The organism is Hymenobacter qilianensis (genome assembly GCF_014638675.1).
Classification (GTDB): domain Bacteria; phylum Bacteroidota; class Bacteroidia; order Cytophagales; family Hymenobacteraceae; genus Hymenobacter; species Hymenobacter qilianensis.
On record NZ_BMFN01000005.1, the window covers coordinates 113,982 to 171,652 of the forward strand.

The window sequence follows — 57,671 nt, forward strand, 5'->3', positions numbered from 1 at the left end:
AGCCGCGCATGATGTTCCTGCACTACTACGGCCGAGGGCCCGCTGCGCAGTTGGCCACTGGCTTCCGCGCCGCGCTCGACCAATTGGGCAAGGGCAAAAGGGGCATGCAGATGAAGCACTAAGGCGCTGTGGAATCGACCCTGATTTTTAGGGGCCTTGACCGGAAAAATGCTACTGCTACGCAAGGGGGCGGGGGGATGCACGCCGTGGAAGTTGATCCAGCGGCCATCGGGCAGGCGCAGGCGCGTGTGCAGCGAGGGTACGGCGGGGTGCTCCAGGTACGCCACGCGGTTCGCCGGGCTCGCCGCCGCGGCCGGCCGGGCGTCGGGTACTGTCTTTGGGCCGAGCGCCGTGTAGGGCAGCAGAAAGGAAGCCTGCAGGGCGAACCCGACGCCGGTACCCAGCAGTGCCCAGGCACCTTGTGAACCAACTCGGAAACGAAGGCCCATGGTGTGGCATCCGCCTGCGCCCGCTTGAATACGGGCAGCGCAAGGGCAATGGAATCACCTTAATCTATCCTGACATAAGGCCGCTGAACCCCTACTAGTGGTATACAATCGTATTGAGAACTCCGTACTTTGAAAGCCCTTCTCGCTGTATTACTTCTCGTTCGCTGCCGCTGTGATTCAGCCACCAGATAAACCCGCTCCCCCTTACTTTCCGGCGTTAACTGGCTTGCGCGCCGTGGCCGCATGGCTGGTGTTTTTTCACCACTTCAACCCCTTTCCGGAGTCGAGTATTGCCTGGCGGCTGGCGCGCGAGTGGCACACGGGGGTAGCCTTATTCTTTGTACTCAGCGGCCTATTGATTTGCCTGCGCTATATCGACCAGGTTGAGCTAAGCACATCATGGGGAAACAGTACCTGCGCAACCGCGTGGCCCGCATCTACCCGATGTACTTCCTGCTTACTTGTTTCACGTTGGCCATCCTGGAACTGAGGCCGGCTTACGACTTAATGGGCGTATGGGAAACCTATATGTTAACGGACAAATGGCTGGTTTTTCTATTGAATGTCACGTTTTTACGGGGCTTTTTTGACTTTTTCAAGTTTACGGGCATTGTGCAAGGGTGGACGCTGACGGTGGAAGAATGCTTCTATTTTGCGGCGCCCTTTATGCTATTAGGACTGCGCGGAAAATCAGTTAAGCTATTGCTTTACGCGGTGCTCATACTGTCCCTAGGTACCGTCCTTGTATGCTATGCGCCCCACCCTTACGGCTTTTTTGATTCCTTCACGTTCCTCTTCACCATTACCTTTTTCGGCCGCTGCTGTGAATTTCTGGCAGGTATGGGATTGGCGCTCCTCATTCTGAACCGTTTCAAGGCAATGCGGGCAGGTGCCTTTTACACCTGGACAGGGCTGGCCTGGATTATTGCCGTCATGGGAGCTATGGCCTGGATAAACGACCCCTTGGTGCCGGAAGAGGAGATGAATGTGCCACTCCTCATATTTTTAAATATCATCGTGATCCTACCGGGCATCTGTGCCCTGTACTTTGGATTGATCCGGGAGCAAAGTGGCTTACGCTGGTTGCTGGAAACCAAGCTGTTTAACCTACTTGGCAGAGCCTCCTATACCTTCTATCTCGTGCATATGGGCGTGCTAAGTCGGTTTCTTGATTTGCATGTTACGAAACATAGCCTACTCAAATTTGGGATAACGAATCTGATTGCTATTCTGCTGTTCAAGGCCGTAGAAGAGCCTGCCCATCGGTTTTTGAGTAGGCGTCACGCATAACAACGCCGGTCTACGGTGCCGTACTTAAGTGTTTACAGGACCTTAGTTCCATGATCCTATGAGCACGGAAATTAGCCGGGTGCGAACCTGGCGAATCCCCCGAAAGAATTGCGTACATGAGGCCGCTCCTAGCGAGCAAAAGCTGCTTATCATCGCAGGACAACGAGTCGCTCTCAGGGCATTGAAACGGAAGGGACCCTAAACTTGATGCTGTCCGAGAAGGTCTGTGGCTGTGGCAAAAGGCTGGCAGCAGGATGAAACCAGGATGAATGAGCCTCCACCCGCGGCCCACGAGGGTCGCTGCTGGGGGCCTTTTAGCCGGTTATCGTCACCGACGCGACCCCGTAGAATTATGACGGAGAGTTTTGCCACAGCCACGTCGGTTATGTCAAGCAGTAGTTTATCGAGTGCCAACGACTAGTCAGTCAAATACTGCTAAATCTCGCTGCCGAGTGAGGTTGGGGCGGCCCGCGTAGTGATCCCGAATCCGTTCTTCGACCTGCGCAGGAGCCCATACGGCACTCCGCTCCTAGCCTTGGCACTCGTGTTTGAGAGCGGGGGTGATGGTACCCGTCAGCGGCTCGTAGAGGCTAAACCGATCTGGCTGCAGGCCGTCTTGCATAAACTTTAAGGGATGGGGCAGCAGGGCGGGCACCAACGGAGCCTTCCCGATCTTAACCCAGCGCCGGGAGCTGATGGCCTCGTTAGAGACCGCGACGATAAACAGGAAAGGGCGATTAATCACCGCTTCGACGCTCTCGATACGTTGGCTGGCCTGAAAGTCGTAGATCCCATAATCGGCTCCTGCTAAGATGCGGCCGTAGGCATACTGTCCATCTTTCAAATCAATCTCGATAACCGCATCTACGGTTCGTTGAGGACTTCTTATACTATGTTAGTGGTCGTATAAGGGCCATTATGACAAGCAACTAATATCCAGAACCAAAGAGAAACAATGGCGTTCCCTGACTGCCCCTAAAAGCCTGTTTGCCCAGGCCCGGGAAAGCACCTGGTTTCGCGTTTGCGAAACGCATCCCTGTGGGGCATTTTGCAAACGCGGAATCGTAGACGAGCTTCCTACACTCGCCCGGTCCGGCCGCGGCCCGCGGGCACCTAGTACTGGATAGCTGCCAGGAGTCACCGGAAGGAGGGGTTGCCGGCTTTCCCCCGGCGGGCCGCTCGCTACCAGCAAGGGCGGCGTAACCGCTTTGACTTAGCCCCTCCTGGCCAGAGTTCGGATGCAAGTCGCCGTCGCGGGCGCTGTAGGGCCCCCCACAGGATGGTATAGCCGGGGGCAAGCTTTTTCCCTGAGCTCAGGAAAGCTGACAAACGTCATCCGATGAGGTGAGAGTTGTCAGCTTCAGGGCAGCAGCCAGGCCCCATGTTTGTACCAGCCTCTTCCCCTGCCCTGTTGCAGTGCGAACTCCCGAGGAGAACTACGGCTACTCCTCTGGCTTCTTTCCCCTGCTTGCCCATGAATCTAGAGTTACAACGCCGCCTGGCGGAAACTGCCCAGCAGTGGCAAGCGCTGTCGCGGTCCATTTCCTCGGCGGAGAAAACAATCTTTGACGCGCTGCACGACGGTTTTTTCACCTCTTACGGCCCTAACTTCATGGCCCACGTCTACCGCTCGGCCATCGAGCAGGTACTACAAAACATTCCCGATACGGAGCGGGACAAGCTCCTGGCCGCTTTTCAACACGCCCTGGACACGGCTATTACCAAGCACGCCTACGCGCTGCCCACGGCCGCTAATTGCTTCGCCTGCCGCTCCCCAAAGCCGTAGCCCCTACTTGCCGGTCGATGCTGGTTGTACCTCTTTACTAGGTGGCGACGCACCGGCTTAACAGGCCCTGCTGGCGTCGCCCTGCCAGGAGCCTCACCTACGCACAAGAACCAGGCATCGCCTCCTGCCCGAGGGGCCCATCGACAACTCTGGGTGCGCGGGCCCCGCAACTAGCGGCCGTCCTAGCTCCCTTCGCCACGAGCCAGCACCCCGCCCAGCAGCCGGAGCGACTCGCTAGTGCCCGCTGCGCTACCTTCTAGCTCGCGGAAGGAAGCTACTACCAGTCCTGCCGGAACCGCCCCCCGGGCTCCCCTACGGACGGGTAAGGATGACCTTCAACGCTTTTTCGCGGGCCGCGTGCTCAAACGTATCGTAGGCCTGCTCTATGTCATCCAAGGCGAAATGGTGGGTAATGAGCTGGGCGGCGTTGACCTGGCCGGAAGCGACGGTTTTCAGGAGCAGCGGCGTCGTGGTCGTATCGACCAGGCGGGTGGTGATAGTGATGTTGCGCGACCAGAGCGTTTCCAGGTGCAACGCCACGCTTTTGCCGTGTACGCCCACGTTGGCAATCCGGCCACCGGGCGCAATCACGGCCGCGCATAGCTCAAAGGTGGCGGGAATGCCGACCGCTTCCACCGCCACGTCGGCGCCCCGGTTTTCCGTCAGCGCGAACACCTGCTGGACCGCGTCCTGCTGCTGACTGTTAATGGTATGGGTCGCGCCCAGAGCCCGGGCTACGTGCAGGCGGTTGTCGTCCACGTCCACCATGATCAGGACAGCCGGCGTATAAAACTGGGCCGTGAGTAGGACGGCCAACCCAATGGGCCCGGCCCCTACGATAACGACCGCATCCCCGGGCTGCACCTGCCCGTTGAGCACGCCGCACTCCAAGCCCGTGGGCAGAATGTCGCTCAGCATGACCACGGCATCCTCATCCACCTGGTCCGGGATGGCATACAGGCTGGTGTCCGCAAAGGGAATGCGCACATACTCCGCTTGGGTGCCGTCAATCAGGTGGCCCAGGAGCCAGCCGCCCAGCTCACAGTGGGAGTACATGCCCTTGCGGCAGGACACGCACTTACCGCAGGAGGAGATGCAGGAAATCAGGACTCGATCGCCCACCTGGAACGTGGTCACCGCGGCGCCTATTTCCTCGATGATGCCGATGCCCTCGTGGCCCAGGATGCGACCGGGGGTTACCTCGGGCACATCCCCTTTAAGAATATGCAAATCGGTGCCGCAAATGGTGGTTTTGTGCATGCGCACAATCGCATCGGTGGGCTGCTGCATCGTGGGCCGGGGCTTTTCTTCCCAGGCTTTCTTGCCCGCACCGTGATATACTAAGGCTTTCATACGCAATTACGAAGAGATGAACCACCCCGGCTGGAGGCGCGGCGGTGGGAGCCCCAAAGCTAGGGCAGTCTACCCCCCGGCAGCATGACAGATGTCATGCTGCCGGGGGATTTTCATCAGGGTTTCGCGAGCCGGCCCGGCGGAACTTGCCTTTCCCTTCTTCGCCCCGCCCCCGCCCGCATCCCCGCAAGCTACCCCCTTGGTACCTGCGTAGCAGGGCGCGAAAGGGGCGCCGACATTTTTTTTTCCTGTCCTTCCCCTGATTTTCCCCTGTATGGAACCTGCCTCCCCTGCGGACCGCGACACCGCCCCGCGTGATACGCGCATCATTTCCGTGTTTATGACCGCCCTGGTGGTGCTGGCCGCCTTGGTCTTGTGGCTGCGGTAAACCTGCCTTTTCCTCCCTGGTTACGTATTCGCCTTGGCTAAGTCCTGACCCCGGTCGCCACCGAGCGGTCGCCTTCGTATGAGCCCTCACGGCGGGCACCGCTTTGTCCCCGGGCCTCGAAGAGCGGACGTTGTTGGCTCGCTTCATCCCAGGAACGGTGGACCTGGACGAGGTGCGGCGCCGGTTGGATGCCCCCCGCGAAATCGGGCAAGCGCCGGCGTCCTGGGTAGAAGAGGTGTCGGACGTCCCGCCAGAGCCAGTGGCCTCGTCGGAGTCGTCGGAGTCTAAGAGGCTACTAGGCGGGTCCTCATCCGCTCGATGACTCGTCCCCCTGGGCAGGGACTCCTGGGGCGGGGGAATCGGGCAGCGTGAGGGTGAAGGTGGAGCCCACCCCCAGCTGGCTGTGCACCTCGATGCGGCCACCGGCATTCTCCACCATGCGCTTGACCATGTAGAGGCCGATCCCCGTGCCCTCGACGTGGTCGTGGAAACGCTGGAACAGGCCAAAGAGCTTGGGCAGGTGCTGCTGGGCCATCCCCAGGCCGTTGTCCTGCACTTCCAGCACCGTGTAGCCCGGCTGGGGGTAGGTCCGCACCCCGATCTGGGGCAAACGATCCGCAGCGCGGTACTGGAGCGCGTTACTCAGCAGGTGCTGCAGGATCTGGCGCAGCTGCTGGGGCGCAAACCAGAGTTGGGGGCAGGCACTGACCTCCACCGTGAGCTGGGTCCCGGCGGCGTTCAACGCCGCTCCCCATTCCCCGCGCATCTCCTCGAGCAGGGCCGTCAGGTCCACCACTTCGGCGGGCTGCGCGTGGGCCCGCTGGAGTTTGGAGACGTCGGTGAGCTGCGTGAGCGTCAACCGGAAGCGGTCCAGGGACTGCTCCATCAAGGCTAGCAGGGGCGGCACGAGCTCACCCTCCTGGCCGCGGGCGGGGGGCAGCTCCTCCTGAAGGGCGTGGAGTAAGCCCTCCATGTTGGTAAGGGGGGTTTTGAGCTCGTGGGAGGCCGTATAAATAAAGGTGTCGAGGTCCGCGTTGACGCGCGCAAGTTGCCGCTGCAGCTCGACCTGGTCGTGGATTTCGACGTTGACGCCGCTGTAGCCCGTGAGCTGGCCATCGGCCTGGAACAGGGGCTGGATTCGGGTCAGCGACCAGCGGTACTCCCCGTCGCGGCGGCGGATGCGATACACGGGGCTTTCCCAGGGCTGACGGGCCAGCACGGCGGCCGCAAAGGCGGCCGTGAGGGCCAACGCGTCCTCCGGATGCACGGTGTTCCAGACCTCGTCGAGGTTGGGTAGCAAAGGGGACAGACCCGACCAGGCAAAGAGGGCGCCGTTGACATAGGTCAGGTGCCCGGCCGCATCCGTGCGAAACAGGAACACAGGCACATTGGCCGTCAGTAGCTGCAGCTCCGCCGCCACTTGGGCCGCTTGCTGGCCCGCCCGCACCTGCTCCGTGACGTCGTAGGCGAAGATAGACACGCCCGCGATTTGTCCCCCTTCCAGATAGGCATCGTAGGAAAAAGTGAAATAGTGGGTGCGGGGCGGCTGGCCATCCGGCTGGGCAATGGTCAGGGGCTGCTCCACGCCCCCATAGGACTTGCCCGTGTGGTAGACATGGTCAAGTCGGGCCAGCAGCCCCGGGGCATTGACGTCGGGGTGGATCTCGGGCAGGGGCCGCCCCAGGGGCAACAGCCGTTGGGGAAACAGGCGCCGGTAGGCTGGATTACAGTAGTCGAGCCGGTGGGTAGGACCGCGCAGGATGCAGACGGTAGCCTGCGTCTGGCTTAGGAAGCGCTCCAGGCTGGCCCGCTGGTGCTGGGCCTCGGACTGCGCGAGCTGCTCGCGGGCCTGGCTGGCGCGTAGGGCAACCTCGACGGGAGCTTGGGCGTGCGCGGCCGTGTCAATCAGGCTAACGGCCAGCCCTGGGCCGTGGCAGCGGGCGGCGACATAAAAGGGGGTATCGACCCCCTCGTGCAGGTAGGTGACCTCGAACCGGCCAGCCTGCCCGGTTTCCAGCACGCCCCGGTAAAAGGCGAACACGCCCGTGTCGTGGGCACGGGGGAAGCTGGCCAGCAAGGTCGTGGTTGGCTGCTGCGTGAGGCCCAACAGGCGCTGGCCGGCGGGGTTGAGGTAGTCGAAGGCAAAATCCGTCAGCTCCTGACTCTGCGGACAGTAGAGGGGACGCAGCAGGGTGAGGGCCGTGAGCGAAACGTCCAGCAGGGCTTGCAGCTCGTCGATAGCTAGCTGGGGGGGGACGGAAGGGGTGCGGAACATAGCGACGCAGCAGGGACCAAGGAGTAACATTGGCCAGGAAAACAGCGGCGCCATCTGCCGACAGGTACGGGCGGTTGTTCCCGCGAACCCGGCAGTGGGTATACGGGGGTAGCTCGACAATGACTGGAACCGGGTCGGTTAAGCAGAGTTTGCGGGCTACGTCACACCGAACTGGCGCTGATAATGCAGCTGCAGGATGGTATCCAGCTTGGCTTTGGTCAGGGGCTTGCTGACCAGGCCGGCGATGGGCAACTCCTCTAATCGGCCCAGGTCGAGGGAGCTCATCGAGGCCGTATGCAGCACGATGACCACGGCCTGCTGCTGGGCGGCGGGTAGCTGCTGGTAGGCCTCGAGAAAGGCCATGCCATCCATGCCCGGCATCGTCACATCCAGCAGCACGAGCACCGGGGTGCTGGGCTTCGCGTAGGTGCTCAGCTGAGCCAAGATGGCCAGGGCTTCCCGGCCGTCGGTGGCCGCCAGGTACTGGTCGGCCACGCCTAGTTGGCGGAGCAAGCGTTCATTCAGGTCATTGGTGAGCGGGTCGTCGTCGACCAGCAGCACACTGGCAAGTTTTTGCATACGGGAAGCGGGCGGTCAAAGACCACCTTGGTTGGGGTCACCAGGCGCGAAGGTAGCACAGCGGTACGACTCGGAGCGCGCTACCGCTCTCGGCCAGGAAGACACTCTTTTTCTCGCCCGGCCGGGGACCCCAGCCGGTAACGAGGGGGGAGGACCGCGTATTGCCGCAACAACGCGTACCTTCCGGCAACCGCTCTCCTTCCGTATGGCCGACATTTCCCTTCCCACCTCCGCCTCCCCCGAGGGCGACAACCAGGCGCTGCGCGCCGACAATGACCAACTCCGCGCGGACCAAGCAGCGGCTAGTACGCAGGAGGCCGCGCAGGCGCGCTACCAGCAGAGCCAGGCGCGCTTCCGCACCGTGTTCGAGAACTCCCCCCTGGGCCAGAAAATCATCACCCCGGATCTGACCATCCGCCAGGCCAACCCGGCCGTGGTCCGGATGCTGGGCCTGCGCAGCCCGGATGAGCTGGTGGGCCGCAAAATCCGCGAGTTTGCCCACCCCGATCACCGCGCCGACTGGCAGCAGCTGCAAACGAAGCTCTGGGAGCACAAGCTGCCCCACTTCGCGCTGGAAACCTGCCTGGTGCGGGCCGACGGGTCCTCCTTCTGGTGTCAGGTCACCTCCGTGCTGTTTCCCGACGAGGGGGGGGAGCTGGGCTACACCATCCTGGAAGATATTTCCGCCCGCAAAGGATTAGAAGCCCAGCTCCAGCGCCTCTACGACGCGCAGGAAACCATCCTGCAGCTGGCCACCCACGATATCAAAGCCCCCATTGCCCAGATCGAGCTGCTCACCGATTTGCTGCAGCGCGAAGTGGCCAGCCGGGCCGGGGAGGGGCCGCCCCCGCCCGAAATGGTGCACTACCTGGGCCTGATTCAGCGCGCCTGCACCCACGCCACGGGCTTGCTCGAGGATGTGCTCTACGTGGGGGATCTGGACGAGCACGACTTGGAGAAGCAAGCGACCGATCTGAACGCCTACCTGACCGCCCGGCTGGAGGGGCACCGCCCGGCCGCCGACGAGCAAGGCGTCATGCTGGCCCTGGACCTACCGGCTGAGCCCGTGTACGGGCGCCTGCACCCCGACAAGTTCGGCCGGGTGCTGGACAATCTGCTAGGCAACGCCCTCAAGTTTACCCCCACCGGGGGGACCATCACGCTGGGGGTACAGGTGCACGAGGGCCACGTGCGCCTCACGGTGCAGGACACGGGCATTGGCATTCCCGGCAAGCTGCACACCCACCTGTTCGACAAGTTCAACCCGACGCGGCGCAAGGGCCTGCACGGGGAGCCCACCACCGGCTTAGGCCTCTTCATTGCCAAGCAGATCGTGCAGCTGCACGGGGGCGACATCTGGCTGGAAAGCCGCGAGCAGCAGGGCACCACCTTCTTTATCGAGCTGCCCTAAGGAGGGCTCCCTTCTCCCTGGTTTCCTCCCCCTTGCGGTACTAAGCAGGCGTATGTCGCCTAGGCGGGAGGCAGGGCAGCGTGGGGTAAGTGGACGAAAAAAGTGGTGCCGGCGCCGGCGTAGCTGTGCACCTCCACGCGCCCGCCCGCATTCTCTACCATCTTCTTGACCATGTACAAGCCTACGCCGGAGCCTTCCACGTGGTCGTGGAAGCGCTGAAACATCGTAAAGAGTTTGGGCACATGCGCCGCCTCCAGACCTAATCCATTGTCGTGGACTTCCAGCACCGTGTACGTGGTTCGCACGTGCGCCTGCACATCAATGTGGGGCGTGCGATTGGGTGAGTGATACTTCAAGGCGTTGCTCAGGAGGTTGTAGACGACGGAGCGTAGGTTTTTCTCGGGGAAGAGCACCGGCGGGAAACCCGTTACCTCGACCCGTACGCGGGCCCCAGTAGCCTGGATAAGCGGAGCCAAGTCCTGCCGCACCTCCTCCACGACCGTCGCTAAGTCCACCGCCGTCGTCGCGGGGGCATGCTCCTTCTGCAGTTTGCTGACGTCGGTCAGATGGTCGATGGTACGCTTGAAGCGTTCTACCGACTCGCGCATCAGCCCTAACGTGGCCCCGACGTACTCCCGCTGCGAGATGTCCAGCGGCAGTTCTTCCTGCAGCAGGTACAACAATCCCTCAATATTGCTGATGGGGGCTTTCAAATCGTGGGAAGCGGAGTAGATGAAGTTGTCCAGGTCCACGTTGGTGCGCAGCAGCTGCTCATTAACCGTCTGCAGGTCGACGTTCAGACCTTGAGCCTCGTCGCGGGCCGTGCGCAGTTTATAGGTCAGGCGCCGCATAGCCTGCACAGCCAATTGCTGCTCGTGCACCTCGATCACCGTGCCCACGATGCCCACATACTCCCCCGCCCCCGTCAGGCGGGGCTGCCCGGCGTCGATGGCCCAGCGGTACTGCCCATCGTGGCGGCGCAGGCGGTAGAGCACGCGAAACGGGCCTTGCCGGGCGTGCGCGTCCTGGAAGGCTTGCCCGGCCTGCAGGGCATCGTCGGGGTGCACCGCGTGAAGCCAGCCCTCGCCCAGCGCCTGGGCGGGGGTCTGCCCGGTAAAGGCATACCACTGCGCGTTAAGGTAGGTGCACTGGCCCTGGGCATCGGTAACCCAGATCATGGCCGGCACATGATCAGCCATGGCGCGGAAGTACTGCTCGCTTTCCAGCAAGGACTGCTGCAGGCGCTTAAGTTCGTGCACATCAATGGCCGCGCCGACCCACTGCTGGACCTGCCCCGTCGCGTCGCGCAGCGGGACGGCCCGGTCCAGGTGCCAGCGGTACTCGCCCGTGGCCGCGACCCGCAGCCGCATTTCGGCCTGGAACACCTGGCCCGTGCGCACCGCGCTCAGCCACGCCTCGAGGAAGGGAGCTTGGTCCTCGGGGTGCATATACTCCTGCCAGCCCAAGCCCTGGCCGTTGGTGGCGCTGGTAAACTGCTCCCAGTTCGGACTCAGATAGGTGGTGTGGCCCGCCGCGTCCGCTTCCCACACGATCAGGGGCGTGGTTTCGGCCAGCCGCCGGAAGCGGGCTTCGCTGCGTTCGGCCTGTTGCTGGGCCTGCCCTCGCTGGGCTACTTCCTGCTGCAGGGCGAGCGTGCGCTCGGCTACCCGGGCTTCCAAGTCCTGGTTCAGGAGGTGCAGCGCGAGCTGGCTGCGCGTCAAGGCCTCGTTGTTAGCCTGGATCTCCTCGTTGGCAGCGGCCAGCTCTTCGTTGAGCTCGGCCGTGCGGCGCTCCTGGGCTTCCACCTGGTGGCGGGCTGTCACCACTTCGGTGACGTCGCTGGCCACGACCAGCACGCCCGTGGTTTGCCCCTGGGCGTCGCGCTGGGGCTGGTAGACGAAGTTGAAGTAGATGATCTCGCGCCGGCCGTGGCGCACCAGCGCGACGGGCAGCTCCGTGCCCACGTAGGGCTGGCCGGAGTGCAGCACGCCATCGAGTAAGGCGTCGACGCCCTGACCCCGCAGTTCGGGTAAGGCCTCCAGCAGGGGCCGGCCCAGCAGCAACGGCTGCGGACGGGCCCAGATCTCACACACAGCCGGGTTGGCCAAGGTGATGCGATACGTTGTTCCTTCGAGCAGGGCAATGGCAACCGGGGCCTGGTCAAATACCCGGCGTAGCTGCGCGCGTTGTTCCTCCGCCTCCGCGCGCACAGCCCGTTCAGCCGCCTGACTTTCGCGCAAGGCTTCTTCTACGGGCGTGCGGGGCTGCTCGGCCGTGTCGGTGAAGCTCACCAGCAGGCCAGGCCCCACGCGCCGGGCGGCGAGATGAAAGTAATTGTCCAGCCCATCCCCTTGATAATTGACGGCCATGCGGGCAGGCTCCCCGGACTCAAAGGCGTCGCGGTGAAAGGCAAAGACGCCCGTCTCGCGGGTATGCGGGTAATGGTGCAAGTAGGTCACCGCCGGCCGGGCCGGCTGCCCCAGGATGCGCTGGGCGGCCGGGTTAAGCCAGTCGATGCGAAAGTCAACGAGGTTTCCGTCGGCGTCGCGCAGGGGTGAGTAGAGGGCCACGCCCGTCAGGGAGGTATCCAGCACGGCCTCTAGTAAGGCGGCGGGGGGATACGTGGCCTGCAAGTCGGCGGGAAAGGTAGGAAGCGGGGTAGCTGCGGTAGGCATGGCCAAAACTACGAATAAAGGGGCATGCTGCACCGCCGCAAAATCACCGCTGGGCGGTGGTCAGGGATAGTGACGCTAAAGGTGTCCCCGCTAGCTGTTCACCCAGATACGGCCGGCCGTGTTCTCCCCGATCTTTTTGACCAAATCCAGCCCCATCCCCGAGCCTTGCCCTCGCTTGTTGACCTGCCTTCCGGAAGGCTTCAGGTCCTGCTTCCCCTTGGCGCACAACTGCTTGACAAGGTATGCTACGTCTTCGCTAGCGGATCTTATTTGTGGTCTTGTTCGTCCGCTTTAGGCGCTTTGTTCGACCCTGTGCCTGGAGGGTCAGCTCCTTGGGGCCGCTGGGGGCAGGGTTCACCTAAATCAACGCCGCCCGTCATACGCTAGGCTAGCGCGCTGCAGCCGCTTACCCTGATTCTCGCGAAGATGATCCGCTATTGTCCTCTCGGACAACCTGCGCGCGTTGGAGACCCAAGAAAGATAGAGCCTTCTGTTCCGTCCTGATCGCTCTTGGCAGGACCTGTGTCAACGCGGCAAGGGAATCAACTGCGATTCCTTCCGCTAGCGTAAACGAATGAAATAGTTTTACTTCCTGTGCCTGCTGCTCAGCACCGGGCTTCTGCTCCACTGCTCCTCCAAACCGGAGGCGGACCCGCAGCCGACGAGTTCTGCCCTGCAGACGGCGTCCGTGAAGGCGAATGGCCAAGCGGTACCGGTCCAGGGGGCGGCTTCCACCGCCTATATTAATCGAGACACGAACGAGCTTTACCTGACCCTGAATACCACGAACGGCACGCCGGTGATCTTCGATTTGTGGGAGTTCAAGCAAGCGCCAGGACGCTTCGCCTTCCATGATGCGCGCTCGCCCAGTGGGCTCCTCTATAAGCACGTCGTCCATGGCCAGCTGACGCCCTTCACCACGCGGGCCTGTGGCTCGACCCCGACCTGGGCCCTGGAGATTACGGCCTACGATCCGGCCCAGCAGACCATAGCGGGCACCTTCAGGGGGACCGTGTGTAGTGATCCGGGCCAACGGGTGGCGCTCACGGAGGGCCGGTTCCACCGGCCTTTTACCCTCTCCCCCTGAGACAGGCATTGCTTCGGCTGGGGTCCCACGGCCTCAGCTCCAGCTCCTGACCCAGCCTACCCGCAGGGCCACCGCGACGGCCGGCTAAGTCCGTTGCGGTGGTGGTAGATGTCACCACCGGCTGAACCGCCGGCCCCACCCTTCCCGATTGCCTCGCATCGACGACGGATGGGGGTTCACTCCGGCGCCGACCCCCGGTACCCGCTCGGGCCGGCCCCCTGGCGCAGGCGCAGCCAACAACCGGGACCCGGGTGGAGGGGGCCCGGAGTACCCCGCTTCGGCCAGGCCATTTAGCATAACTCCCGTGGCTGTGGCAAAAGTCCCCGCCGGGAATCTGCTGGGTCGCCTTGGCGCCTCGTCCGCACTAAAAAGACGGGAGCAGCGTCCCTCGTGGGCGGCAGGTGGGGCTGAAGTACCCGGTTTTCATCCTCCTGCCTGACTTTAGCCACAGCCACGGCACTTAGGCTAAGTGGCTTTTTCGTGCCCTATACCCTTGGCTTCGTTTAGACTTGGCCCAGCAAAAAGCCCCAGCGCCGGCGCCAGGGCTTGGAGGAGCTGTCGGTGGACGAGCGGAGCGGTTAGACCGCCGTTTAGAAGCCTAAGCCCAGCGTGAAGCCGCGCACGAACCCTTCCAGGGTAATGGTTCCGGTGGGCGTGGCCTTGCCCGTGGCTAAATCAATGGTATGTAAGACCGCGTTGCTGTTCACCTCCGCAAAGAGATAGCCCACGTTGCTGGCCCCGCCGATATCAAAGGCTTGGCAGTCCCGAATCGTGGGCCCTAAACTGCCAATCTCGGTGAACGAGCTTGCATCGGCCGTATTCTGGCGGTAGAGCTTGCAGGGCAAGTTGTTAAAGCCCAAGGGATCCTCAATCAGATAAAGGTTGGTGGTGGTGGCGCCGGCCACGTTGTTGTCGTGAGCGAGCTTAAAAGAACCGGGCGGGGAGGGCAGGGTTAAGGGCACATCGGGCGAAAAGACCGCCGTGGTGGGGTTGAGCAGCAACGTGCGGGCCGTGCCCGCGGCCCCATTCGTGCTGACCACGCGAATCTGATCGGTGAGCGGGTCAAAGTCAAACTGCGCGCTCTCGCTGGTCAGGCTCAGGCGCGGGGTGATAGGGCCAATGAGCGTGGCCTCGGCCGTGGCCGGATTGATGGTATAGAGGTAGCGGTCCAGCGTGTCGTCAAAGGATTGCGTCAAGGCGTAGAGTTGCCCATTGCTGGGCCGAAAATCCAGGCCGATGATGCGGCGAAAGTCCGCGAAGCCCGTGATGGTCTTGGTCACCGTGACTGAGGCATCCGTCGGATCGAAGATATGCAAGCGGCTGCCCGTAAAATCGGCCGCATACCCGACCGGTCGGGTGGGAATGGCCAGGCCCGTGTAGGCCAGGGTGGGGGCGTACTGGGCTAAGCGGCGGGCCGCCCCCGTAGCCAGATCGACCGCAAACAGGGTGGGGTTACCATTGACCAGATACAGGCCCAGGGCCGTGCCCGTCCTCCCATCAATATCGAAGCCGCCATTCCCGCTCACCGCCAGGTTCAGGTTGCCCACGGGCACCACCGTGCCGGCATTGGGGGAGTTAACCAGGGTGAGCTGCTGGGTCTGCGGGTTAATGGCGTAGAGGGCCGTGGTACTGGCGCCCGCGACATTGTTCGTGTAGGCCGCGCCCGTGAGGGTCGCGGCGGGGCCATTGATGGCCCCGTCGGTGGCGGCCACGGTGCCGGTTTCGGGATTCAGGCGTAAGTTTTGTCCGGTGGACGTCACCAGGCGGATGCGATCCACGGTGGGGTTGAAGTCAAAGCCCACCAGGGTGCCCGCTACGGCAGGCGTGAAGGCCCCGGCACCAATAGCGCGGGCCGCACCCGTGTTTTGGTTGATCACGTAGAGGCGACTCGCGCTGCTCACCCCGTAGAGCTGGCCCGTGGCGGGGCGAAAGTCAATGGCTAATAGGCTCTCGCCACTTTGAAGGCCCGTCAGGGCCACCGAGCTGGTGCGCGTGGCGGCATCCTTCGTGGAGTAGCCATCGAGCCGCGTGCCCCCCGACAAGGCATAGAACGCAATATCCTGGCCTAGGGGCGGAAAGGTGGGATTAACGGGCGGCGGGGTAGGTTTGGGGAAGTACTGCTCGAGAATGTCTTCGCAGCTACTGAGCGAGGACAACAAGAGAAGCGCCGCGCCCCAGGTGGCGAGGGAAGAGCGTTGTAGCATAGAACGTAGAGGATAGGATGGAAGAAAGAAATAGTAGGACCGATCAGGTTTTCCCCCTACGGCTACCGCCTCGGTTTAGATATATATCAGGTCGATAATTATAAAATTATTTAGCCTGAGGCTAGCAACGCTCCTATCGATGGGAAGCGCTCCCCACACCGCGTCCTCTTACAAGTCGTATAAACACATTACGTAACGTAGCTTCGGCGATAGCCTGGAGCTGGAGACAAATGGGACAAGGCGGGTAGCGCGGGCAGAATGGGCCCTTATCTCCCCGCGACCCTATGGGAAAAATACCGGTACCGCCTACCTTGTCGCCGACCTCGTCCGGGGTAGGGGTGGTCGTCTCGGCCGTTCAGGCAACCTACCGCTTGGCTCCCCGCTCTTGCTTCTAGCCACCCAGTAACGTGGCCTACCCTTCTGCTTTTTCCCTGCCTTCATGACTGACCGACTGCCCCTACCTAGCTCCTCCCTGCTCCTTGTCTGCCTGCTCAGCCTGCTCGGGGGGAGCAGTTGTCAAGAAAAGGGGGACGCCCCGCCGCAGCCCCACGCCCCGGTCGCTGCCGTGCAGCTCGCCACCGACTCGGTGCGCTTAGGCACGGGCCAAACGGTGCAGCTTCAAGCGCTGGCCCGCGATGCGCGCGGCAACGCCTTGTCCGACCGGCTTATCACGTGGCAGTCGGCCCAGGAGTCCACCGCCACCGTCTCGAGCACGGGGCTGGTGAGCCTCGTAAGGGAAGGCACCACCTCCATTACGGCTACCTGCGAGGGCCGCACCGCGACGGCCCACGTGCGGGCCTATGCCCTGTTGCCCCGCTATGCCTACGTCAGCTTTCAGCAGGTATCCTCCCAGCTGCAGCCCTGGGCCGGGGAGCATCTCGTGCTGTTAACCCCCGAGTCCGATCGGGACCCGCGCCTGATGCAGCGCCTGGTGGCCAGCCTGGACGGGGGCTATGCCTACTACCGGCTGGTGACGGGCCGCGAGCCGAGTCGCCACCCGACCTACACCTACCAGGGCAAGGGCACGGTCGCCTCCGTCGCCCAGACCTGCGGGGTAGCCTGCGGCAAGATCGGCGCCACCGGCATCGAGATGATGCACCCATGGGTCACGGATTTATACGCGGGCGTGCGCGATAAAGGGGAGCACCGCACGACCCTGTTCTACGAGCTGGGCCGCAACTTCTGGTTTTACTGGGACCCGCTCTACGTTACCGGCATGAAGCTGGACGTGGCCACGGGCTACGCGCACCTGATGAAGTACATGGCCACGGACTATCTGCGCCTGCCCCTGAGTCCGATTGAAGCCCAGCAGCGGCGCGGCCTGGAGGAAATAGCCACCGTCTACCTGCGCTCGCCGGAATGGGACTGGCAGCGGGTGGTGCGGAGCGGGCAGGCCCTGGACGGGGAGGGTAAGCCCGTGGGCGGGCAGTTTCTGTTGGCCGGGCTGCTGCTGCGGCTGCAGGCCCAGCACGGGGGGCAGGGGTTTATCCAACGCCTCTGGCGCGAAGTCGGGCAGCGCCCGCATGCCCGCAGCGAGCAGGAAGCCATCGATAACCTAGCCCTGGCGATCTACGCCGGGGCGAACCAAAACCTGGGGCAAGTGCTGACCCAGCAGTGGCGCTTTGCCCTGTCGGGCGCGGCCCAGCAGGAGGCCCAGACCCGCTTCGGCAATCCGCGGTGAGCCCCGAGCCCCAGAAAAAGCCGGGTTCCGGCGCGTAGTGCTGCCCGCACCCGGGGCAGTTGTCGTGCATGTCCTGAAAGCGCGCCGGGTTCAGGGCGGAGGTTTTAAATACGGGGCCCTGGTGACAGCGCGGGCAGCGGCCCGCGGCGCAGGCCAGCAGGGATGAAGAGGGAGAAGCCATAGCGAAATCGGGTAAAAAGGATGAAACCAGTCGGGCGGGCGCAGCTACCCGCCGGTGCCGTCGTGGGCGCTGCTTCCGGCAGGCAGTACATGCGGGCGCGGATGATTAGCGCCGAGAGTCCCGTCAGGCCCCCAATGGCCACGAGCGGGGCGGCCAGGCCCAGCGTATCCGCCAGTACGCCGGTGAGCAGGGCGCCCACGGCGTAGCCCGCGTCGCGCCAGAGGCGGAAAATGCCCACGCTGGGGGCCCGCTGGGCGGGGGGGGCATACTCAGCAATAGCCGCCAGGAAAGTGGGGTAGACCAGCGCCGTGCCCGCGCCAAGCAGGGCCGCCAGCAGCACAAATGCCGGGTAGGACGAAGGGAAGAGCATGGCCAGCAGCACCGCGCCCTGCAGCAGCATGCCCCAGAAGAGCAGGTCTTTCTTGCAGTAGCGGTCCGCCAGCGGCCCGGTTACCAGCTGACCCAGGCCCCACACGGCGGGGTACACCGCCGCCACGGTGCCAATCTGGGTCAGGGTAAAGCCTTTGGAAGCCAGCAGCAGCGGGAGCAGGCCCCAGACCATGCCGTCGTTGAGGTTGTTGACCAGCCCGGCCTGCGTGACCGAGCCCAGGTTGGGGTGGCGCCAGGTAACGTCCCAGAACGAAAGCGGCGGACCCGTGGGGCCGGCCGGGGCCTGGGACGCTTCCAGCGCCACGTGGTGGCGGGTATCGCGCACCCCCAGGGAGCTCAACAGCCCCAGCACGGCCAGCGCAATGCCCAGGTAGAACGGGTAGGGCCGCAGGCCGTACTCGGTGGCCAGCCAGCCCGAGGCGAAGGCCGTGGCGGCCACGGCCAGGTAGCCGGCCGACTCGTTCAGGCCCATGGCCAGCCCGCGCTGTTTGGGGCCGACCAGGTCTATCTTCATGACCACGGTGCTCGACCACGCCAGTCCCTGGTTCAGGCCCAGCAGCACGTTGGCCGCAATCACCCAGCCCCAGGACGGGGCCCAGAGCAACAGCAGCGGCACGGGCACGCCAAACAGCCAGCCGATGAGCAGCAGGTTTTTGCGCCCTACGCGCGTGGCCCAGGCCCCGGCGTAGTAGTTGGCCGCGGCTTTGGTGAGCCCAAACACCACGATGAAGGACAGGATGGCCGAGCGGGCCACCAGGTGAAACTCCTGCTCGGCCAACCGGGGCAAAATGGTGCGCTCCAGGCCCACCATGCCGCCCACGAACGCATTGATGAGCACCAGCAAGGCGAACTGGTGCCAGTTTTCACGCAAACCGAGTCGTGGCGTCATGGGGGAGAATTGCGAAGGGGGAAAGCCCAAGGTAGGTGAAGGGAGCCACTAAAAGCCGTAATCAAGGGCCAGGGTCAGATGCTGCAGGTCCACTTTGTTCATGGCCTGCGCCGGCAAATAGGCGGCCCGGTCAGCGCCCCACTTGGCCGCGAGCAGCGTGCGCAGGCGCAGCCCCCGGGCCGCGCCGGTGAAGGAGTGGGTTAAACTCAGGTTGAGCTGGTGGAAATCGGGCAGGCTGTATTTGTTGAGCCGGGCCTGCCGCGAGAGGTTGTAGTACCCGTAGCCTGCCTCCAGGCGGGGCCCATGCGGCGGCTGCCAGGCCACGGTGGTACCGAATGCGTGCACGTCGCCGGCGCCCTCGATGCGTTCCCGGGGCAAGGTGGTGTAGAAGGGCTCCCGCCCCCACTCGCGGGGAAAGAGGTAGCGCCCGTGGGCCGTCAGGCGGGTGTAGTGCGCGGCAACCTGCCAGGCCTGCCGCTGGTACGCCACGCGCCCACTCAGGGCCCGGGCTTGTTCCCCCGGGTTGAGGTAGCGCTGGCTCACCGGCTGGTCCCGGTCCTTGGCCAGGCCGTGCTGCCAAAGCAGCAGGCTGCTGGCCGTCCAGGTGCCGGCCGGGCGGGGGAAGGCCACCGTGCTTTCCAGCAGGCTGGTGGCCAGCAGGTGGTCGGCGAAGTACTGCCAGGCCTGCACCGAGCTGCCGCGGCCCAGGGTGCGGCGCAGGCCCAGCACGGCCAGTCCGTGGGTGGGTACGTGCCCAAGGTAATCGGCCCGGCTGCTGTCGGGGGCCACGCCCATAGAATAGTGCCCCACGGCTTCGCCGAGCCGGTACCAGCGGTCCGTGGAGCGCGGGGCCACGTGGGTAAGCCAGCCGCCCTGTAGCGTGGTGGCCTTGCCTGCCTTGCCCACCGCCCACAGGCCCTGCACAAAGTTGGGGCTTAGGCGCGAGTCCTGAGAGTTGAGCAGGGGCGTGTCCAGCTGCTGCCGGCCGTAGGTGAGCTGGAGGCCCGGCCGGGGCTGCCAGCGCACCCACAACTCTTCCACCTGATGCATTATCTCGCGGTGGTGCGGGTGTTCCAGGTCGAAGAGGCTGAGCTCGTAGCGGCTTTCCGGGCGGCCCGGCTCGGCGGCCAGCGCACTGGAGTACAGGTTTTTCAGAAAGAACCCTTCCACACCCAGCTGCAGGCCGTGCCAGGCCTTGGTTTCGTAGCCTAGCCCCGCCCCGACGCCGTGGGCGTAATAGTCCGGAGCGGAGCTGCGGTTGCGTGTGGCCATAAACACGGTGCGCACGTGAGCCCGGAACTCCCCCTGGCGCAAGGCCTGGGCCAGGGACCGGGCCGCCGTCGAATCTGCTGCTACTTCCCCGGCCGGAGCGTGAGCCGCCGGGTGCAGCAGCGGTTCGGACCGTACGGATTGGGCAGGACCGGGCCGGGCGCCGGCCAGCAGCGCGGTTCCGAGCAGAAACCAGCGAATCATTGGAAACGGGAACAGGAGCCGGAAGCCGGGTGGAGAAAGGTTAGTGCGGCAGCTTTTCGCGCAGGGCGCTGTAGGTCCAGGTGCCGGCCAGCGCGGCCAGAATCAGCACCGCCGCCGACGCTACGCCGCTGCCCAGCTGGGCAAACAGCGGGCCGGGGCAGGCGCCGGTCAGGGCCCAGCCCAGCCCGAAGATGATGCCTCCGATCCAGGTGCCGTGGTTGTACTTCTTGTCGGCGAGGGTGATGGTTTCGCCGTTGAGGCTTTTCACGTGGTTGCGCTTGATGAGCTGAAGCGATAGCATACCCACCAGAATGGCTGAGCCGATGATGCCGTACAGGTGGAACGACTGGAAGCGGAACATCTCCTGGATGCGCCACCAGCTGATGACTTCGCTTTTGGTCAGGATGAGGCCGAACAAGACGCCCAGCACCAGGTATTTCAGATTTTTCATGCAGCAGGAAGGTTAAAACAGCAATGGATAGAACACCCAGGTCATGAGCAGGCCCCCGATAAAGAAGCCGATGACGGCGACCAGCGACACCCACTGCAGGTTAGAAAGGCCCGAAATGGCGTGGCCCGAGGTGCAGCCCCCGGCGTAGCGCGTGCCGAAGCCGACCAAAAATCCCCCCAGCACCAGAAACACCCAGCCTTTCCAGTTGGCCAGGTTTTCCAGGGCAAACAGCTCTTTCGGGAGCAGGCCGGTGAAGTCGGTCAGGCCCATCTGCGCCTGCAGGTCGCGCACGGTTTCCGGCGAAATGGCAATGGTGTCGGGGTGGCCCAGCACCTGGTAGCCGAAAAAGCCCCCCACGGCAATGCCGAGCACGAAAAACAGGTTCCAGAGCTCGGCCCGCCAGTTATAGGTCAGGAAGGGAATGCCGGCGGGCACGCAGGCGGCGCACACGTGGCGTAGCGAGGAGCTGATACCCAGGGCTTTGTTGCCGATGAGCAGCAACGCGGGGACGGTCAGCCCGATCAGGGGGCCGGCCACGTACCAGGGCCAGGGTTGGCGAAGGAAGTCAAGCATGAATTTAGGAAGTCAAAGCGAAAAGGGAAGAAATAAGGGTGCCGACCGACCGGCACAAGGGCCGGCCGGAATCATCACCTAGAAGCGGTAAAAGAGCCGGACGCTTAGCGCACCAGCTTTTCGGGCCAGTCGAGCACCCCGCCCAGCAGATTGGTCACGGTCGTGAAACCGGCCTGGGTGAGCTGGTCGGCCGCTTTGGCCGAGCGGGCGCCGCTGCGGCAGTACACGTAGGTGGCCTTGGTTTTGTCCAGGGCGGCCACGCGCCGGGCAAAGTCGGGGCTGGTCACGTCGATGTTCACGGCACCCGGGAGGTGGCCGGCGGCAAACTCGTCGGGCCGGCGCACGTCGAGCAGCACCGCGCCAGGCTCGCGCACGGCGGCGGAAAATTGGGCGGGGGTAAGGTTTTTATAGGCGGGCGCGGTGCCCTGAAACAGACCAAACATGGCAAAGAGGGAAAGCAGGAATGCGAAGTGAGACATGGCAAAAGCGTAGGCAAAACCGGAGAGCTCCTTTTCAGGACCCTCTCCGGTTTTGCCGTTAAGGGTTAATGGCCGGCCGCAGCCGACTGGAAGGATTTCACGGCCTCGCTCAGGTCGAGCACCGGGGTGCCGGGCAGGGCGTCGGCCACGATGCTGGAGCCGGCGGCCGAGCGGTAGCCGCCGGCGCAGTGCACCACCACAGGCTTGCCCTGGGGGATTTCCTGAGCCCGCTCGCGCAGCTCGGGCAGCGGTATGCTCAGCGAGCCGGCGAAAATGGGCTCGTCGCGGTGTTCCGCCGCGTTGCGGATGTCCACAATGGTGTACTGCTCCGGATGCTGACGGAAGGCGGCCACATCCAGCGTGGGCATGGTCGCTTCGGCAGCGGGCGTGCCGACCAGCGCGCCCTTAATCAGCGCTTCGTAGCCGATTTTGGCCGTTTTCTGAATCAGGTCCTCCAGCGTTGCCTCGGCGGCGGCGATGAGGTAGAAGGATTCCTCCGGGCCCACGATGGAGCCCAGCCAGGTTTCGAACTTGCCGCCCTGCTGGATATTGATGGCGCCCTCCGCGTGGCCTTTTTTAAACTCAGCTTCGGGGCGGGTGTCGATGATGACGGCCCCTGCTTCCAAGGTGGTGCCGGGCGCCAGGCGCTTCACTTGCTGCACGCTGGGCGCATAAGCCGGCGCGCCGGCCTTGTTCAGGTCTACGTCGTAGCCGAAGTACTTGGGGATAAAGGGCTGGTCGGCGAGCAGCTCTTGGACAAACTCCTCCTCGCTCAGGTCGCGCAGCATGGGGTTGCCAAACTTCTCGTCGCCGATGGTGCTGCTGCTGCCCCCGCTCAAAGCTTTGCCGCAGAGCGAGCCCGCCCCGTGGGCTGGGTACACCACCACGGTGTTATCCAGCTTCATCAGCTTATCGCGCAGCGAGTGGTACATCTGCTTGGCTAGCTCTTCGCGCTTGGCGGTCATATTGCCGGCACTCTCGCGCAGGTCGGGGCGGCCTACATCGCCGATGAAGAGCGTGTCGCCGGTGAACACGGCCTCGTCCTTGCCTTCGCGGCTGAGCACGATGCTCAGCGAGTCGGGCGAGTGGCCGGGCGTGTTCAGGGCGCGGAAGGTGAGCTTACCCACCGTGAATTCCTGGCCCTCGTCGAAGGCTTCGTGGGCATAATCCGCCCCGAGCAGCTTGCTGACCCGAATAACAGCGCCGGTGGCCTGGGCAATTTCCAGGTGACTGCTCACGAAATCGGCGTGGGGATGGGTTTCGATGACGCTCACAATCTGGGCGTCATTCGCCTTCGCGAAGTCGTAGTAGGGCTGCGGGTCGCGGGCGGGGTCGATGAGCACGATTTCACGGGCCGACTCGCTGAGGATAGCGTAGGAGAAATGGGCCAGGCCCTTGTCTTCAAACTGTTCGATTTTCATGGGAAAAGCGTTTAGGAGGTGGGGAAAGTCGAGGGAAATGAGCGGTTATAAGAAGGCAGTGGGAAAGAGAATCAGGGGGTAAAGACCAGCTCGCGCAGCAGAATGAACGTTCCCATGGCCAGGGTAAACCAGCCGAAGGCGGGCTTGAGCTTGGCACCCGGGATGTAGCGGGCGAGGTAGGTTCCCAGGACGATGCCGCCGAGGGCAAAGGCCAGGAAGCCGGCCAGGAAGGTCCAGGCGATGGGGGTACCGGCGCTCAAATCGCCGGTGAAGCCGATGAGCGAGTTCAAGGCGATGATGGCCAGCGAGGTGCCCACCGCCAGCTTCATGGGCAGGCGGGCACCCAGTACCAGGGCCGGGATGATGAGAAAACCGCCCCCGGCGCCCACGAAGCCCGTGAGCGTGCCTACGACCAGCCCAATGCCCAGAATGAGCGGATAATTGAAGGCGTGCTTCTGGTGCAGCTCCTCATCCAGCACCTGTTCGGCCTGCTGGCTGCGAATCATGGACACGGCGGCGCCGACCATCAGCACCGCAAACGCTACCAGCACCAGCAGATCTTTGGTGAAGACGAGGCTGCCTACCGTGAACAGCTCGTGGGGAATGGCGGGCATGAGCAGCTTGCGCACGGCAAACACGGCCGCCAGCGAGGGCAGCAGAAACACCAGCGCCGTTTTCAGCGACACCAACCCCTTGCGGAAGTAGCCCCAGGCCCCCACCACTGAGGTCGAGCCCACCACGAACAGGGAATAAGCGGTGCTCAGCACCGGGCTCACGCCCATCAGGTAGACCAGCACGGGCACGGTAAGGATGGAGCCACCCCCGCCCATGATGCCCAGGGAGAGGCCAATGAAGATTGCCGCGAAGTAGCCGAAGGTGGGAAGCATGGGGTACGGGTGAACGTATGAATTTATGATATGTTGTTCATGTGTTTGACCAAAAAAAAGGCCGCGACTCCTACAGGAACGTGCAGGCGGCCAGGCACTGAATCACGTCCACCACTTCGCGCATTTTGAGCGAGTAAAAGATGTTTTTGCCGTCGCGGGTGCTGCTCAGAATGCCCTTGAGCTTCATGCCCGTCAGGTGGTGCGAGAGCAGGCTCTGTTCCACGTTCAGCTTCTCGCTGATGTCGGTCACGGAGAGGCTCTCGTGACCCGAAAGCAGCTGCACGATGGCGATGCGGGTGGGGTGGGCCGTGGTCTTGAGGATGAACGCCACCTTCTCCATCTTCTCGGTGGTCAGGTTCAGTTCAGCGTCGGGGGCAGCGGGGAGTATCATAACTGGGGGCAAACTTATGAACAGTTGTTCATTTATACAAGTGTGGCACCCCGGTTAGTTCCACTACTTTCTTTTTCCTTTCCCCAGGCCTGGTAAAAACCCGAATTCCAGCCCCTGATGGCGGTTGTCGGCTTGTTTAGTCCCGGGCGATAGTGAACTTAAGGCGGCAAAGTTTTGGTTGGGAGTGGCATAATTGGACCCCTGCGGGCTGCAACCCCGCCGCTGATTCGCGGCCTTTGGGCTACTAAATCCGGTCCGGTATCATAATTGTGCGCACCTTTGCGCCACCTACCTCGCTCCCATGTCCCGTCTGTTGTCCCATTTGCTGTTGCTGATTTATGCGGGTGTCTACCTGCATTGCCAGCCGCTGTCCATGCGGACCCAGGGGGCCGAGCCGGGGGCTGGTACGCGCCAGGAGCAGCCCCGCGCCGGGCTGTGCAAAAAGAAGCTGCAGACGGTACAAGCCGACCCGCAGGCCGACCACGCGCCGGTGGTGAAAGCCAAGCTTCTGCCCCTGGACCTGGCGCTGGGCAATGACTTCCCCACGCTGTATTTCGGCCTGCTGTTCCCGGCCGACGAGCCTACGCTCAACCCCGTCCGCGGCCCGAATGCCGGCCCCGAGCAGTCGTTTGCCAACCACCCCAACAAGGCTCCGCCCGTCCGCTTTTCTTAGGAAAATGCGCAGTGGAGCCGGGTTTTTACCCGGTTAATTGCCCCACGATGTGGGGGCGATAACCGGTTTTTTTATGCCCGGTCCGGCCCGCCGCTTGGTTTAACACCCTCTATTACCCGGCCATCGGGTACTCCCGCCTTTTCCTGAGAACCCCAGCAAATCTGCCTGTAAAGTGGCTGGCTGCGCCCCTGTGCGCCCGGCCCGGATTTCTGTCCTGACTTCTCGGAACCCATGTTTTTCCCTCTTGTACCCCCTGCCCGGCTCCTGCCGCCGGGTAGCCGGCGGCTGGTTGTGGCCCTGCTGTTAGCGGGCTCCCTCAGCCAGGCGCAACCGACCCCGGTTATCCCGGCCGCCGGCCGCCCCCTCACCTTACCCCAGGCCCTGGAATTGGCCCGCACCCAGGCCCCGCACCTGCAGGCCAAAGCCTACCAGGTGCAGGCCGCGGAAGCCGACCTCACCCACACCAAAACCCAACGCCTGCCCTCCCTGCGACTCAGCGGGCAGGTGAGCTACGGCTCCACCAACGCCGGGGCCGGCACCATGCTGCCCGTGGGCACCATCATTCCCAGCAGCGGCTCGCTGAGTGGGGTTAATTCCTACAATGCCGTATTCGGCAGCCTGGGCACGGCCCTTATGGAGTGGAGCCCGGTCACCTTCGGCCAGTACCCGGCCCAATGGGCCCGGGCCGAAGCGGCCCGCAGCTACGCCCAGGCCGATGCCGACAACGAGCTGTTCACCCAGCAGCTGCGCGTGGCCCAGACCTACCTCGATTTGCTGGCCACCCAGAGTTTGCGCCGGGTGCGGGAGCAGGACGTGCGGCGGGTCGCCGTGCTGAAAAAGACCATCACCCGGCTGACCCTGCACGGCCTGCGCCCCGGCGTGGACAGCACCCTGGCCCGCGCTACCGAGGCCCAGTCCCAGCTGGCGCTCCTAACCGCCCGCGAGCAGGAAGCCGACCGCCAGGCCCGCCTCTTCACCCTGCTGGGCCAGCCCGGGGCCACCTGGCAGCCCGACACGCTCTACAACCAGACGCCGCCCCCGGCGCTGGTGCCGCCGGCCGCCACCCACCCCACGCTGGGCCTGCAGCAGCGGGCCATTGACCTGGGCCAGGCCCGCGAAACAGCGCTGCGCCGTCAGTACCGGCCCCGGCTCTCGCTGCTGGGCGCCACCTGGGGCCGGGGCTCCGGCCTGGGCGCTGACGGCCAGACCGACTACGGGCTGGGTGGGGCCGCGCCCACCCGCTTCAACTACGCCGTGGGCGTGGGGGTGGTGTTCGACCTGCTCGACTGGCCCCGCGTGCAGGCCCAGGCCCAGGCGGAAAACCTGCGCACCCAGGGTTTGCAGGCCGAGTACCGCCAGCAGCAGCTGGAGCTGAGCAACCAGGCCACCCTGGCCCAGCAGCGCCGGCAGCTGGCCGCCGAGCGGGCCCGCCAGGCTCCGCTGCAGCTCACGGCCGCCCGCCAGGCCTACCGCCAGAAGCTGGCCCTCTACAACGCCGGGCTGGCTACCGTGGTCGACCTGACCCAGGCCCTGTACGGGCTGCAGCAGGCCGAGCAGGACCAGGTGCTCACGGCCAACGCCGCCTGGCAGGCCCTGCTGGCGCAAACCGCCGCCGCCGGCGACTTCTCCTTCTTTTTCACCCCCGTAACGCCCTAGCCCCATGTACGAACTTATCCGGTCGGCCCTGCAGCGGCCCCTCACCGTGGTGGTGGCCATGCTGGCCATCCTCTTCTTCGCCTTCGCCGCCGTGCGCGACATTGCCGTGGACATCTTCCCCAGCATGGACGTGCCGGCCATCTACGTGGCCGAGCCCTACGGGGGCCTCTCGCCCGAGCAGCTCGACGGCTTCATGGCCAACCAGTTTCAAAACAACTTCCTCTTCGTGTCCGGAGTCAAGAAGATTGAAACCAAAAGCATTCAGGGCCTGACCCTGATCAAGCTCTCCTTCTACCCCGGCACCGATATGGCCCAGGCCGCGGCCGAGGTGGCCACCCAGGTGTCGCGGGCGACGGCCTTTATGCCCACCGGCACGCTGCCCCCGCAGGTGGTGCGCTTCGACGCCAGCTCTCTGCCCGTGGGCCAGCTGGTGCTGGAAAGCGAGAAAAGCACGCTCACCCAGCTCCAGGATTTGGCCGCCAGCCGCATCCGGCCCATGTTCACCACCATTCCGGGCGTCACGTCCACGGCCCCGTTCGGCGGCAACATCCGCACCATCGTGGTGAAGGCCGACCCGGCCAAGCTGCGCGGCTACCAGCTCACGCCCGACGACGTGGTCCAGGCTATCGTGGCCAGCAACCAGCCCTCGGCCGCCGGCAACGTGAAGATGGGCGACGTGGCCTACATGGCCCCGGTGAACTCGCTGATTGAAAACCCCGCCGACTTCCTGGACGTGCCCCTGCGCCCCGGCGCCGGGCCGGGGGTGTATTTGCGCGACGTGGCCACGGTGGAGGATGCCGCCGACGTGACGACGGGCTACGCCGTCATCAACGGCCAGCGGGCCATCTACCTGCCGGTCATCAAAAAGGCCGATGCTTCCACCCTCAAAGTGGTGCAGCAGGTCAAGGACCAGCTGCCCACCCTGCGGGCCCTGCTGCCCGCGGACGTGAAGCTCAGCTACGCCTTCGACCAGTCGACCTACGTGGCCAACTCGCTCAAAAGCCTGGTCACGGAGGGCATCCTGGGCGCGGTGCTCACGGGCCTGATGGTGCTCTTGTTTCTGCGCGACTGGCGCAGCGTGCTCATCGTCGTGACCACCATTCCGCTCTCGGTGTTGTCGGCCGTGATTCTGCTCCAGCTCTTCGGGCAGACGCTCAACATCATGACCCTCTCGGGCCTGGCCCTGGCCATCGGCGTGCTCGTGGACGAGGCCACGGTGACCATCGAAAACATTCACCAGCACCTGGAGCGGGGCCAGCCCAAGGCCCAGGCCATCTGGGACGCGGCCCGCGAAATTGCCCTGCCCAAACTGCTGATTCTGCTCTGCATCCTGGCCGTCTTCGCGCCCGCCCTGATTATGGAAGGCGTGCCCCGGGCCATGTTCCTGCCTTTGTCGCTGGCCGTGGGCTTTGCCATGGTGGCCTCATTCCTGCTCTCGCAAACGCTGGTGCCGGTCATGGCTAACTGGCTGCTGAAAGACCACGCGCCAACGGCCGGCCACGATGAGGCGGAAGGGAAACCCGGCTTTTTTGCCCGCTTCCAGGCCGGCTACCAGCGCCTGCTCATCCGGGCTCAGGGCCGGCAGCGGGGTCTGGTGCTGGGCTACCTAGTCTTATCAGTACTGGTAGTAGGAGCGGGGTTTGCGTTCATCGGCACCGACATCTTCCCGCAGGCCAACAGCGGGCAGTTTCAGCTGCGGCTGCGCGAGCAGGTGGGTACCCGCCTGGAAAAAACCGAGCAGACCGTAGCGGCCGTGCAGGCCATTATCAATCAGGAAGTGGGCCCCGACAACGTGGAAATCAGCTCCACCTTCGTGGGCACCCAGCCGGCCAGCTTTGCGGTTAACTCGGTGTTCGTCTTTACCGCCGGCCCCCACGAGGCCCTGTTGCAGGTAGCCCTGAAAGAGGGCGTGCACGTGAACCTGAGCCAGCTCAGGGAGCGCCTGCGCGGGCGCATCCAGCAGGCCCACCCCGGCCTGCAGCTGAGCTTCGAGCCCATCGAGCTGGTGGAAAAGGTGATGAGCGACGGGGCGCCCACGCCCATCCAGGTGAACGTGGGGGGCAAAAACCTGAAGGAAACGGCTGGCCACGCCCGCAAGGTGCTGGCCGAATTGAAGCGGATTCCCTACCTGCGCGACGTGCAGATTGCCCAGCCCCTGCAGTACCCGGCCCTGCGCATCGACGTGGACCGGGAGCGGGCCGCCCAGTTCGGGCTCACCAGCCAGGAAATCACCCGGTCGGTGGTGGCGGCCACGTCCTCCTCGCGCTTCACGAGCAAAAACCTCTGGCTCGACCCCAAGTCCGGCCTGGGCTACCAGGTGCAGGTGCAGCTGCCCGAAGACCAGCTCACCCAGCTCCAGGACTTGGAGGCGCTGCCCGTCAAGCCCGGGCAGGCCCGCCCCACCATCGGGGAGGTGGCCACGGTGTCGGCGCGGCTGATGCCCGGCCAGATTGACCGCCAGGGCCCCTACCGGCTGGTGAGCATCACGGCCAACGTGCAGGACCGGGACCTGGGCACCGCCGCCCAGGCCGTGCGCCAGGCCCTGCAACAAGTCGGGGAGCCCCCGCGGGGCGTGGTGGCGAATCTGGTGGGCCAGCCCCAGCTGCTGGCAGAAACCATGAGCAGCCTGCAGACCGGGCTGGGCATGGCCATCGTGGTGATTTTCCTGCTGCTGGCGGCCAACTTCCAGTCGTTCCGGCTCTCGCTGGTGGTGCTCTCGGTGGTGCCGGCCGTGGTGGCGGGCTCGCTGCTGCTGCTGCTGGCCACGGGGGCCACGCTCAACCTGCAGTCCTACATGGGCATGATTATGAGCGTGGGCGTGTCGGTGGCCAACGCCATTCTGCTCATCACCAGCGCCGAGAACTTGCGCCACGAGCACCGCGACGTGGCGCTAGCGGCCCGCCTGGCCGCCGACACCCGCATCCGGCCCATCCTGATGACCAGCATTGCCATGATTGCCGGCATGCTGCCCATGGCCTCGGGCCTGGGGGAGGGCGGCGACCAGATTGCCCCGCTGGGCCAGGCCGTCATCGGCGGCCTCCTCGCCTCCACGCTGGCCTCGCTGCTGGTCTTGCCCCACGTGTTCGGCTGGGCCATGCGCCATGTAAGCTACGAGTCCCTCTCTATGCTGCCCGCCCGGACCCGGCAGGCCGCTTAATCTTCTCCTTTTTCCAACTGGCTGTATATGAATGCCTTCCTGAAACTGATTGCCCGTTCGCCCCAACCTACTGCCCTGCTGGCGGCGGGCCTGCTGCTGAGCGGCGCGCTGAGCAGCTGCTCGTCCGGCGGCGCCTCGAACCCCGTGGCCGAGCAGCCCACGCCCGCGGCGCCGGCGGCCGTCACCACCTTCCGGCTGAGCGCCGCCCCGGCCGTGCGCCGGCTGCGGTTGCCCGCCGAGCTCAAGCCCTTGGAGCAGGTCGACATTTTCCCCCGCGTGGGCGCTTTTGTGCAGCGGGTACTGGTGGACCGCGGCTCGCGCGTGAGCAAGGGCCAGACCCTGGCCGTGCTCGAAGCCCCGGAGCTACAGGCTCAGCTGGCCCGCGCCCGCTCGCGCTGGCAGGCCGCGCAGGCCAAACTATCCGGCACCAAGGCCAGTTACGAGCGGTTGCTGCGCACCAGCCAGGAGCCGGGCACCATCTCGCCCAATGACCTGGAGCGGGCCCGCGCCGAGCTGCAGGCCGACCAGGCGAACGGGCAGGCCGCGTATGCCGAGCTGCAGGCCCGCCGGGAGCTGAGCAACTACCTGGTGGTGCGCGCCCCGTTCAGCGGCACCATCACGGCCCGCAACGTGTCGGCCGGGGCCCTGGTGGGACCGGGCGGGGGCCAGCCGGCCGCGCCGATGTTCTCCCTGGAAAACAGCCGGACCCTGCGCCTGGAGGTGGCCGTGCCCGAAGCGGCCGCCGGCCAGTGGCTCCAGCCGGGCGCTGCGGTGCCCTTCACGGTGCCGGCCTTTCCCGGCCAGACCTTCACGGGCGTGTACCGCCGCAACGCGAGTCGGCTGAGTCCAGCCGTGCGCTCGGAGCTGGTGGAAATGGACGTGGCCAACGCCGATGGCCGCCTGAAAGCGGGCATGTACGCCCAGGTGCTGGTGGCCCTGCCCACCGAAGCGAAAGCCGTGGCCGTGCCGACCTCGGCCGTGTTTGCCTCCCCCGATGCGCCCCAGCAGGCGCAGGTGGTGCGCGTGCAGCAGGGCCGCGCCCAGTGGGTGCCCGTGCGCCAGGGCCCGCTGCTGAGCCGCGACACGGTAGTGGTATTCGGCCCTTTGCAGCCAGGGGATGAGTTGGTGCGGGAAGGCGCCGAGCAGGTGGGCGATGGGCAGCTGCTCAACGTGGCGAGGGCCAAGCCCGCCGGGGCTTGATATATGAACGTTTCTTCATTTGTTTGTTGTTGCCGGTTTAAATCCCTTGACTATGACTCGTAAAACTCTTCTGCAGTGGCTGCCGCTAGCCCTGTTTGCTCTCGTACTGTTCACCCCCCTGCGCACCCCCGTACTGAGCGGTCTGCAGCGCGGCCTGCTGGCCACGGGCCTGTGGAAGGCCCAGCTGCCGGCAATCCCGGCGGCCCCCGTTTCCCCCGCTGTTTCCTCCCCGAGCGCCAGCGCCTATCCCCACCACCTGCCGCTGGTCACGCTCGACGGTAAACCCGTTAATCTGAGCGAGCTGAAGGGCAAGGTGGTGTTCGTCAACCTATGGGCCAGCTGGTGCCCGCCCTGCGTAGCCGAGATGCCCGGTATTCACTCTTTGTACCAGAAAATGGACCCCAAGAAGGTGGCCTTTGTGCTGCTGTCGCTGGATGAGAACCCGGCGAAGGCCCAGGCCATGATCCAGCGCCGGGGCTATACCTTCCCGGTATACTTCCCGACAGGTCCGCTGCCGGCCCCGTTTGACTCCAACGCCCTGCCCTCCACGGTCATTCTGGACCCGCAGGGGCAGGTAGCCGCCCGCCACGAGGGCATGGCCGAGTACGACACGCCCGAGTTTAAGGCGGCGTTGGAAAAGTTAGCTCGGTAAGCGCGTCGACGCATTGCACTCCGGTAAAGCCCTGGCTCAACAGCCAGGGCTTTTCTGTGGCGCTTCATCCAATAAAACGTTACTGCCCTACCGGCAACCTGAAGCACCAAGGTCCGGTCGCCGAATTGGTCATTTACGTAATGGCCGTGGCTGTTGCAAAAGTCAACCCCAAGGCGGCAACTTGTTCTTCGAACCACTAAGCACCCCCACGAGGAGCCCTGCCTATGGCCTGCTAGCCTCTACTAGTCGACGGCGTTACCCTCCAGCTCCACGATAAAAGCGTTTTGCAACAGCCACGGCCCTTCTAAGACAGCGATACGCCGGTTAGTAACACCGGTCCCGCCCCCGATTGCCCCAGGGCCTACCGCACCATAACGGGTCAAGATCTGGTGCTAGCCCAAAGGAGGGGACTGCTGAAACCCCAGTTTGCCTCTACATACTGTGAAGCTCCTATATTGAGCGCCTCTTCCTTCTATTTCTTCCGTTCCTACTCCATGAAAGTACCCCTACCCTACGGCCGATTGCTCCATTTCTGCGGGTTGCTGGCCTTGCTGAGCGGCTGCGGCCAAAAAGACCCGGACCCCGTGCCCCCCACGGGCATCGCCGGGACGGTGACGGTACGCAACCAGCTGGGCACCGGCTTGCCCAAGGGGGGCGTCACCGTGACGGTATTCCCTACGAGCCCCTTGCTTACGGCCAAGACCAACGAGGCCGGGGCCTTTGCCCTCGGTTCCGTGCCGGCCGGTACCTATACCCTCGTCTTCAGCCGGCCCGGCCTGAGCACGTTCGTTCTGCGCGGCGTGGCCCACCCGCAAAGCAACGGGCTGACCCGCCTGCCCGAAACCTATGCGCTGCTGCAGGAGCCCGAGCTGCGCGCTACCAGCCTGCGGGCCACCAACTCCCCGGCCGGGGCGGGGGGACTGCCCTTCGTCACCTTTGCAACGGGTAGAACCAGCCCGCAGCCCACTTCGAACGGCAGCTACGTGCTCTATTTCAGTACTACGCCCGACGTGAGCTTCCTCACTGCTACCAGCGCTATTATCCTCGTTAGCAGTGCTTCCTCGGCCACGACCACCCACAGCTCCACATGGTCCCTGGACCGGGCCGAGTTGGCGCGCTATGGGTTTACTCCCGCCAGCGGCACCACCGGGTATGCCGTGGCCTACGGCATGCAGGGCATGACCCCGTACACGGACCTGGCCACCGGGCAAAAAGTCCACTGGCCCCATCCCAACCTCACGCCCTCGCCGGTCGTCAGCTTTACCATGCCCTAGGCGGGAAAGGCCCCGACAGCGGTTGCTGCCCCCTGGCCGGTACCCCATCGGGAAATAAAAGCAACAGAAGTCCTCCTGGCGGTGCACAGCCGGAAGTCGCGCGACTCTTGGTGGCCCGCTGACCTTTCTAGCGCGGGGTGAGTGCCTGAAACGCGGCTAGGCTTCCTCGCTTCCGAAAGGGCGCGCAGAGCGGTGTCTGGGTAAGGCTTCACCCGCGGCCTGTAGGGTAGGAGCAAACAGGAGTTTACTCGTGACGGACGCGACTAGAATGGTCCACTTTCCTCTTAGATTTCTTCCTTTACATGGGGAGAAGCGAATGCGAATCCATGGCGCAAACTGAAAAGTGAACAGTAGGGAGAAAAGGACTTCCAGGGAATCTTTCGCTATCCTGATACAGGCTCACCGGCCTCCTGGAACGGTCCGAAGGGCCCCCGGAAAAGGGAGGGGATTGTCCTGTCAAACGAGCTCGTAATGGCCCCATAATGGCGGAATCTTACGCCTCCCTTTTCCTTTTCAGCAACCTCAAGTTAGGGTGAGTAGGCGAACATAGGATAATGCGTTTTATCCGACTCCTTGTTATTGGGGGCACTGTTCTTCCACAAGTACGGGTATGGGCCGCCGTGGCCCGGAGGTGAGGGGCGGGACTTATTCCCTTTACTCGCCTCCCTACTGCCCCGCCTCTCAACGGTTGAAATAGACCCGGAACGTACTGCCCACCCCGGGCTGGCTTTCCACGTCGATGCGGCCCCCGCTGTTCTCCACCATTTTCTTCACCAGGTACAGGCCCACGCCCGAGCCCTCCACGTGCGTGTGCACACGCTGAAACAGCCCAAATAACTGGGCTTGCTGCCCCTCGGTGAGCCCCAGCCCATTGTCGGTTACTTCCAGCACGCCGCCGTTTTCCAGGCGGCTGCGGACCTCCACGCGCGGGGGCAGGCCGGGGCGTTGGTATTTAAGCGCGTTGCTGACCAAGTTGTAGATGACGCTGCGCAGGTTGCTTGCCGGGAAGGCCACCGCCGGGCACGCGGCCACGTCCACCTCCACCTGCGCCCCCGCCGCGGCCAGGGGCAGCGCCAGGTCCAGCAGCACGTCCTGCACCACCGCCGCCAAACTCACCGGGACGGGGGGCGCGCCTAGGGCGGGGGGCTGGCGGGCCAGGGCGGCCAGATGGCTCAGCGTGCGCTGGAACCGCTCCACCGACTCCTGCATCAGGGCCAAAATAGGCGCCGCCGGGCCCGCCTGGCAGTCGCCCGGCAGCTCTTCGCGCAAGGCTGCCAGCAGCCCTTCGAGGTTGGTAATGGGGTTTTGCAGGTCATGCGAGGCCGTGTAGACGAACGTGTCCAGCTCGCTGTTGGTAAAGGTTAGCTGCTGGTTGTTCGCGCCTAACTGGTCGTTAACGGCGGAGAGCTGGTCGTTTACCACGGCCAATTGCTGGTTCAACCCCTCAGCCGCGCGCTGGGCAGCCTCGGCTTCCCCCACGGCGTTGGATACGGTGTCGACCAGTCCCTCGTTGGTGAGCACCAGTTCGTCATTGAGCTGGCGCACGGCCGCCTCCGCCCGGCGCAGTTCCCCCGCTTGCCGCCGCATGGCTTCGTTGGCGGCCCGCAGCTGCTTGTTGGCCACCGCCAGCCGCTGGTTGGCCAGGGACAGTTCCACGTTGGTGACGCTGAGCTCGTGGTTGCTCACCGTGAGCTCTTCATTAATCACGTCCAGCTCCTCGTTCGTGCTGGAGAGTTGCTCGTTGGCGACCGCCAGCTGCTGGCGGGTACGGGCGGCTTGCTCTTCGTGGGTCTCCACCCACTGGCGCGCCAGCACGTGGGCGCTCACGTCGTAGGCAAACAGCAGCAGCCCCGTCACCGTGCCGGCGGCATCGCGCACGGCTTGGCCAATGAAGGTGAAATGGACGGGCCCATGCCCGCCGCGGCCGGGGTAGGCGATTGCCTGCACCCCGTACCCCGTGCGCCCGCTGGCGTAGACCTCGTCCAGCAGGCCGAAAAAGGGCTGGCTGGTGAGCTCCGGCAAGGCGGCCCGCAGGGGCAGGCCCGCCAAGGGCCGGTTGCCGAACAGCCCCCGAAACAGTTCATTGGTCACCGTAACCATGTGGTCGGGGCCGGCCAGGCTGGCCAGGCACGCGGGGGAGTCCCGCACCAGGGCCAGCAATTGGCGGGCGCCGGCGCTGCCCGCCGCTTCCGGTTCAGGGCGGACGAAGGACACTGCCGGGGGCGTGGGGCGGGCGCTAGAGTGGGCAAATGGCTCGGAATCAGGCATTTTCGTATGGGGCTGACAGGAAGGTACGGTTTTATTCGGCGGGCTAGCGGGCTGGGGGGTACGGGCTACGCCGGGTGCTGGGGCTGGAACTGCAAATCGCCACTCAGCGCCTCGTGCTGCAGAATGGAGGCGTGCACGACGCGCGCCTGCTGGCCGGCCTTTTCCGCTTGTTGAAAAAACAGGGCCGCCACGGCCGGTTCCTTCTTGTCGAGAAAGTGGGCGCCCAGGTTGTGGAGCAATAGGCTCGTTTCCTCCAGGCCCCGCAGGGACTGGTAGAGCAGGCTTTCCACGGACTGGGTGACTTCGCTCAGCAAGGCGCTGACGGTGTAGGCGTGGCCGGTATGGCAGCGGTAGCGAATGAGCTGGCCCTCGATGAGCTGGGTGAGCGCGCCGTGGCAATCGGGGCAGGTAAACGGGGTGAGCTTGCCCTTGTCGATGATGCCCAACTCAAAGCCCCCGCCCTGCTTGGCAATCGAGAGCTCAATGCGCAGCAAGTCGAGCTGGGCGGCGGGCAGGGGGGGCTTCCCCGGGGCCAGCTCCGTGGTGAGGCGCCCCAGCAGCGCCCCCAGCTGGGAGAGCGGCACCAGATGGTCGGGCTTGACGTATTCGAGCGCGTTGGTGGGCATCGACGGCTGCTCGGCGTCGTGGGGGTCCTGCACGATGGTGAGCCCGCCCATGCGCTGCACGCTCCACAACCCAGAGGTGCCGTCGTCGAGGTAGCCGGTGAGCACCACGCCAATCACGCGGGGCCCGAAGGTGTAGGCCGCCGAGCGGAACAAGGCATCAATGGAGGGTCGGAAGCGGTTTTCCTTGGGCCCACGCGTGACCAAGACCGTCGTGCCTTCCAGCAAGAGGTGATGGTCGGGCGGGGCCACGTAGATGACACCGGGTTTCACCGTTTCGCCGTTTTGCGGGTGCCGCGCCGGCAGCGCCGAGACCGAGCTCAGCAGCTGGGGCAGGATGCTGGGCGAATCCGCCCCCACGTGCTGCACCACGAAGAGGGGCGCGGGAAAGTCCGCGGGCAGGGACTTGACGAGCTCGAGCAGGGCCGTCACGCCCCCGGCCGAGGCGCCGATGACGACGATGTCGCGGTGGTGACGCTTGGTCGAGCGACGAATAGAGGCGGCCATGGCGTTGGGGGCGAGGGGAGGTGAACCAAGTAGAAGCAGATACGCACAATGAGCCCCGGAGGCTGAGCCAAGGGTCGTCATCGACACCCGATTGCCCCCGTACGGGCCCGGCTGATAGAATTCCCATCACCGGCAACCCTGCCGGCTGCCCCCCGCGGGGCAGGCTACCCCGCCGGCTGGCGGGGGAAATGGCCTCCCTACCGCGACGCCGGCCGGCCACCGGGGTAGTCTGATTGGCCTCGAAATTGCGTAGCGCTGCCGAGCGTAGTACTTCGTACGAGGTCGTCCTTTACTTACTATCCCCACTACCCATGGACTTACTATTACAGGAATGGTATGATGACACGCAGGCCTGGCCCTGCGCGGCCTGTGGCCCTGGGGGGACACCCCATCGCGTGCAGCAGGTATTACACCACTATGGCCATGGCTTAGAAGAGCTGCTGCTGGCCCAGGGGCGAATTCTCGAAGACGGTGCGAAAGCGCGCCTGACTCTGCTGGTAGCGCGCCTGCGCGGCCTCGTGGGCCGTAGCCGCGACCGGCCCGGCCCGCATTGGGTTGTCTTCTGCCCGCAGGGGTGGCCGCTGGGGCTCGTCAGCGGCGGGGGGGAAGGCGGCAAGGGCGAGTCAGCCATAGGGAGGGGAAAGAGAGGATCCGTAAGGTACGGGTTTCACCCGTAGGGCCGCCCAGGAGAGCCTAGGCGCGCTTGAGCGCGAGGCGGCGGACGAGACGATTGCAGGCCGCTTCGGGCGCGAGGGGATCATAGCTCTGGCGGGAAGTGAGAAGCGGAGGCGTTTTAGCGGGTAAACTCCTCCCGCTGCAGCGTGGCTTCTAGGACCCGGGCCGAGGGCCGAGGCAGCTCGTCCTGACCCGCCAGCTGCTGCAGACTGACCTGCCCGTCGATGTAGCGCTGCAACTCCTGCAGAATGGCTGTGCCGGGTTCCGTGCCGCCCAACCGGGCCACGGCAATGCCCCACTCGGCATGCTGCTGCCGCTTCAACCGGGCCGCGCGCTCGGCGGCGGGCAGCTCCTCCGGGATCGGGGTAAAGTAGGAACAGGCCATCTCCTCCGTGCTTTTCAGGTCCACGGGCCTCTCTATACGAAGGCCGGGGGTGGGGGTTTCTTCGCGCGTCAGTTCCGGCTCGTACTCCCAGGGGGAGTCGCATGAGGCCCGCTGGAAGAGCAGCCAGCGCACGGGCTGGGGCCCGGCGAACAGGCCGGGCTGCGCAGTCCCCTGATGACTCGTTCTGCGCGGTGGTGTACGGCGAGCAGGCAGCGTTGTGGACTGGGCATCGGGGCCTGGAAAAGATACTAGGGCCTGCGTGGTAGGGGGAGGTCGTCCTTTTGTCTCTACCTTTCGGGTGGTATCCTCTTTTCCTTTTCCGCTAGCCTCCCTCCCGGTACTGTTTCGCCGCGGGCAGCAGGCTAGCCTTCCTCGCACCCGCTCGGCCATGCAACTGCTGCTGTATTCTACCTGTATGACGCTTTACCTGCACCAGCAGGGGGCCGCGCGCGCCATCGAAGCGCAGTGGTCGGGCGCAGCGAGTGGGGCCATGCTGCGCCAGGCCGTGCTGGAGGCCCTGACCCTGGCCCGCCAGTACCGCATCACGGGCTGGATTGCCGATGACCGGCTGCTGCTGGGCCCGCTGCCGGCCGAGCACCTGGCCTGGGTGGCCCAGCACGTGCTGCCCCAGCTGGTGAGTGGGGGCGTGCAGCGGTTTGCCGCCCTGGCGGCCCTGGATCCGGGCAACACGCAGCTGCTGGGGCAGGCCCAGGCCAGAGCCCAACAGCAGCTGCCCTTTGAACTGCGCACGTTTCGGGACGTGGCAGCAGCGCGGGCTTGGGCCTGCGGGCTGGGATAGCGGATAAATGAACTAGGGTAGCACCATGCTGCTACGGACTCGTACCTTCCGGGCGATTTCCCTTATAGCGCCTTTTATGCCTTCACGCGTCCTCGTTTCTTTCCTCCTGCTTTTGCTGGCCTGGGCTTCGTTTAGCTGCACTACCCAGGGCGAAGACGACCCTACGCCTCAACAAGGCCTAGTTGGTCGCTGGAATGAAGAATCCTGGAAATCAACGGTGTACGATGAGAAAGGGGCCGTGTTGGCTACAAACAACACGTCCAGTACGCCTAATTATTACGTGTTCAAATCAAACAAAACCTTCGACTACTACTCGGTAAATTTAGGCGGCGTTATTGCGGGCACCTATACCTATGCCCCTCCCTCCCTGACCCTGGCCTATCAGGCGGGCACCTTCAACGGTAGGTATGAAATCATCGAGTTTACGCCCGCCAAACTGGTGTTAACCAGTGGCAAACCCCAGCCTGGCACGAGCTATACGGTGGAAGTGCTTACCCTCGTAAAGAATTAGACCGCCCACTTTTCTATTCCCACCCTAGATTGGTAGACGCCCGGGTTTGACCCCTCTGGCTCTTTCACCCCTTGGCCAACGGCGCTGGTACTGGCTTCCGGGAAGAATAGAACGTCTTCCGCGCCCCCCGTTTTTGACATAATGGCCGTGGCTGTTGCAAAACGCTTTTATCGTGGAGCTGGAGGGTAACGCCGTCGACTAGTAGAGGCTAGCAGGCCATAGGCAGGGCTCCTCGTGGGGGTGCTTAGTGGTTCGAAGAACAAGTTGCCGCCTTGGGGTTGACTTTTGCAACAGCCACGGCCCTTATGCTAAATGATATTTTCGATCAACATAGCTCTAGTCATGTAGGAGTTGCGGCAAGCGTTCGAAGGAAAGTCCTTTTCTGCGCGGTAATAAGCCCCTAGGATAAAAGCATAGGGGCCGTTCCTAGGCTAGGTCGATGAATTCGTCTGAGTCAACTCTATCGAACGCGAAAAGCCCCGCGTTCCTCCGTAGAGGGCGCAGGGCTTTGTTCAGCAGATGATCTACAGGGGAGTTTAGCTCTGGCAACGAAACTGCCGTCAGAGCCTCTCAAGGGCTACCGACTACCGGCTTTCGGGCTTTTCTTGCCCCCAGGGGCGGCTTTGGCCGTGATCGGCGCCACGAGTTGGCCGTTGCGCACAATTACTTGACCATCGACTTCCACGGTCGCGTTGGCGATGGGGAAGCTGTTGCTGGTGGCAGCCTTGTTTTGGCCACCCTGCAGTTCATTGCCCCCAATCCCCACTAATACCATGCCCGCGGCCGTATTCGGGTTATAGCCTTTCTGCTCCTGCGCCTTCATGGCCGGGTTCAGGCCGATAGAAAAGGAACTGAGTTGCATCACACTCGGATCATACGTTGCGAGGTACTTCTGCAAATCTTCGTTTCCTACGTCCGCCTTCGCGTTCGCCATCTGCCCACTTTTGAAGTCGGCTTTGAAGCCTTGAAACGGTTTGCCATTCCACGTGCCGGGGGAGGCCGCCAACCGGCCCGTGGCAGAGGTCTCCAAGCTGGTGCCATAAATCCGTCCTCCGGGTAGGGCGGCCGTGCGGTTATAGATTAGTTTCTCTTGCTGATCGGCCGCGGTCAGCACCCCATCGTCGACAAAGACGGGGCGAGCGGCGAGCTGAAAGGTCAGGTCCGTGCCCGCGGGAGAAGTGATATGCACTTTTTTGCCCGTCGCGAGTAGTTGTTTCAGTTGCTGCGCCTGGGTGGAGATGGCCGTATAATCGGTGCCGATGCCCGCCCACACCATTTGCTCGTAGCTCGCGTAATCCAGTTGCTGATTCGCCGCGTAGCTTTTGCTAGGGTAGCTCACGAAAACGCCCCGCACTTTGGCGGCATCCAGCTTTTTGTTGAGCCCCGCCTCGGCCGCCACTTTCGCAAATTTGGCCTGACGTTCCGGCGTGGTACCCGCGAGCACGGTCTTGGCGTCTTCTACACTGGGCAGTTGAATCAGGACATCCGCCCCTAAGAGCCAATTGCTGGACTTTGAGGCTTGAATCGCCGATTCCGGCATTTCCACGCTGGTGGCACGGGCGACCTTATCGGTAGTCAGTAGCATATTGGGTTGCCCCCCCGCGCGGGCCACTTCCACGGCCACGGCTTCCATTAGGGGCAGCGTATGCTGGCCGCCCGTAATCATCACCAGCTCCCCGGGCTTGACGCCGGCGGAGGTATTGACGATTTGCTTGGCGATCTGCTCATAATTCTGGCCCAGGACGGGACTGGCCAGCAACAGCAGGCCGAGCAGCCCACTGGTTTGTGCGTAGCGGTTTTTCATGCGAATGGGGAATGGGGGGTGAGGGATAGAAAAGAAAAAGGATCTGGGGCCGCCGTCTTGTCAAAGGCTATGGCAGTGGTGCCGGTAGGAGGGAGGGTGATAGCCACCACCCCGTTGGCGGGCATAAAGCGGCTGGGGGTGGGAGTCGGCCCCGTTACCGTTAAGGGCAACCCGTTGCTGGTGCCGCCGGCCGTCGTCACGGTGACGGCGTAGGCGCCGGGGGCCAGGCCCGCCGGCACCACGACGCCCGTGATGCGGGTAGCACTGGCCACGAAGCCCGCCGGCGCGTTAATGGCCGTGCGGGCGCTGGTAAAGGTCACGGCCGTGACCCCGCGTAAGCCGGTGCCTGTCAGACGGAGTAGGCGGCTGGCCACGCCCCTGCTGGCCGAGAGGGCCGTGAGGGTAGGCAAGGGCATGTTATCCTGGTAGATGCCGAAGTAGGCCGTCATCTCTACGCCGTCACCCCCTGCGGTGAAGCTGCCCCCGGCGTACCCGTTGACGCTGGCATTTACGGCCAGCGCATTCGCTAGGGTGTTCTCGCCCGTGCTCAGCGTACTCCACGCCGTGCCACTCCGCTTGGCAGGCCAGCGCTGGTGGCGGGCCGAGCGGGGAAGGCGGGCGGGGGAGGCGCCGGGCCCACGAGTGGCGGCCAAAGGGTAAGATGTGCTCATACGCTTGGGGGAAAAAGAAAAAGTGAACATTCCGCGGCTTTCTTCGAGGCAGCGGCCGGTGAATACAATTTCATCCACTAATCCTACAAATCTACCATCCACGGCACAGTCGCGGTATGACACGTTCGTGTCATGCGAAATCCTGGGAGGCGTGGTACTTTGCCGGGAAGGACGTCCTCCGGCCCAGCATTTCTGAGCCGGGTGGTAGCTCGTTGTCGCCGCTCATGTTGGCCCCTGTGCGAGACACGCGGCCGACGGGCCGGAGCTGCCACGGGCGTCGCCCGCGTGTAACACCCCGGCGTACCGCGCCACGGGCGCAGGTCGGGGGGCGGAGAGTGGGAACTGCGGCATGGGGCAGGTGTATGGCCTTGAGGCCGCGCGGGCTGGGCTGCTACCCGGCTAGCGGCAAGGCCACCACTACCGCGAAGCCCTTCATCAACGGCTCGTAGCGCACGGTGCCGCCCACGGCCTGCGCGCGACCCTGCATGCTGGCCAGGCCGCGCCCACCGGGGCGGGGGCGGCCGTTGTGGCCGCGGCCGTCGTCGGCCACCGTGAGGGTGAGGCCAGCCGGGGCCGCCGCCAGCTGCACGGTGACCGTGGTGGCCTGGGCGTGCTTGACCACGTTGTGCAAGGCTTCCTTGTAGATGAGGTAGAAGTGGTGGAGCAGGGCCGGGGCCAGCACCGGGTCGGGCAGGTCGGGGGCGACGCGGAACTGCACGTCGAGGCCGGCGGGGGGCAAAACCTCCTGGGCGTGGTCGCGCATCCGCTCCAGCAGCTGGCTGAGGCGCAGCGGGCCGGCGTGGAGGCTCCACACCACGTCGCTCATCTGCTGGCCGGCCTGGCGCGCGGCGAGGGCCAGCGCGTCGAGCCGGGCCCGGGTCTGGGCCGGGGTGTGGGGCGTTTCGCGCAGCAGGTCGCTGTGCATGCTGATTTGGGTGAGCAGGTTGCCCACGTCGTCGTGCAGGTCGGCGGCGATGCGCTGGCGCAGGGCGTGCTCGGCCTGCCAGTGCTGCTCGCGCCGCCGACCGCGGCGCTGCTGCCACCCATACACCCCGCCCACCGCCCCCGCCACCAGCAGGGCCGTCAGGGCAGCCCACACGCCGGGCCGCCGCCACCAGTAGGTGCGCGCCCGCACCGGCACGCGCAGCAGGTTGCGGGTGGGCGTGCCCAGCTCCGTTTCGCCCCGGATCTCGAGCGTGTAGTCGCCCGGTTCCAGCCCCTGCAGGCGCAGGTGGTGGCTGGTACCCAGCTCCTGCCAGGGCGCGGGGCCGGTGCCCCGCAAGCGGTACGTGAAGCGTCCCAGCGCGGACCCGCCGTCGTCGCTTAAACTCAGCGCCAGGTCGGCAAAGGCATCGCCGGGGGCCAGCTCCAGCCCTTTCGGCAGGGTGCCGGCCAGGTAATCGGTGCGGATGGTATCGGGCTGAGCGTGGTGCTGGGTGAGGCTGGTAAGCAGCAGCCGGGGCTGGTACTCGGGGGTGGTCAGGTCCTGGGGCGCGAGGAAGCTGAGCCCGCCCACCCCGCCCACGTACAGGCGCTGCTGCACCGAGTCGTACCAGCTCGATTGGCGGTTCAGCTCGTTGGTCGCCAGCCCGTCGGCGGTGGTCAGATCGCTGCGCCGGCCGGTGCGAGGCTCGTAGCGTACCAGCCCGTGGTGGGTGCCTACCCACAGCACCCGTCCCGGCCGGGGGGCCAGCACAAAAGCCACCGCTTCGCTGGGCAGTCCCCGGCCCAGCGTGAGCTGCCGCTGCACGCCCCGCCGGGGGTGCAGCAGCAGCAGCCCGGCGTCCAGGGTACCCACCCACACGCTGTCGGGGTGCGCGGCCAGCACGCAGCGCAGCAGGCCGGTAGGCAGCCGGTAGGGCGGCGGCTCGTCGGGGCCGTAGTGGCGCAGCTCGCCGGTGGCGGGCTGCAGACAGTACAGCCCCCGGTTGGTGGCCAGCCACAGCTCCCCGTTCGCCCCTTCGCTCAGGGCCTCAATCTCGCAGCCGTGCAAGGGCCAGGCGGGGTCGGCTTCGCGGTAGCGCTTACGCGTGCGGCGGGCCAGGTCGAGCGCAAACAGGCCCTGCTGCCCCCCCGCCCACAGCCGCCCGGCCCGGTCGCGCAGCAGGCAGAAGATGGTTTTGCCCGTGGGCTCGGGGTGGGGCCCGGCCCACCTGATTTCCTCAAACCGCCCCCCGGCCAGCAGCCCGACGCTCCTCCCGTTTTCAAAACCAACGACCAGGCTCGCATCGGGCAGGCGCAAACTGCAGTACCAGACGCGGCCGGGCGCCTGGCCCGGCCAGGGGCGCAGGGGGGCCAGCGGGCTGTCGGCCGCCTGGGTAAAGGTGCCCGAGTAGCTGCCCACCAGCAGCCGGCCATCGGCCAGCCGGCTGATGGCGCGGGTGCTCAGGCGCTGCTTCCCGGCCACGGGCAGGGCCTGAATGGAGGCGCGGCGGGGGCGCAGTTCGATCACCCCTGGCATGCCCTCGGCAAACGCATACAGCCCCGTCCGGGCCCGGTTGAAGCACAGCCACCCGTTCCACTCGCGGGCCAGGGGCAGCGGGTAGTGCTGCAGCTCCGGCGCCTGCCGCTGCCGCCGGATGGACAAGGCCAGCAGCTCCTCGTCGCCCAGCCAGTACCAGGTACTGTCCAGCTCCAGCACATTGAGGCGCGGCACGGCGGCCGAGGAGCGGTTGCGGCGCCAGCGCGCCAGTACCCGCCGGGGCTGCGACGGCCGATGTTCGTACAGCACGCTATCGGTCAAGAAGTAGGGGCTGTTGGGGAGGCGCAGCGGGTGGTCGGCTAGCTGCGTCCGGCGGGAGCCATCGGCTTGCTGCACCCGGTAGCGCCGGCTGTGAGGGGCAAGGGTGTGCACCTGCCCGCCTGGGGAAAGTCGCCAGCTGCGCTCGAAGCTATGGAGTAGCAGCCCCGCCGAGTCGGGCTCGATGGCCGCGATCAGGCCCTGCGGGTACTGCCACACCAGCCGGGCGGACTGCTGAGGCCGCCGGAGCGAGAGCCGGAACACCTGGCACGGGTCCATTCCCCGGCCAAACCACAGCGTACCCCGGTGCAGCAGCAACGCGTTGATGCGGCCGTGCCGGCCCGTGAGCCGGGGCAGGGGCACGGGGCGCAGCTCGCCGGTGGCCGGCACGAAGGCGTACAGCCCGTCGTGCATGCCCACCCACACCGTGCCGGCCGAATCGGCCACCACCCGCAAGGCTTCGCCGCGCAGGCGCGGGCCTTGCCGCACCAGCTGGTTGAGGGGCACTAGCTGCCGGCCGTCGTAGCGAAACATGCCCTGCCGGGCGGCCACCCAGGCAAAGCCCGCCGGGTCGCTGCTCAGGTCGCGGACCCCCACTGTGCTCAGGACGCGGTCGGGCTGCTGCGCCAGCGCCTGGGCCCGCGCCCCCGGCCCAGTAACGAGCAGCCAGCCGCCCACCAGCCAGCCCAGGATGTTCGTTCGCTTACGCAGCACGCCGGCCGGCCGGGGAAAGGTGGGTATACAGATCACGCGGCATGGGCGCTAAGTAGGCAGTGGCGGTAGTCCATCCACCCAACGCGGGTAGATCGGTATGGGTAACTTGCTCCCGAAAGCAGGTGGGGGGAGTCTGGGGAGTGAGCGCCGGGGGGCAGCGCTCGTGGTGGTCGTAAGCGAAATACGTCGCTAGCGCGGCTGTCCGTTGCCGGCTGGGCCGCCGCGGAGGCCTGCAGCCCGCCGAGGAGGAACAACAGGCAGACGGGCTGGTTTTCATGACGTTAAGAATAACTTAGAATAGTATCCTACAACGGTACAACATAAAGCCCTCATGTGAAAGGGTTGACTGCTGCGGGGCCCTGTCTAACACGGCCGGTGCATGAAAAAGAGGTAGAGTTCCCCTGACTTACGGAAAGGCAACCACGTAGGCCATCAGGCAGCGCGCCGCGAAGGAGCTCGCGGGCTACTCCTACCGCGTTCAGTTGAAGTACACCCCCTGCCACTTGCGGCGCAGCGCGCTGTCTGCCATTTGACTAGCTCGCGCTGGTTTTCACCCAGCCCAAAGTCACGAAAGGATAGGCGTATTGAACACCCTTCAGCCTTGCCGCTTCAGGGCCAGGGCCAGCAGCTCGCCTTTCGAGTTGATGTGCAGCTTGCGGTATACGGCCCGCAGGTGGTTCTTCACCGTATCGAGGCTGATGCCAAAGGCGTCGGCAATGAGCTTGTAGCTGAGGCCTTCTTCCACGGCTGTCACAATTTCCTGCTCGCGGAGCGTCAGGCGGGCCGCGGCGGTGGCCGCCACGGCCACCGGCGGCTGCCGCCGAAACGCTTGCAGCACGTGCCGCGCCACGGCCGGCGACATGGGCGAGCCGCCGGCGGCTACCTCCAGCAAGTTGGCTTTGATGACGGGCAGCGGGGTGTTTTTCACTAAGTAGCCCACCGCCCCCGCGCAAATGGCCTCGAACACGCGGGCCGCATCGGTGTACACGCTCAGCATGAGCACCTGCGCCCCCGGCAGCCGGGCCAGAATGAGAGGCAAGCCCTCGATGCCCGAGCGGCCCGGCAGGCCAATGTCGGAGAGCACCAGCGCCGGGGGGGTGCCGAGCGCGGGCAGCTGCCGAAAGAAATCTTCCATCGACGCCGCCGTCAGCACGCACTCAAACTCGGGCTGCGCGCCCAGGTAGTGGTGCAGCATGTCGCGAATGGGCGTCTGGTCTTCGATGATGGCTAAGGGCAGGCGAGTTTGCATGCGCCAAAGATAAGCCCCTTCCCCACCCGGCGCTATGACACAAAAGGGGGAGAAAACACCGCCTCACCCCCCGCGATAAAGAGCCTGCATCAGCCACGTCGAACAGGGAAATGATGCTCGGTTACCCACTAGCGAAGAGGCGCTGCCGTTCTACAAATTCCAATAATGGCCATTATGGTAAGCAAGCAAGTCTGTTATCACCAATAAGTCGCTGCGGTACAAGGGGCCCAGCCATAAAGTTGCTACTGCCCCGGGTTGCCCTAGCGAGCTAGCGCCTCCTGGTGGGCAATCCTGCACCGGGAGAAGGAGACTGAGTCAAGGGGTACGACCCATCCACTGTCGCGGTGGATGCCGCTCGGTGGGGAGATCGACTCCCTTTAGTACATGCCCTACGCGGTGACGGAAAAAACGCCCCTGCCAGCTGGTGCCTACGGGCTGCGGGGCTCAGGGAGCGTCCGCGGCCGGCAGAAGGAGCTCGGCGTAGATGGGAAAGTGGTCGGAGTGAATGTCTCTTAGCCGCCTCAGCGTCACTAAGCGGAACTGCTGGGTCACAAAGATGTGATCCAGGGGCCAGCGCAGAATCCAGGAAGTCGCCCGAAACGAGCTGTACAGGCCGCGCCCCAGGCGTACGTTGCGCAGCCGGCCATCAGCCTCGAACAGGCGAGTGGTATGCGACCAGGAAACATCGTTGAAGTCGCCCGCCACAATGGCGGGGCCCGGCCGCTGCTGCACCAGCTGGCCGACCTGCAGCAGGGTCGCATCCTGGTAGTCGTCGCGGGTCGCCAGGTGCTCGAGCGGCACCGGGGGCGGGGGATGCACGCCGTGGAAGTTGATCCAGCGGCCATCGGGCAGGCGCAGGCGCGTGTGCAGCGAGGGTACGGCGGGGTGCTCCAGGTACGCCACGCGGGTGTGCTGCAGGGGCAGACGCGAGTACAGGACCAGGCCGTAGGTATTGGCGCGCGGCAGCTCGACGCGGTACGGGTACTGCCCGTGCAGGGGCCGCAGCGCCTGCACCCACCACGCGTCGGTTTCCAGGGCGAGCAGCACGTCGGGCTGCAGCTGGTGCACCAGGTGCCGCAGCGGCGCGGCGTGGCGGTTGTCCATGAGCACATTGACAATAAGTAACCGCACGCGGTTCGCCGGGCTCGCCGCCGCGGCCGGGCGGGCGTCGGGTACTGTCTTTGGGCCGAGCGCCGTGTAGGGCAGCAGAAAGGACGCCTGCAGGGCGAACCCGACGCCAGTACCCAGCAGCAAGAGCAGCCCGGCCCGGCGCGGGGGCGGCAGGCCCAGCAATAGCAGCCCGCTGAGCACGAGCGCGTGGGTGAGCAGCAGCTGCAGGCGCGGAAACTTAAGCACTTCCAGCCACCAGACGGGGGCGGGCCCCAGGGAGAGCAGCGTGAGCAGCAGCGCGAGGGTCCCCACCCCGGCGAGCAGGTAGCGCAAGCAGGCGGCCAGTGACGTCATAGGTGGGGGAGCAGAGCCGTGGAAAGCCCGTAAGGTAAGCATCTGCCGGCGAGCCGCGCCTCCGCCACCCGGCAGGTGCCGGGCAGCCGGGCTGCCAGCGTCTTGGGAAGAGAAGGAGTTACCCTGCGTAACCCTGGGTAGCTACTTCCAGGAGGCAAGATCGGGTAACCGGCAGTGCCAAGGCAACTAAGAGAAGCTAGTGGGGGGTGAAAGGGCGGCGCTCGGGAGGGCAAGAGGCACAAAAGTCCCTACGGAGAAAGTAAAAAAAAAGCCCGATCTCCAGGGCGGAAATCGGGCTTTTTTACGGGCAGGGCTGCGGCTTAGTTGCCCCCGGGGAAGTCGAAGCCCAGGTGGAATTGAAACACCGAGTTGCGAATCTTATTGCCCCCGGCGAGCGCGGCATCGCCGTCATAGAGGCGGGTGATGCCGCCGTTGTAGCGGATGCCGACATTGGGGCCGCTGGCCAACTGGTAGCCCACGCCGAAGATGTAGCCGAACAGCAGCTTGTTGAGCTCCCCCCGGGCGGTGATGTCGGGCGTGGCCGCATCCTCGAACTTGGTCTTGCGGGCGAATAGGTAGCCCACTTGCGGCCCGGCCTCAAACACCAGGCCCTCGGCGTTGACGCGGGCCAGCAGCGGCAGATCGATATTGTGGAACGTGGTTTTGGAGACGTCGTCGATCTGGTAGCCGCGCTGGGAATACAGCAGCTCGGGGTGCAGCTCGAACAGACTGCCCACGCCCAAGGCCTTGGTGGTCGTCAGGCCGGCCAGAAACCCAAAGCGGTTTTGCACGTCGCCCTGGAAGTCTTTGTCGTCGCCGGCCAGCGTGGCGGCCACCACGCCCACTTTAAAGCCGAAGCGGGAGCCGCCTCCGGCGGCGGATTGGGCCTGGGCGGCGGTAGCGCCAGTCAGCAGGGCCAGGGAGAGTAGGAGCGTTCTCATTGGAAGAATCTTTTTCATTGGAAGAATCGTTTTCATAGCTAGAAAGTAAGAAAGGGTGGGTGGTAAAGGCTTCTATGTTAGCCCGGCAGGAAAGGGCTCGAAAGCCCCGAAAGTCAGGTTGCTTCCGCAGGGACAGCAACCCCATTAAAGACGGCCAACACGTAATTTTTGTTTGGTTAAACAATTGATTTTCAGAGCATTATTTAAGGCCTTCGTCATAGAGCCGATCGCTGTGCCCGCAGCTGCCACTCAAAGGTACCAATCCCGCCCACCCCTACACATGCCAAAGCTCATCCCAGGGGATGAGCTTTATCAAGTACCCGTCAACGGGGCGAACCGGATGCCTGGCGCACCTCGCCTTACGTGTCCTTGGGCCGAAACAGGATCTTGTCGATGTGGCTGCGGTCCACATCCACAATCTCGAAGTAGTGGCCTTCCCAGAGAAAATGCTCCCCGGCCCGGGGCAAGGTATTCAGCACATGCAGCGCCAGGCCTCCCACACTGTGGAAGCTGCCCAGCCCCCGCCGCTGGGCGGCCGGAATATGGAAGCGCTCGGCAAATTCGGCAAAGGGCAAGTGCGCGTCCAGCAAAAACGAGCCGTCCTCGCGGGCCACAATAGCGGGGTTTTCGGCGGAGTCGGGGGAAATGTCGCCCACCAGCGCGTCGAGCAAATCGTCCAGCGTGACCAGGCCCACCACCCCGCCGTACTCGTCCACGACGATGCCCTGGTGCACGCGCCGCTGCCGGAACAACTCCAAAGCGTGGTAGGCCTTGCTCGAGGCGGGCAGAAACAGGGGCTCGTGCTGCAGCTCGGCCAGGCGCCCCAGTTGCGCGTCCAGGTGGTCATCCACCAGATCCTTCAGGTAAACCATGCCGCGCACCTCATCTAGGCTCCCTTGGCCCAGGGGGTAGGCCGACTGCTTGCGGGTGAGCACCGTCTGCTTGTTGGTGGCCACGTCCTCGTGCAGGTTGAGCCAGACGATGTCCTGGCGGCTGGTCATCAGGGAGCCCACCCGCCGGTCACCCAGGCTGAACACGTTTTTGACGATGTCGTGCTCGATTTCCTGGATGGTGCCTTCCGTGGCTCCCTCCTTGATCAGGGCCTTGATTTCCTCCTCCGACACGGGGCTGGGTTGGGTCTTAATGCCCAGCAGCTTGATCAGCAGGTCACTCGAGACGGTCAGCAGCCAGATGAAGGGCGAGGTCAGGCGCGAGAGCAGGGCCATGGGCGCGGCCATGGTCTTGATGATGCCCTCGGGGTTCGTGAGGCCAATGCGCTTGGGCAGCAGCTCGCCCAGCACGACGGACAGGTAGGTGATGAAGAGGACCATTAGCCCTACGGCCAGGTTATCGGCAAAGGGCGCCAGTACCGGCAGCCGGGCCAGGAGGCCGGCGAGCTGGGTGGTCAGGGCGGCCCCGCTGAAGACGCCGGTCAGGATGCTGATCAGGGTGATGCCGATCTGCACGGTGGAGAGAAACCGCGTAGGCTCCTGGGCCAGGGCCAGCGCGGCCTGGGCCGTACTGCTGCCCTGCTTGGCCTGGGCCTCGAGCTTGGACTTGCGGGAGGAGATCAGGGCGATCTCCGCCATGGAGAAGACGCCGTTAAGCAGGATCAGCAGCAGGATCAGGAGTAGTTCCATCTGGTAGGGATAGACAAAGGATACGAACGGCAAGATAGACTAGTCACGCCGATGGCCCGCTGGGGGCGGGTAAGGGCTATACGCAAAAGGAGTACTCATTCGGTGGAACTCTTGCGCACTGAATGATGACCCTAGGCGGGCCAGACACTTCGCTCCCCGCGGCGGGACCCAATTTCAGCTCCAGGCGGGCGACAGTAGGCGGGTCAGCTAGGCATTGAACAGCGCAGGATTCGTGTCTCTAAGGATAAGCCACGAAGAAAAGAAGCCGGACATTGCGTCTTCCTTTTCGGTTGTCAAGCCGTCGTATAATGGCCGTGGCTGTTGCAAAAGTCTGGCTGTAGGCTGCCAACCGGCTATTCAGGCTTTATCCGCTGTCAACCAGGGACCTCCCTTGGGGTTTGCTAACCTCTTCTCGTCGCTGAGGCGACTTAAGACCTGCACCGTTGGGCGTTTTGCAACAGCCACGTATGGTATGTTAAGTGGAATTTCCGCGCAGGAAGCCAGCCCGCAGCAGGCCGTTTTCCTTTTCTTGTCCCATTAGAGGGCCCTCGCTATTTGCTAGCAATCCGTTACTATTGCGCTTGACTGTTTCTAACTAAATTCAGCAGCTAAGAATATGGGACGTCTCATAGTCTACCTAACTCCACATTTGATAGGCATAGCCATAGGGATTGCTCGCAGTATGGGGTTCCCTAATCCGTAGCCAGGATTCCAACTCCCAAGGAGAAGCTAAGTCAACAACCAGGTAGCCTCTGCCGCCATCCAGGCGCAACGGCGGCCCCTCGTTTGGCGAGTGCCAGCAGGCGGGTGTACCGCTCGGTTGGGTTGCCCCGGCAGGAGGTGTTGCGGCCCTTGCGGTACTGCTGCTGCCAAAATCCTGTTTGCCCGAGCCCGGGAAAGCACCTAGTTTCGAGTTTCGTAAACTTTGAATCGTAGACGAGTTTCGTACACTCCTCCAGCCCTGCAATGGCCAGTTGGCACCTGGTGCTGGCCAGATGCTAGGGGTTCACGGAAAGGAGAGTTTACCCAGACAGGCCCGCGCCGTGGTTTACCACGGCCTGGCCCTAAAAACCAGCGCCCCCCTGCCCCCGGACGCGCGTCGTACGGCTCACGCCCGCTCCGCTACCAGCCGCTGCAGGTCTTGGGCATTGTCAAACGCGGCGCCCATGGTATTGTTGAAGTAGGCATACACGTCTTTCCCCTCTTGGAGGTAATCGTGTATCTGCTCGGCCTGGTCGTGCAGAAAGTCGCGCTCGTAGGACGCTCGGTAGTTGCCCTGGGGGCCGTGGAAGCGCAGATAGACAACGTCTGCCCCCTCGTTGAGCCGGGCGTTTCGGGCGGGCCCTTTGTCGTGCAGCACGAGGCTGGCGCCGTGGTGGTCCAGCATCTCAAACGTATCCTCGGCATACCAGCTGGGGTGGCGAAACTCCACCGCTTTGCGCCACTCGTGGGCGGGGTCTGCCGCGGCCAGCGCCTGCAAGAGGGCACTGACCGCGTTGAGCTGGCGAATGGTGTTGCTGGGCGGGAACTGAAGGAGCAGGCATCCCTTTTTGGGGCCCAACTCCCGTGCGGCCTCGAGAAAGCGGACAAGGCCGGAGAGGTCCTCGGCCAGCGCCTTGGTATGCGTGATATCGCGCCACAGCTTGAGGGTAAAGTCAAACGCAGGGCCGGTTTCCGCGGCCCAGGCCGCAAACGTTTTGGGCTGGGGGATGCGGTAGAAGGTGCTGTTCATCTCCACCGAGTTAAACAGGGTGGCATAGTAGGTGAGGCGGCTCGTCGCCTGGTAGGCCTGGGGAAAGGTGGCCTTCGGGCCGGGCACGACGATGCCGCTGGTGCCAGTGCGCAGGGTGCCAAGGAGGGCAGGCATGGGAAGGAGTTAGACGGGCGTGTCGGGGTATAACGTGCCACGCTGCCTCGGCGTTTTACCCCAGGCGCCTCTTCCCGGGGTCCCACAGTATCATCTGCTGGTCATCGTAGCTCTCTTTGCAGGCCCGGCAGGGGGCTGCCGCTCGAAGGCCCGGCACGCCGCCGTAAATCCTCCAAAAAACGACCCTTTCTTGCATACTTTTGCCGCCCGCAAAGGCCTCGCAAACCGCAGTTTGCGGGGCCTTTGCATGCCCTTTTCTGAATAGATAAATAGTATGAAATATAATCCTTTCTCTGGGGGTAGCGAGGGCAATCGTGTGTTGCGGCTGCTCTGGCGTTCGGCAGGATAAAAAGAGGTAGTTCGTCAAGCTCCAATCATCATGTCCCACTAAGTCAACGGATTCGATTACCGTAGGACATTGATTTGCGAGACGACACAATGAGACTTGCCAACTGATAACTGAGCCTATGTAACGAGCCGTTACGCCGAGGCCGTTGCGTCTACGAAAACCCTCCTTTTTTAGGATGACCCATATGTGGACAGGCGCGGGATGGGCGGCCTTCTGCACAGCGGAGAGCACAGAGGAAACAAAAAGGCGGGTGACTCCTTCCGCCGCCCTAGGTTTTAAACCTGTTTTAAACCGGTTTAAAACAAGCAGATAACCTGTTCAACCACCTGAAAAGGGTGCCTTATCGGCGGTATTTGGGCGGTAATTCACGGTATTTTAGGGATGGACAGCTTGGAAACCGGTTTTTGCGCTCGCACCGGCCTAATAAAGAAACGAAGCGCGAAGCGGAAATGCTGTCCCCCGAGCGGGTGGGTTGGGGAAACGAAGAACGGGGAACCGTCACCCCCTTCTTGTCCGCAAAAGGCGCACTGGCGGGTAGCTCCTTCTGCCCTAACCTGCCTGAAAGGTGTCTGAAACCTGTCTGAAACCCCTACCTAGGCCTCCGAAGGGGTTAAAAACAGGCGTGGGGGAGCGATAATAGGGGGCATTTTAGGGCTGGATCGCGTGGATACCCATTTTTGCGCCGTACCGGCCCCAAAAAAATAACCGTGACAGCCGAGCGCGGCGCCAGCGAGACGCTACCCGGAAAAGGATCCTTATAATAGACACTGGCTGAAACTATACCTGGAACAACTAGCCTACTTCGACGCCTCTCCCCGCACTTCGCCTACCTACCTACGCCTGAAAAAAGGAAGCGACAGCAGGGCCCCTGCTGTCGCTTCCTTTTTTCAGGCGTAGGTAGGTAGGCTAGAGTCGCTAGTCCTACCGGTCACTGGTAAGGTAGAGGAAGGTGACGGGCTCTGGGCTACTACCTACGGTGGCTTTACGGTCGATAAAAGCGCTCGGTGTAGTGCTTTCCCTGAGTAGTTAAATGTACTAGGTACCAGCCCGTTGGCAAGACGGGCAAGGCGACGTCGCCCGTCCCCAGCGTGGGGCCTTGCTGGCGCAGCAGGAGTTGGCCGGTTGTATTATATACCGTCAGGGTTGCATCTGCGGAGAACGTACCATCATAGTGGTAACGCAAATGGCCATCCGCCACGACGGTGGGGTACACGCGGAATTCTGGGGCAGCCTGCACGACGCGTACGGCGCGAACCGGCAGCACCGTTTCCCGGCCATCCGTATCTACCTGCCGCAGGCGGTAGTAAATCACCGGGGCGTCATAGCGTAGTAGATCCCGATCCAAAAACTGATAGGCTGTGGCTTGGGTACGCGTCCCCTGCCCGGTTTGCCGGCCGATTGCGCGAAAGCGACGCCCATCGACGCTACTTTCAATCACAAAGGCCGCGTTGTCTTTTTCCTGCGCCGTTGTCCAGCGCAGCAGCGCATCGTTCCCCTTGGCCTCGGCCGTAAAGCGCACCAGCTCCACGGGCAACGGATTCGTACGCTGACTCAGGGTCCAAATGGAAAAATGCTCCACCCCGCTGGCCGTAACCGTATTGGCCGTGGTATTCTGGCTCAGCGACGCAACGGCCTCCCAGGGCCCGGCTGGGCCCGTGGCGGAGCGCAGCAGGGTGAGGCCTTCTTCCGCCAGGCCGTTGAGCTCCGAATCAAAATAGCCAAACTGCAGCACGACATCTAAGCCGCTATTGGTGGCGGCCTCAATGTCGTAGGAGCGCAGCACGGTGCTCCCGGAACCCTGCCCGGATAGGCTCGTGCCCGTCAGGCGGCGCACCGTCGTTGCCCCCGGCAAAATGGCCCCGCGGGGGGTGAGCACCAGGCCCAGATCCCCGAAGTCGTAGCTCATGCCGGCCGTCGTTAGCTGGGCCGTGCTAAGCGTAGTGCCCAGCACGTAGCTCTCCGGACTTTCCCGTAGCGTCGCGCCGGTCGTGGTCAACTCGTGCGTATTGGTCACTAACGCCCCGGTGCGCATGATTAACTCCGTCGTCACCACCGCAGCCTGCTCCAAGGTCAGCGCCCCGGTGGGTTTATTTACTTCCAGCGTGCCGAAACGAGTCAACGCGGTGCCGCCGACCGTTTGGACTCCCTCCCCGCGGAATACCACGGCGCCGGGCAAGGTGGTGGTACCGTGGTTCTGCCAGTTCCCCAACACCTCCACGGTGGCTTCGGTATTCACGGTAAACTGAGCCGCTGCCGCAATGGTGAGGCTGTGGACGGCAATGCGGCCCTGGTCCACGACGGGATAGGTCGTCAGACCAGCAGGAATCGAGGCGTCGTCGGAACGAGTAGGGACGGCATTGCCCTGCCAGTTACCGGCCGTATTCCAGTCAGCGCTGACGGCCCCGGTCCACATGAACAGGGCTGGCTTGTTGAACACGAGCAGAGCACCCTGGGCGGCGGTGCTGGTCGAGTTGGCCGCCACCAAGTCCAGGGTGTGGTTGCCGTCTAGATCGGCCAGCACCAGGCTAGTCGGGCCGCTGCCGACTGGCACTGTGGTCGTGAGTACAAACGAGCCCTGCCCCTGGTTGAGGCACACCGAGGCGCTGGCGGAGGCTTCGTTCACTGTCACCGCGTCCAGGTCGCCGTCGCCGTCCACGTCGCCCAGCTTAAGGTCGCGGGGGTGGCCGCCGATGCTCACCGGCGCGCCCGCCGTGAAGGTGCCGGTGCCGTTGTTGGTCAGCAGCACCATTGAGCTTTGCCCCGCCGTAACCCCGTAGTCGTACTGGGCCACCAGCAGGTCGGGGGCCCCGTCGCCCGTCACGTCGCCCAGGGCCACGGCGCTGGGGGTGTTGGCCACCGGCACCAGCACGGGGGCTGCGAAGCTGCCGGTACCGTCGTTGAGGCGCACGGCTACGTAATTGTTATTGGCACTGGCTATCGCCAAGTCCAAGTCGCCGTCGCCGTCCACGTCGCCCACCGCCAGCCCCAGTACCCGGGCGGTGATTAAGGATGTGATTGGCCCGAAGGTGCCGTTGCCTCGCCCCAGGCAGCTGTAGGCGCCCCCGAGATTACAGCTAATGATTAGGTCCTGGTTGCCGTCGCCGTTCAGGTCGGCGGCCGCAGTCATGCGCGAATTAGGGGTCGGCACGGTAGTCTGAAAGCGGAAGCCCGCGAGGCCGTCGTTGCGCCACACCTCGGCGCCGCCCGCCGGCATCGTGGCCAGCAAATCCAGGTCGCCATCGTTGTCGACGTCGACGCTGGTCAGGTACGTGGCCGCCCCCAGCATGCCACTGTAACTGCGGGCGAAAGTGCCAGTGGCGTCGCCGTAGTAGATGGTGAGGAAGGCCGTGGGGCTGGTGCGCCCGCTAGAGGCGGCCACATCGGGGTAACCGTCGCGGTCAAAGTCGCCCACCGCCACGCCCTGTGTGCTACCGGTGGTAGCCAGGTACTGGCTGCCGGCCGCAAAGGTGCCCGGTGCCGGGCCAGTAGCCAGGGTGAACTGGGCGACGTAGGGCCGGGTCACCGGCGTGCCATCGGCGGCGGCCGCGCCGGCTAGCACCGTGGCCTGGATGGCTTCGCCAGCCCGCAACGCCTGGCTGGGGGTGAAGGAAACCATGCTGGTGCCGCCGCCCGCGTAAGTGCCCGGCAGCAACCCCAGCGACTGGCTGCCGAACAGGCGGAGCCCCGCCGGTCCGGCCGTCGCCGCATTCACGGCCCGCGAGAAGCTGGCCGTGACGCCGGTGCCGGGCAGCACGTTCAGGCTGTTGCCGGCTGGCGTAAGCCGCACGACGGCGGGCGGCACCGCGAAGGCAAACGCGGCGCTGGGGCCGGCCGCCGTGGTTACAAGCAGCGGGCCACTAGTGGCCCCGGCCGGCACCACCGCCGTCAGTTGGGTGGCCGATACCAAGGTGAACGTGGCCGGCACGCCGTTAAAGCTCACTTGGGTAGTGCCACCAAACGTCGTCCCCGTGATGGTCACCGGGGCGCCCGCCCCGGCCGGGGCGGGGGTTACCCCCGTGATGGCTGGCAGCACTGCGAAGTCGAGGCCGTTGCTGCTGCCGTGCGGGGCCGTGAGCACCAGTGGTCCGCTGGTAGCCCCAGCCGGCACGGCTACCGTCAGGCTGGTGCCGGCGGCATTCAAGGTGTAGCCGGGAGCCGCCACGCCCCCGAAGGTGAGCCCGGTGGTGCCTTGCAGGTTAGTGCCCGTCAGCGTAACCGTGCCGCCCACGGGCGCGGCCGCGGGAGTTGCCGCTGTAAGCATCGGGGCTTGTACCGTAAAGTTGGCAGCACTAATGCCGCTGCCGTGCGCAGTCACTATTTGCACGGGGCCCGTGCTAGCGCCCACGGGCACGGTGGCCGTCAACTGGGTGGCCGAGCCCGCTGTGAACGTGGCGGACACGCCATTGAAAAGTACCCGGGTAGGTAGATTCAGATCGGTGCCCGCAATGGTGACGCGGGTACCAATCAGCCCGCTGGCGGGGGTGAAAGCAGTAATAACCGGGGCCGCCGTGTAGAGGACGCCGTTGCTGGCCGTGCCCGCAGCCGTTACCACGACCGGTCCGGTCGTGACGCCGGCTGGCGCCGCCACCGTCAGGCTGGTACCCGCCGCATTCACCATAAAGTCGGGAGCCACCGTGCCGTTGAACGTCACCTGGGTGGTGCCCGCCAAGTTGCTGCCTGCCACCGTAACTTGAGTGCCTGGCCCCCCAAACGCCGGGGACAGGCTAGTGATCGTGGGGCCAACCGTAAACGTGAGCCCGTTGCTCACGCCGTTGGGGGCGGTTACGACTACCGGGCCAGTCGTAGCCCCGGCGGGCACCGTTACCGTCAGCAGCGTGCCGTCCGTATTTACCACGAACCCGGCAGCAGGAGTACCATTAAACGTTACCTGGCGGGCATCGCGCAGGCTGCTGCCCGCAATACTCACCGAGCTACCTAACGGGCCGGCGCTGGGCGAGAGCGTAGTGATCACCGGGGCCGGCACTACTAGGTTGGTGGGGCTGATGGCCGTGCCGGCGGGGGTGGTTACTTGCACACGGCCACTGATAGCACCAGCCGGCACCACGAAGGTGAGCTGCGTGGCGGAGTTGACCGTGAAGCTGGCCGCGGTCGTGGCGTTCACCCTTACCCGGGTAGCGCCCAGCAGGTCGGTGCCGGTCACGACCACGCTGTTGCCGACGGGGCTGCTGGCCGGGCTCAGGGTGCTAATAGTAGGAGGCAGCGTAAACACCAGGCCGTTGCCGGGGCCGTAGACGTTGGCCGCTACTACGGGGCCAGTGGTCAGGCCCGCCGGGGCCGTCACCGTCAGGCTGGTGCCGGCCGCATTCACCACAAAGCCCGGGGCTTCCGTGCCATTGAACGTCACCTGCGTGGTGCCCGCCAGGCCCGTGCCCGTGAGGGTGACCGGCGTGCCGGCCGGCCCAAAGGCCGGGCTGAGCGCCGTCAGGGTTGGGGCGCTGCTAAATAGCAGCCCGTTGCTCCGGCCCGCGCTCGTCGTTGCCACGACCGGTCCGGTCGAGACGCCAGCGGGGGCCGTCAC

The 57,671-nt window shown here is 64.5% G+C and carries 41 protein-coding genes (2 of these 41 cut by a window edge); 15 read left to right on the plus strand and 26 right to left on the minus strand.

Annotation, left to right across the window (positions count from 1 at the left end; translation table 11 throughout):
- The 3 genes from IEW06_RS19425 to IEW06_RS19435 all read left to right on the plus strand — a co-directional run.
- On the plus strand, positions 1-122 hold the 3' portion of the coding sequence (locus IEW06_RS19425) for a DUF1259 domain-containing protein (protein WP_187734419.1). The gene continues 907 nt to the left of window position 1, outside the view; the window shows 122 of its 1,029 coding nt (coding positions 908-1,029); the start codon falls outside the window, past its left edge; its stop codon occupies positions 120-122.
- Between the two features lie 6 nt (positions 123-128).
- The gene (locus IEW06_RS19430) at positions 129-425 is read left to right on the plus strand and encodes a hypothetical protein (RefSeq protein ID WP_188548799.1); all 297 of its coding nucleotides are present in this window, start codon (positions 129-131) and stop codon (positions 423-425) included.
- 423 nt (positions 426-848) lie between these two features.
- Positions 849-1,739 (plus strand): acyltransferase family protein, encoded by an 891-nt coding sequence (locus IEW06_RS19435; RefSeq protein ID WP_223285012.1) that lies wholly within the window; start codon positions 849-851, stop codon positions 1,737-1,739.
- A gap of 529 nt (positions 1,740-2,268) precedes the next feature.
- Here IEW06_RS19435 and IEW06_RS19440 read toward each other — a convergent pair.
- Entirely contained in the window at positions 2,269-2,583 is a 315-nt protein-coding gene (locus IEW06_RS19440; protein WP_187734422.1) for an Imm26 family immunity protein, read from the minus strand.
- 630 nt (positions 2,584-3,213) lie between these two features.
- Here IEW06_RS19440 and IEW06_RS19445 point away from each other — a divergent pair.
- Entirely contained in the window at positions 3,214-3,525 is a 312-nt protein-coding gene (locus IEW06_RS19445; protein WP_187734423.1) for a hypothetical protein, read from the plus strand.
- Positions 3,526-3,837: 312 nt separating this feature from the next.
- Here the strand turns inward: IEW06_RS19445 and IEW06_RS19450 are convergent, their stop codons facing one another.
- The 3 genes from IEW06_RS19450 to IEW06_RS19460 all read right to left on the minus strand — a co-directional run bounded on the left by IEW06_RS19450 (position 3,838) and on the right by IEW06_RS19460 (position 8,120).
- The gene (locus IEW06_RS19450; protein ID WP_187734424.1) at positions 3,838-4,878 is read right to left on the minus strand and encodes a zinc-dependent alcohol dehydrogenase family protein; all 1,041 of its coding nucleotides are present in this window, start codon (positions 4,876-4,878) and stop codon (positions 3,838-3,840) included.
- A 695-nt stretch (positions 4,879-5,573) separates the two neighbouring features.
- Positions 5,574-7,541, minus strand: coding sequence for a sensor histidine kinase (locus IEW06_RS19455; RefSeq protein ID WP_188548800.1), 1,968 nt, complete (start codon positions 7,539-7,541; stop codon positions 5,574-5,576).
- Positions 7,542-7,697: 156 nt separating this feature from the next.
- The gene (locus IEW06_RS19460) at positions 7,698-8,120 is read right to left on the minus strand and encodes a response regulator (protein WP_187734427.1); all 423 of its coding nucleotides are present in this window, start codon (positions 8,118-8,120) and stop codon (positions 7,698-7,700) included.
- A 205-nt stretch (positions 8,121-8,325) separates the two neighbouring features.
- Between IEW06_RS19460 and IEW06_RS19465 the strand changes: the two genes are divergently transcribed.
- Positions 8,326-9,531 carry a PAS domain-containing sensor histidine kinase gene (locus IEW06_RS19465; RefSeq protein WP_188548801.1) on the plus strand — a complete coding sequence of 402 codons (1,206 nt, stop codon included), beginning with the start codon at positions 8,326-8,328 and terminating at the stop codon, positions 9,529-9,531.
- A gap of 59 nt (positions 9,532-9,590) precedes the next feature.
- On the opposite strand, the gene IEW06_RS19470 is transcribed toward IEW06_RS19465, so the two are convergent.
- Complete coding sequence (locus IEW06_RS19470; RefSeq protein ID WP_188548802.1) at positions 9,591-12,206, minus strand: PAS domain-containing sensor histidine kinase; 2,616 nt, start codon at positions 12,204-12,206, stop codon at positions 9,591-9,593.
- A 1,677-nt stretch (positions 12,207-13,883) separates the two neighbouring features.
- Entirely contained in the window at positions 13,884-15,497 is a 1,614-nt protein-coding gene (locus tag IEW06_RS19475; RefSeq protein ID WP_188548803.1) for a DUF4394 domain-containing protein, read from the minus strand.
- Positions 15,498-16,062: 565 nt separating this feature from the next.
- Here IEW06_RS19475 and IEW06_RS19480 point away from each other — a divergent pair.
- Positions 16,063-17,178 (plus strand): Ig-like domain-containing protein, encoded by a 1,116-nt coding sequence (locus IEW06_RS19480; RefSeq protein WP_187734436.1) that lies wholly within the window; start codon positions 16,063-16,065, stop codon positions 17,176-17,178.
- A gap of 104 nt (positions 17,179-17,282) precedes the next feature.
- Here the strand turns inward: IEW06_RS19480 and IEW06_RS19485 are convergent, their stop codons facing one another.
- The 8 genes from IEW06_RS19485 to IEW06_RS19520 all read right to left on the minus strand — a co-directional run bounded on the left by IEW06_RS19485 (position 17,283) and on the right by IEW06_RS19520 (position 24,313).
- Positions 17,283-18,638 (minus strand): MFS transporter, encoded by a 1,356-nt coding sequence (locus IEW06_RS19485; protein WP_188548804.1) that lies wholly within the window; start codon positions 18,636-18,638, stop codon positions 17,283-17,285.
- Between the two features lie 48 nt (positions 18,639-18,686).
- Positions 18,687-20,111: an OprD family outer membrane porin gene (locus IEW06_RS19490; protein ID WP_187734437.1), complete on the minus strand. Its 1,425-nt coding sequence runs from the start codon at positions 20,109-20,111 to the stop codon at positions 18,687-18,689.
- A gap of 40 nt (positions 20,112-20,151) precedes the next feature.
- Positions 20,152-20,562 (minus strand): DUF6691 family protein, encoded by a 411-nt coding sequence (locus IEW06_RS19495; protein WP_187734438.1) that lies wholly within the window; start codon positions 20,560-20,562, stop codon positions 20,152-20,154.
- Positions 20,563-20,574: 12 nt separating this feature from the next.
- Entirely contained in the window at positions 20,575-21,135 is a 561-nt protein-coding gene (locus IEW06_RS19500) for a YeeE/YedE family protein (RefSeq protein ID WP_187734439.1), read from the minus strand.
- A 104-nt stretch (positions 21,136-21,239) separates the two neighbouring features.
- Positions 21,240-21,614, minus strand: a complete 375-nt coding sequence (locus IEW06_RS19505; RefSeq protein ID WP_187734440.1) for a rhodanese-like domain-containing protein — start codon at positions 21,612-21,614, stop codon at positions 21,240-21,242.
- Positions 21,615-21,679: 65 nt separating this feature from the next.
- Positions 21,680-23,035, minus strand: a complete 1,356-nt coding sequence (locus IEW06_RS19510) for an MBL fold metallo-hydrolase (RefSeq protein ID WP_188548805.1) — start codon at positions 23,033-23,035, stop codon at positions 21,680-21,682.
- A gap of 71 nt (positions 23,036-23,106) precedes the next feature.
- Complete coding sequence (locus IEW06_RS19515; RefSeq protein WP_188548806.1) at positions 23,107-23,922, minus strand: sulfite exporter TauE/SafE family protein; 816 nt, start codon at positions 23,920-23,922, stop codon at positions 23,107-23,109.
- A 70-nt stretch (positions 23,923-23,992) separates the two neighbouring features.
- Complete coding sequence (locus IEW06_RS19520; protein WP_223285014.1) at positions 23,993-24,313, minus strand: ArsR/SmtB family transcription factor; 321 nt, start codon at positions 24,311-24,313, stop codon at positions 23,993-23,995.
- 301 nt (positions 24,314-24,614) lie between these two features.
- Here IEW06_RS19520 and IEW06_RS19525 point away from each other — a divergent pair, with 301 nt between their 5' ends.
- The 6 genes from IEW06_RS19525 (at position 24,615) to IEW06_RS19550 (ending at position 32,925) form a co-directional block, all read left to right on the plus strand.
- Positions 24,615-24,986, plus strand: a complete 372-nt coding sequence (locus IEW06_RS19525; RefSeq protein ID WP_187734441.1) for a hypothetical protein — start codon at positions 24,615-24,617, stop codon at positions 24,984-24,986.
- Between the two features lie 231 nt (positions 24,987-25,217).
- Positions 25,218-26,642 (plus strand): TolC family protein, encoded by a 1,425-nt coding sequence (locus IEW06_RS19530; RefSeq protein ID WP_188548807.1) that lies wholly within the window; start codon positions 25,218-25,220, stop codon positions 26,640-26,642.
- A gap of 4 nt (positions 26,643-26,646) precedes the next feature.
- Positions 26,647-29,799, plus strand: coding sequence for an efflux RND transporter permease subunit (locus IEW06_RS19535; RefSeq protein ID WP_188548808.1), 3,153 nt, complete (start codon positions 26,647-26,649; stop codon positions 29,797-29,799).
- A 27-nt stretch (positions 29,800-29,826) separates the two neighbouring features.
- Complete coding sequence (locus tag IEW06_RS19540) at positions 29,827-30,999, plus strand: efflux RND transporter periplasmic adaptor subunit (RefSeq protein ID WP_187734444.1); 1,173 nt, start codon at positions 29,827-29,829, stop codon at positions 30,997-30,999.
- Between the two features lie 52 nt (positions 31,000-31,051).
- On the plus strand, positions 31,052-31,651 hold the full coding sequence (locus IEW06_RS19545; RefSeq protein WP_187734445.1) for a TlpA family protein disulfide reductase: 600 nt from the start codon (positions 31,052-31,054) through the stop codon (positions 31,649-31,651).
- 494 nt (positions 31,652-32,145) lie between these two features.
- The gene (locus IEW06_RS19550; protein ID WP_187734446.1) at positions 32,146-32,925 is read left to right on the plus strand and encodes a carboxypeptidase-like regulatory domain-containing protein; all 780 of its coding nucleotides are present in this window, start codon (positions 32,146-32,148) and stop codon (positions 32,923-32,925) included.
- A 681-nt stretch (positions 32,926-33,606) separates the two neighbouring features.
- Here the strand turns inward: IEW06_RS19550 and IEW06_RS20955 are convergent.
- Both IEW06_RS20955 and IEW06_RS19555 read right to left on the minus strand, forming a co-directional pair.
- Positions 33,607-35,193, minus strand: a complete 1,587-nt coding sequence (locus IEW06_RS20955; RefSeq protein WP_308422048.1) for a sensor histidine kinase — start codon at positions 35,191-35,193, stop codon at positions 33,607-33,609.
- 65 nt (positions 35,194-35,258) lie between these two features.
- Complete coding sequence (locus IEW06_RS19555; protein WP_188548809.1) at positions 35,259-36,323, minus strand: chemotaxis protein CheB; 1,065 nt, start codon at positions 36,321-36,323, stop codon at positions 35,259-35,261.
- Positions 36,324-36,634: 311 nt separating this feature from the next.
- Here IEW06_RS19555 and IEW06_RS19560 point away from each other — a divergent pair, with 311 nt between their 5' ends.
- The gene (locus IEW06_RS19560) at positions 36,635-37,000 is read left to right on the plus strand and encodes a hypothetical protein (protein ID WP_187734448.1); all 366 of its coding nucleotides are present in this window, start codon (positions 36,635-36,637) and stop codon (positions 36,998-37,000) included.
- Between the two features lie 116 nt (positions 37,001-37,116).
- Here IEW06_RS19560 and IEW06_RS19565 read toward each other — a convergent pair whose 3' ends face one another.
- Positions 37,117-37,383: a hypothetical protein gene (locus tag IEW06_RS19565; RefSeq protein WP_187734449.1), complete on the minus strand. Its 267-nt coding sequence runs from the start codon at positions 37,381-37,383 to the stop codon at positions 37,117-37,119.
- Positions 37,384-37,681: 298 nt separating this feature from the next.
- Here IEW06_RS19565 and IEW06_RS19570 point away from each other — a divergent pair, with 298 nt between their 5' ends.
- Positions 37,682-38,182 (plus strand): hypothetical protein, encoded by a 501-nt coding sequence (locus tag IEW06_RS19570; protein ID WP_187734450.1) that lies wholly within the window; start codon positions 37,682-37,684, stop codon positions 38,180-38,182.
- Between the two features lie 76 nt (positions 38,183-38,258).
- Positions 38,259-38,693 carry a lipocalin family protein gene (locus tag IEW06_RS19575; RefSeq protein WP_187734451.1) on the plus strand — a complete coding sequence of 145 codons (435 nt, stop codon included), beginning with the start codon at positions 38,259-38,261 and terminating at the stop codon, positions 38,691-38,693.
- A 577-nt stretch (positions 38,694-39,270) separates the two neighbouring features.
- On the opposite strand, the gene IEW06_RS19580 is transcribed toward IEW06_RS19575, so the two are convergent.
- The 9 genes from IEW06_RS19580 to IEW06_RS19620 form a co-directional block, all read right to left on the minus strand.
- Complete coding sequence (locus IEW06_RS19580) at positions 39,271-40,497, minus strand: aminopeptidase (protein WP_188548810.1); 1,227 nt, start codon at positions 40,495-40,497, stop codon at positions 39,271-39,273.
- Positions 40,494-41,168, minus strand: a complete 675-nt coding sequence (locus tag IEW06_RS19585; RefSeq protein WP_187734454.1) for a hypothetical protein — start codon at positions 41,166-41,168, stop codon at positions 40,494-40,496. Before IEW06_RS19585 ends, IEW06_RS19580 begins: the two co-directional genes overlap by 4 nt.
- Before the next feature lie 391 nt (positions 41,169-41,559).
- Positions 41,560-44,658: a sensor histidine kinase gene (locus IEW06_RS19590; protein ID WP_188548811.1), complete on the minus strand. Its 3,099-nt coding sequence runs from the start codon at positions 44,656-44,658 to the stop codon at positions 41,560-41,562.
- A gap of 559 nt (positions 44,659-45,217) precedes the next feature.
- Positions 45,218-45,871, minus strand: coding sequence for a response regulator transcription factor (locus tag IEW06_RS19595; RefSeq protein ID WP_188548812.1), 654 nt, complete (start codon positions 45,869-45,871; stop codon positions 45,218-45,220).
- 444 nt (positions 45,872-46,315) lie between these two features.
- Positions 46,316-47,335: an endonuclease/exonuclease/phosphatase family protein gene (locus tag IEW06_RS19600; RefSeq protein ID WP_187734459.1), complete on the minus strand. Its 1,020-nt coding sequence runs from the start codon at positions 47,333-47,335 to the stop codon at positions 46,316-46,318.
- 320 nt (positions 47,336-47,655) lie between these two features.
- Positions 47,656-48,276, minus strand: coding sequence for a porin family protein (locus IEW06_RS19605; protein WP_188548813.1), 621 nt, complete (start codon positions 48,274-48,276; stop codon positions 47,656-47,658).
- 359 nt (positions 48,277-48,635) lie between these two features.
- A complete protein-coding gene (locus tag IEW06_RS19610; protein WP_187734461.1) occupies positions 48,636-49,916 on the minus strand; it encodes a hemolysin family protein in 1,281 nt (426 codons plus the stop codon).
- Between the two features lie 1,108 nt (positions 49,917-51,024).
- Positions 51,025-51,783, minus strand: coding sequence for a DUF72 domain-containing protein (locus IEW06_RS19615; protein WP_187734462.1), 759 nt, complete (start codon positions 51,781-51,783; stop codon positions 51,025-51,027).
- Positions 51,784-53,114: 1,331 nt separating this feature from the next.
- A protein-coding gene (locus IEW06_RS19620; protein ID WP_188548814.1) for an IPT/TIG domain-containing protein crosses the window boundary here: on the minus strand, positions 53,115-57,671 show its 3' portion. The gene runs 3,033 nt beyond the window's last position; only the last 4,557 of its 7,590 coding nucleotides appear in the window; the start codon falls outside the window, past its right edge; it ends in the stop codon at positions 53,115-53,117.

Bases quoted from the DNA above. Each gene is read 5' to 3' on its own strand.
- IEW06_RS19435 (WP_223285012.1), top strand. From the start codon at position 849: ATGGGGAAACAGTACCTGCGCAACCGCGTGGCCCGCATCTACCCGATG.
- IEW06_RS19445 (WP_187734423.1), top strand. From the start codon at position 3,214: ATGAATCTAGAGTTACAACGCCGCCTGGCGGAAACTGCCCAGCAGTGG.
- IEW06_RS19450 (WP_187734424.1), bottom strand. From the start codon at position 4,878: ATGAAAGCCTTAGTATATCACGGTGCGGGCAAGAAAGCCTGGGAAGAA.
- IEW06_RS19455 (WP_188548800.1), bottom strand. From the start codon at position 7,541: ATGTTCCGCACCCCTTCCGTCCCCCCCCAGCTAGCTATCGACGAGCTG.
- IEW06_RS19460 (WP_187734427.1), bottom strand. From the start codon at position 8,120: ATGCAAAAACTTGCCAGTGTGCTGCTGGTCGACGACGACCCGCTCACC.
- IEW06_RS19465 (WP_188548801.1), top strand. From the start codon at position 8,326: ATGGCCGACATTTCCCTTCCCACCTCCGCCTCCCCCGAGGGCGACAAC.
- IEW06_RS19470 (WP_188548802.1), bottom strand. From the start codon at position 12,206: ATGCCTACCGCAGCTACCCCGCTTCCTACCTTTCCCGCCGACTTGCAG.
- IEW06_RS19475 (WP_188548803.1), bottom strand. From the start codon at position 15,497: ATGCTACAACGCTCTTCCCTCGCCACCTGGGGCGCGGCGCTTCTCTTG.
- IEW06_RS19485 (WP_188548804.1), bottom strand. From the start codon at position 18,638: ATGACGCCACGACTCGGTTTGCGTGAAAACTGGCACCAGTTCGCCTTG.
- IEW06_RS19490 (WP_187734437.1), bottom strand. From the start codon at position 20,111: ATGATTCGCTGGTTTCTGCTCGGAACCGCGCTGCTGGCCGGCGCCCGG.
- IEW06_RS19495 (WP_187734438.1), bottom strand. From the start codon at position 20,562: ATGAAAAATCTGAAATACCTGGTGCTGGGCGTCTTGTTCGGCCTCATC.
- IEW06_RS19500 (WP_187734439.1), bottom strand. From the start codon at position 21,135: ATGCTTGACTTCCTTCGCCAACCCTGGCCCTGGTACGTGGCCGGCCCC.
- IEW06_RS19505 (WP_187734440.1), bottom strand. From the start codon at position 21,614: ATGTCTCACTTCGCATTCCTGCTTTCCCTCTTTGCCATGTTTGGTCTG.
- IEW06_RS19510 (WP_188548805.1), bottom strand. From the start codon at position 23,035: ATGAAAATCGAACAGTTTGAAGACAAGGGCCTGGCCCATTTCTCCTAC.
- IEW06_RS19515 (WP_188548806.1), bottom strand. From the start codon at position 23,922: ATGCTTCCCACCTTCGGCTACTTCGCGGCAATCTTCATTGGCCTCTCC.
- IEW06_RS19520 (WP_223285014.1), bottom strand. From the start codon at position 24,313: ATGATACTCCCCGCTGCCCCCGACGCTGAACTGAACCTGACCACCGAG.
- IEW06_RS19525 (WP_187734441.1), top strand. From the start codon at position 24,615: ATGTCCCGTCTGTTGTCCCATTTGCTGTTGCTGATTTATGCGGGTGTC.
- IEW06_RS19530 (WP_188548807.1), top strand. From the start codon at position 25,218: ATGTTTTTCCCTCTTGTACCCCCTGCCCGGCTCCTGCCGCCGGGTAGC.
- IEW06_RS19535 (WP_188548808.1), top strand. From the start codon at position 26,647: ATGTACGAACTTATCCGGTCGGCCCTGCAGCGGCCCCTCACCGTGGTG.
- IEW06_RS19540 (WP_187734444.1), top strand. From the start codon at position 29,827: ATGAATGCCTTCCTGAAACTGATTGCCCGTTCGCCCCAACCTACTGCC.
- IEW06_RS19545 (WP_187734445.1), top strand. From the start codon at position 31,052: ATGACTCGTAAAACTCTTCTGCAGTGGCTGCCGCTAGCCCTGTTTGCT.
- IEW06_RS19550 (WP_187734446.1), top strand. From the start codon at position 32,146: ATGAAAGTACCCCTACCCTACGGCCGATTGCTCCATTTCTGCGGGTTG.
- IEW06_RS20955 (WP_308422048.1), bottom strand. From the start codon at position 35,193: ATGCCTGATTCCGAGCCATTTGCCCACTCTAGCGCCCGCCCCACGCCC.
- IEW06_RS19555 (WP_188548809.1), bottom strand. From the start codon at position 36,323: ATGGCCGCCTCTATTCGTCGCTCGACCAAGCGTCACCACCGCGACATC.
- IEW06_RS19560 (WP_187734448.1), top strand. From the start codon at position 36,635: ATGGACTTACTATTACAGGAATGGTATGATGACACGCAGGCCTGGCCC.
- IEW06_RS19565 (WP_187734449.1), bottom strand. From the start codon at position 37,383: ATGGCCTGTTCCTACTTTACCCCGATCCCGGAGGAGCTGCCCGCCGCC.
- IEW06_RS19575 (WP_187734451.1), top strand. From the start codon at position 38,259: ATGCCTTCACGCGTCCTCGTTTCTTTCCTCCTGCTTTTGCTGGCCTGG.
- IEW06_RS19580 (WP_188548810.1), bottom strand. From the start codon at position 40,497: ATGAAAAACCGCTACGCACAAACCAGTGGGCTGCTCGGCCTGCTGTTG.
- IEW06_RS19585 (WP_187734454.1), bottom strand. From the start codon at position 41,168: ATGAGCACATCTTACCCTTTGGCCGCCACTCGTGGGCCCGGCGCCTCC.
- IEW06_RS19595 (WP_188548812.1), bottom strand. From the start codon at position 45,871: ATGCAAACTCGCCTGCCCTTAGCCATCATCGAAGACCAGACGCCCATT.
- IEW06_RS19600 (WP_187734459.1), bottom strand. From the start codon at position 47,335: ATGACGTCACTGGCCGCCTGCTTGCGCTACCTGCTCGCCGGGGTGGGG.
- IEW06_RS19605 (WP_188548813.1), bottom strand. From the start codon at position 48,276: ATGAGAACGCTCCTACTCTCCCTGGCCCTGCTGACTGGCGCTACCGCC.
- IEW06_RS19610 (WP_187734461.1), bottom strand. From the start codon at position 49,916: ATGGAACTACTCCTGATCCTGCTGCTGATCCTGCTTAACGGCGTCTTC.
- IEW06_RS19615 (WP_187734462.1), bottom strand. From the start codon at position 51,783: ATGCCTGCCCTCCTTGGCACCCTGCGCACTGGCACCAGCGGCATCGTC.